The sequence below is a fragment of the Ralstonia soli genome (genome assembly GCF_023955655.1).
In the GTDB taxonomy this organism is placed as follows: Bacteria; Pseudomonadota; Gammaproteobacteria; order Burkholderiales; family Burkholderiaceae; genus Ralstonia; species Ralstonia soli.
The window spans coordinates 1-55,558 of record NZ_JAMXHT010000004.1 but is presented as its reverse complement, the minus strand read 5'-3'; the positions used below and the strand labels follow the sequence as shown (position 1 = coordinate 55,558).

The following is a 55,558-nucleotide window of genomic DNA, read 5'->3' as shown; positions in this document are numbered from 1 at the left end:
CGTGAAGACCTGGCCGCCGCGCACGACCGCTTCACCACGGTGCTGGAGAGCCTGGACGCCGCCGTGTCCGTGCTGTCCACCGACAAGGCCGAACTGCTGTTCGCCAACCGCTACTACCGCCAGCTCTTCGGCTGGGAGGCGTTCGGGCATCTGCAGCTCTCGGGCCACGACGTCAATACGGAAGACGTGTCCAGCGACGCGCTCGACCTGATCGACCCCTACGCCGGCCTGCCCGCCTCGGAGCTGACGCCGCATGCCGCAGACGCCCGCGAAATCTACGTGCCGTCGATGCAGAAATGGTTTGAAGTGCGCCGCCGCTACATCCAGTGGGTCGACGGGCACCTCGCGCAGATGCAGATCGCCACCGACATCACCGTGCGTAAAGCCGCTGAGGAAATGACGCGCCAGCACGAGGAGCGCCTGCAGTTCACCAGCCGCCTGACGACCATGGGGGAGATGGCCTCGTCGCTGGCGCACGAGCTGAACCAGCCGCTGGCCGCCATTAACAACTACTGCATGGGCGCGGTCGGCCGCCTGAAGAGCGGACGCAGCACGCCGGAAGAACTGATCCCCGTGCTGGAAAAGACCTCCGCCCAGGCTGTGCGCGCCGGCACCATCATCCAGCGCATCCGCGGCTTCGTGAAACGCAGCCAGCCGCAGCGGCGCGAATCCGACCTGCGCGACATCGTCGCCGATGCGGTCGGCCTGGCCGAGCTGGAGGCCACTCGACGCGGCATCACGATCCTGACGCGCCTGCCGCCTGACCTGCCGCATCTGTATGTCGACCCGGTGCTGATCGAGCAGGTGCTCGTCAACCTGCTCAAGAACGCGGCCGAAGCCATGGCCGCCCACCCGCGCCTGCGCGCCGCCAGCGTCCTGCGCCTGCACGCCAATCTGATCGACGACCCCGAAAATTCGGTGTTGATCGAGGTGATCGACCAAGGCCCCGGCGTGGACGACAGCACCAAGGAACGCTTGTTCGAGCCGTTCTTCAGCACCAAGTCCGACGGCATGGGGATGGGGCTGAATATCTGCCGTTCCATCATAGAATCCCACCTCGGCCGGCTCTGGGTTGAAAACAACGCCGATGGCATCGGCTGTACGTTTAAAATCATCCTTCCGCTGAATCCGCTGTAGCCAGCTGTCATCCGCAGTAAGTCGCTTTTAAAACATAGAACGTAGACCGAGGACTCCTCCATGAGCACAACGCCCGCAGCAGTTGCGCCGCGCAACGAAACCGTGTTCGTCGTCGACGATGACGAAGCCATGCGTGACTCGTTGACGTGGCTGCTCGAAGGCAATGGCTACACCGTGCGCACCTATCGCAGCGCCGAAGAATTCCTGGTTGACGACAAGCGAGGTGAAGGCGTCGGCTGCCTGATCCTCGACGTGCGCATGCAAGGCATGAGCGGCCCCGAGCTGCAAGACCGCCTGCTGGCCGAAAACAGCCGCATGCCGATCGTCTTCGTCACCGGCCACGGTGATGTGCCGATGGCCGTGTCGACCATGAAGAAAGGCGCGGTGGACTTCATCGAAAAGCCGTTCGACGAGTCCGAACTGCGCGAGCTGGTCGAGCGCATGCTCAGCAAGGCCCGCAGCGAAGACTCGGTCGCCCGCGAACAGAAAGCCGCCCAGGACCTGCTCGGCCGTCTCACCACGCGCGAGCAGCAGGTGCTCGAGCGCATCGTCGCCGGCCGCCTGAACAAGCAGATCGCCGACGACCTGGGCATTTCCATCAAAACGGTGGAGGCCCACCGCGCCAACATCATGGAAAAGCTCAACGTGAATACGGTGGCGGACCTGCTGCGCCTGGCGTTGTCGCGCAACAGCTAAACCGCGTCGCAAAACACCAAGCGGGCGGCTGAAGGGAAGGCGCCGATTTATAATCGCGCTTTGCCCTCCCTCCTCCGCCCAGCCATGACCGCCCAACTCATCGACGGCAACGCGCTTGCCAAGCAACTCCGCGCCGAAGCCGCACAACGCGCGGCTGCCCTCACCGCCCGCGGCCACCAGCCTGGTCTCGCCGTCATCCTCGTCGGCGAAGACCCGGCCAGCCAGGTCTACGTGCGCAACAAGATCAAAGCGTGCGAAGACAACGGCTTCCTCTCCGTTTTCGACCGCTATCCGGCAGACCTGACCGAAGCCGACCTGCTCGGCCGCATCGATGCCCTGAACCGCGATCCGCGCATCCACGGCATCCTGGTCCAGCTGCCGCTGCCCAAGCACATCGACAGCCACAAGGTGCTCGAAGCCATCGCGCCCGAGAAGGACGTCGACGGTTTCCACATCGCCAACGCCGGCGCGCTCATGACTGGCGCCCCGCTGTTCCGCCCGTGCACGCCGTACGGCTGCATGAAGATGCTGGAATCGATCAACTACCCGGTGCGCGGTGCCAATGCGGTGGTGGTGGGCGCCTCGAACATCGTCGGCAAGCCGATGGCCATGCTGCTGCTGCAGGCCGGCGCCACCATCACGATCTGCAACAGCAAGACGCGCGATCTGGCCGCCCACACGCGTGAGGCCGACATCATTGTGGCCGCCGTGGGCCGTCGCAACATTATCACCGCCGACATGGTCAAGCCGGGCGCCGTCGTCATCGACGTGGGCATGAACCGCGACGATGCAGGCAAGCTCTGCGGGGACGTCGACTTTGCCGGCGTCAAGGAAGTCGCCGGCTACGTCACCCCGGTGCCGGGCGGCGTTGGCCCGATGACGATCACCATGCTGCTGATCAACACGCTGGAAGCCGCCGAGCGCGTGGCTGAAGGCGCTGCGCTGGCGGCCTGATCGTGGTGACCTAAGCCTCACCCAACCCAGTTGGAAACGGAAAAAGCGTCCCCACCTGATGGATCGGACGCTTTTTTTGTCCCCGAAATTTCTCTTCCGAGCCTGCCATGACCGACACTTCGCACAAGGTTGCCACCCCGGCCAACAATCCGTTGCTCGATTTTTCTGGTCTGCCGCGCTTCGCGGACATCCGCCCGGAGCACATCACGCCCGCCATTGACGTGCTGCTCGAGCGCGCTGCATCGGCTGTGGCACGGGTGAAGGATCCCGCCACGCCGGTGAGCTGGAATACCGTCGTCACCGCACTGGAAGACGCCACCGAGCCGCTGGGCCGCGCCTGGGGCATCGTCAGCCACCTGAGTGCGGTGGCCGACACGCCCGCGCTGCGTGAAGCGCATGCCGCCAACCTGCCCCGCGTGACCGAGTTCTGGTCGGGCCTGGGGCAAGACCTGGAACTGTTCGAAAAGTACAAGGCGATTGCCGACAGCGCGGAATACGCAGCCCTCTCCCCCGCCCGCAAGAAGCTGCTCGACAACGAACTGCGCGGCTTCCGCCTGGGCGGCGCCGAGTTGCCGGAGGACCAGAAACCGCGCTTTGCCTCCATCCAGGAACAACAGGCGCAGCTGACCAAGGCCTTCAGCGACCACGTGCTGGACGCCACGAATGCCTACGCGCTCCTTATCGACGACGAATCCCGTCTGGCCGGCCTGCCGGACGACGCCAAGCAAGCTGCGCAAGAAGCCGCTCGCCGCGATAACGCGAACGCTACCGGCTGGAAGTTCACGCTGCACTTCCCGTCGTACTTCCCGGTGCTGCAGTACGCGGAAGACCGCGCACTGCGCCGCACCCTGTACGAAGCCAACGTCACGCGTGCATCCGAACTCGGCGCGCAATACGGCGGCGGCAAGCCCGAGTGGGACAACACCGCCAACATGGCCGAGCAGCTCACGCTGCGTACCGAAGAAGCCCACATGCTGGGTTACCGCAACTTCGGCGAGGTGTCGCTGGTGCCAAAGATGGCCGATTCGCCCGAAGACGTGCTGCGCTTCCTCGGTGAGCTTGCTGACCGCGCCCGCCCCTTCGCCGAGAAGGACTGGGAAGAGCTGCAAGCGTTCGCCAAGACCACGCTCGGCATCGACAAGCTCGAACCGTGGGACATGGCCTACGCGTCAGAAAAACTGCGCGAGGCGCGCTACGCGTTCTCCGAGCAGGAGGTGAAGCAGTACTTCCCGGAACCGGCTGTGCTGGATGGGCTGTTCAACGTCGTGCAGACGCTGTTTTCGGTCAAGATCCAACCCGAGCAAGCCGAAGTGTGGCATCCGGATGTGCGCTTCTTCCGCGTGGAATCCGCGCAGGGCGAGCTGCTCGCGCAGTTCTACATCGACCTGTACGCCCGCGAAGGCAAGCGCGGCGGCGCCTGGATGGACGACGCCCGCGGCCGCAAGCTGCTGGATGATGCTGGCGTGCAAACCCCGGTGGCCTACCTCACCTGCAACTTCTCCGGCCCGGTCGGCAACAAGCCCGCGCTGTTCACGCACGACGAAGTCATCACGCTGTTCCACGAGTTTGGCCACGGTCTGCACCACATGCTCACGCAGGTGGACGAGCTGGGCGTGTCGGGCATCAACGGCGTGGAATGGGATGCGGTGGAACTGCCGTCGCAGTTCATGGAGAACTTCTGCTGGGAGTGGGAAGTGCTCTCGCGCATGACCCGCCATGTGGAATCGGGCCAGCCGCTGCCGCGCACGCTGTACGACCGCATGCTGGCCGCGAAGAACTTCCAGAACGGCATGGCGACACTGCGCCAGATCGTGTTCTCGACGTTCGACATGCACCTGCATACGGATTTCGACCCGAAGGGCGACACCTCGGTGCTGGAACTCTCGCGCGAGGTCAACAACCGCTTCCACGTGGTGCCGCAGGCCGAGCTGTCGCGCTGGCCCAATACGTTCAGCCACATCTTCGCAGGCGGCTACGCAGCGGGTTACTACAGCTACAAGTGGGCCGAGGTGCTGTCAGCGGATGCCTATGCCGCGTTTGAAGAGGCCAGCAAGCTGGGCGGCTCGGTGCTCGACGTTGAGACGGGCGCCCGCTATCGCCGCGAAGTGCTGGCCGTTGGCGGCAGCCGCCCGGCGATCGAGTCGTTCACGGCCTTCCGCGGCCGTGCGCCGAGTATCGATGCCCTGCTGCGCCATGGCGGCATGATGGCGGAAACCGCCTGACGCTCATGCCATCAGCGCAACGCCGCTTCGCGCACCTGCCGAAGCGGCGTTTTTTTATTGGGGCAATCGAAAATCGACGTGCGTGGGCCGGCCCGGTAGCGACAGCGATGCGTGCGGTGCTGGCGTGCGCGCCACCACCTGGCCACGCCGCATCACCAGCGTGCGCGTAGCGCGCAGGCGAATCGCCTCAACGGGGTCTCGCGCATCGAGCACAACCAGATCCGCATAGCACCCCGGGGCGATGCCATAGCCCTCCAGGCCAAGAATGCGCGCCGGCGTTTCCGTCACGGCGGCAAAGCACTGGCGCATCGCGTCTTGCCCCGTCATCTGCGCAACGTGGAGGCCCATGTGCGCGACCTCCAGCATGTCGCCGGAGCCCAGGCTGTACCACGGGTCCATCACGCAATCGTGGCCAAAGGCGACATCGATGCCGGCGGCCAGCAGTTCGGGTACGCGCGTCATGCCGCGCCGTTTGGGATACGTATCCGAGCGCCCCTGTAGCGTGATGTTGATCAGCGGATTGGCAATCGCCGCCACACCCGCCTCGTGCATCAGCGGCAGCAGCTTGCTGACGTAGTAGTTGTCCATCGAATGCATTGACGTGAGGTGCGAGCCGGCCACGCGGCCGTGCAGACCCAGGCGATGCGCTTGCGCGGCGAGCGTTTCGATGTGGCGGGAGAGCGGATCGTCGGATTCATCGCAGTGCATGTCGACCCGCAGGCCGCGCTCGGCGGCAAATTCGCACAGCAGGCGGATGGATTCCGCGCCATCGGCCATCGTGCGCTCGAAGTGCGGAATGCCACCGACCACATCCACGCCCATGTCGATGGCGCGCTTGAGGTTATCGAACGTACCGGAGCTGCGCAGCACGCCATCTTGCGGAAAGGCGACCAGTTGCAGGTCCAGATACGGCGCCACCTGCCGCTTGACGTGCAGCAGCGCCTCGACGGCCAGCAGGCGCACGTCGCACACGTCCACGTGCGAGCGGATCGCCAGCAGGCCGCGCGCGACGGCCCAATCGCAGTAGCGCAGTGCGCGTTCGACCAACGCCTCTTGTGTGAGCGTGGGCTTGAGTTCGCCCCACAGGGCGATGCCTTCCAGCAGCGTGCCGGATTGATTCACCCGCGGCAGACCGTAGGACAACGTCGCATCCATGTGGAAATGGGCATCGACAAATGGCGGTGACACCAGCGCCCCGGCAGCGTCGAACTCCTCCACGCCGCGCGCGGGCAGGTTCGGCTGCACAGCGGCGATGCGGCCGCCCTCCACGCCGATGTCGATGCCGGGGCGCCCATCGGGCAGATTGGCGTTGCGGATCACGAAATCCATACGGGGTCCTCTGGCTGGATGGGGCGCAAGATAGGGCTCAATCTACCTCAAGCTGGTAATGACGGCGGCCTGGGTGCTTGATGGCACAATACCGGACACTCTGGACGGCGCCGCTGGCATGCGCTGTCGCACTTTGCAAGGACTGATTTCCCCATGCGTGTCGCAACCTGGAACGTTAACTCTCTGAAGGTCCGCCTGCCGCACGTGCTGCAGTGGTTGGCCGAGCGCGAGAACGATGCCACACCCATCGACCTCCTCTGCCTGCAGGAACTCAAGCTGCCCGATGACCGCTACCCGCTGGCCGAGCTGGACGCCGCCGGTTATGCCTCGTTGTTCACGGGGCAGAAAACCTACAACGGCGTTGCCATCCTCGCGCGCAAAGCCGCCGTGCCCGAGGGCCGCGATGTGATGAAGAACATTCCGGGCTTTGCTGATGAGCAGCAGCGCATCGTGGCTGCCACGTACGACATGCCCGATGGCCCGGTCCGCGTGATCTCGGCCTATTTCCCCAACGGCCAGGCGCTCGACTCCGACAAATTCGTCTATAAGCTGCGCTGGCTTGAAGCGCTGCAGGTCTGGCTGAAAGCCGAGATGGCCGCCAACCCGCGCCTGATGCTGCTGGGCGACTTCAACATCGCCCCTGAAGACCGCGACGTGCACGACCCGAAGAAGTGGGAAGGCCAGAACCTGGTGTCGCCGGAAGAGCGGGCGGCGTTTCGTGCGATGGAGGGTGCGGGGCTGGTCGACGCCTTCCGCATGTTCGATCAGGAGGACAAGCTCTTCTCGTGGTGGGATTACCGGCTCTTCGCGTTCAAGCGCAACGCCGGCCTGCGCATTGACCACATCATGCTGTCGCCCGAACTCGCCAAGCTGTGCGAGTCGTGCCATATCGACCGCGTGCCGCGCACGTGGGAACAGCCATCGGACCACACGCCCGTGGTCGCCGCACTGCGCAGCGCATAACAACACCCGCTATGGCTTCCGCCTTCAAGCATCGCAACCTGCCGCATCTGCTGCTGCGCGCGCGTGAAACCTTCATGGCGCGCTTTCGGCCGATCCTGCGCGAGCACGGTATCACCGAGCAGCAATGGCGCGTACTGCGTACGCTCAACGACACGGGCGACATGGAGCCCAACCAGCTTGCCGACGCGTGCCTGATCCTCAGCCCGAGCCTGACGCGCATGCTCGCGGCGATGGAGCAGTCCGAGATGATCGTGCGAACGAAGTCGGCGGTGGATCAGCGCCGGCAGCTGATTTCGCTCACGCCCAAGAGCCGCGCTTTCCTGGCCAATGTGGAGCCGCAGGTGGATGCGGAATACGCGCGCATCGAGGCACAGCTCGGTCGCGAGCGGCTCGATGCGCTCTACGTCGCCATCGACGAGTCGATCCAGCTCATGGAAACGCACACGCCGATGGCGCGCTTTACCGGCGAAGAATAGCGGCCGTCAATACACGCTGCCGGCCGTCTGCGGCTTGGCAGCGTCCTCTCCCTTGAACGCCTGCACCAGTTGTTCGGCACTGCGCGCCAGCAGCGTGACATCTGTCCCCACCGCAACGAAGGTCGCCCCGAGCGACAGGTAGTGCCGTGCCTGTGCCTGATCGGCCGACAGGATGCCTGCCGCCTTGCCCGAGGCCACGATGCGGCGGATCGTCTCGTCGATCACCTTGCGGACTTCCGGATGGCCTGGCGCACCGAGATGCCCCATGGAGGCCGCCAAGTCGCCCGGGCCGATGAAGACGCCGTCCACGCCCTCCACTGCCAGGATCGCGTCGAGATGCGCCAGGCTCTCCGTCGTTTCCACCTGGATAAGCGTGCATATCTGCGTATTCGCCTGGCGGAGGTAATCGTCCACGCGGTTCCAGCGTGACGCGCGGGCCAGCGCGCTGCCCACGCCGCGAATGCCGTCAGGCGGATAGCGCATCGCCTCCACCGCGGCGCGCGCCTCGTCGGCGTTCTGCACCATCGGCACCAGCAGCGTCTGCGCGCCGATGTCGAGCAGGCGCTTGATCTCGACGGGGTCATTCCACGCGGGCCGCACGATGGGGTGCGACGCGTACGGCGCGATCGCCTGCAGTTGCGCGAGTGTCGATTGCAGTTGGTTCGGCGCGTGTTCGTTGTCGATCAGCAGCCAGTCGAAACCGGCACCGGCGACGATCTCGGCCGAATACGGATGCGTCATCGCAAGCCACAGGCCGATCTGCGGCCGGCGCTCGGCCAGCGCGCGCTTGAAGAGATTCACCGGGAGTTGCATGGTGGGCATCCTGTTCAGTCGATGTCGGGTGATCAGACAAAGCGGCACGCGATGCTGCCAAGCGGGCCGTAATCGCAGTGGAAGGTATCACCGGGGCGCGCAGCCACCGGACGCGTGAACGAGCCACCCAGGATGATCTGCCCCGGCTCCAGCGCCACGTCGTACGGCGCCAGCTTATTGGCCAGCCAGACCACGCCGTTGGCCGGGTGGTTGAGCACACCGGCCGCCACGCCGGTCTCTTCGATGACGGCGTTACGCGACAGGATGGCACCGACCCAGCGCAAATCCACATCGCGCATGCGGATCGGCCGCCCGCCCATCACCACGCCGGCATTGGCCGCGTTGTCGGCAATCGTGTCGAACACCTTGCGCGGGCGGCCGCTGTCGGGGTCAACCGATTGAGAACGCGCGTCGATGATCTCCAGCGCAGGAATCACGTGGTCCACCGCATCGTACACGTCGAACAACGTCACCTCCGGGCCTTCCAGCCGCTTGCCGAGCACAAAAGCCAATTCCACCTCCACGCGCGGCACGATGAAGCGGCCGGCGGGAATCTCGCTGCCCTCGGCAAAGAACATGTCGTCGAGCAACGCGCCGTAGTCCGGCTCGTCGATCTGTGAGGACTGTTGCATCGCGCGTGACGTCAAACCGATCTTGTGGCCCTTGAGACGCCGGCCTTCTGCCAGCTTCATCGCCACCCATTCGCGCTGGATTGCGTAGGCATCTTCGATGGTGATCTCGGGATGATCGAGCGACACCTGGCGGATCTGTTTGCGGTCGATCTCTGCCTGGTGCAGGCGGCGCGCAATGGCCTGGAGGGTCGTGGGTTCGAGCATGGATCAAGCCTTGCGGAAACGCGCGTGGATATTGTTGTGCTTGTAGCTGCCGCCCTCGTCAAACTCGGTCAGCTCCATCGACAGCGCCAGGTAACGGCGCGCAAAGGCTTCGGCGAAGTGCGCCTTGATCGCCTCGAACAGCGCATCGCTGGCGGCCTTTTTGACCTCGGGCGTGCGGCCCGCGCCGATCTTGAGCGTGACGTGGACGAAGGCATCGTCCTCCTTGCCATCGGCCACGCGGTAGTCCGTCAGCTTGATGGCGCGCGATCGGATACCGCCGGTCGGGAACACGCCGTTCTGCGCGATCAGCGTCTCGTTGATTGCCTGCAGCAGCAGCGGAATACGGGCGTCGTCGCCCAGGTTGTCGGTGTATTCGACGATGACGTGGGGCATGGCAGCCTCCTGCTTATGCTCGGTCCGGGAGCGGGAAAATCGCGTTGATCTGGCCCGTGCCGGAACTGGGGAAATACTCGGTGACGACTTCGATGCCCTTGTCGTAGGCATCCCAGCCGAGCAGCCCGAGCAGCATGGCGGTGTCATGCATGCCGCCCTCGCCTTCGCACAGCTGTGCGTATTCGGGCAGCATCGCGCAGAAGGTCTTCCAGTCGCCCTGCTTCCACAGATCGACCACGCGCAGATCGACCTGCCTGTAAAACTCGCGGCTGATCTGGTGGATGGAGTCCTCGGGGCTGCCGTTGTCGTTGAAGCGGTGTGAGAGCGATCCGCTGGCGAGGAACGCGACGGTGCTGTCGCTGGCCTCGATGGCTTCAAGCAGCGCGGCGCCAAAACGTCGGCTCTCCTCGAGCTTGTGCCACGCGCACCACCCGGCAATCGACACGACGTTGAAGTGCTGGTCGCTGTTCATGTAGCGCATTGGCACCAGCGTGCCGTATTCGAGTTCGAGGCTGTCGATCTCGTGCGCACGCGTGAACACACCGCGCGCCGTGGCCGTTTCGGCAATCAATCGACCGAGCGCCGGATTGCCCGGATACGCATACCGCATGTTCTGGATGAAGTGCGGCAGCTCGTTGCTCGTATAGACGCCCTCGAAGCGCGCATTGCAATTGACGTGGTAGCCGGCGTTGACCAGCCAGTGCACGTCCGATACAACGATCGTATCCACGCCCAGATCGCGGCAGCGCTGCCCGATGATGCGGTGCCCCTCGATGGCCGCTGCCCGGCACCCGTGGTGCTTGCCGGGCAGCTCCGACAGGTACATCGACGGCACGTGGGTGATCTTCGCGGCCAAGGCCAGCTTGCCCATGGTGTCTCCTTCCGCCTTTGTCTTGGGTTGTCCGGCGGCGCGTCAAACGCCCCAGCGCGGGATGTGGTGGCTGCCCATCGAAATGCAGACGTTCTTGATCTCGGCAAACACTTCCAGACTGTACTCGCCGCCCTCACGCCCGGTGCCCGAGGCCTTTACGCCGCCGAATGGCTGGCGCAGGTCGCGCACGTTCTGACTGTTGACGAACACCATGCCCGCCTCGATGCCGCGTGCCAGGCGGTGCACCTTACCCACATCCTGCGTCCAGATGTACGAAGCCAGGCCGTACTCCACGTCGTTGGCGAGCTTCAGGCCATCGGCCTCATCCTTGAACGGGATCAGGCAGGCGACAGGGCCGAAGATCTCTTCCTGCGCCACACGCATGCGGTTGTCGACATTGGCCAGCACCGTCGGCGCGACGAAGTTGCCGTTCTTCAGGTGCTCGGGCAAACCCACCGGCTTGCCCGGGCCGCCCGCAAGGATCCTGGCGCCCTCCTGCTCGCCCAGGCGGATGTAGCCCGTCACCTTCTCCCAGTGCGCGCGCGTGATCATCGAGCCGACGTTGGTCTTCTCGTCCGCCGGATCACCGACCACAAGCCGCTTGGCGCGCTCGGCAAACTTGCGCACGAAGTCGTCGTAGACGCTTTCCTGCACGAAGATGCGCGAGCCTGCGGTACAGCGCTCCCCGTTGATCGAGAAGATGGTGAAGAGCGACGCGTCCAGCGCGCGATCCAGGTCCGCATCGTCAAAGATCAACACCGGCGATTTGCCGCCCAGCTCCATCGAGAATTTCTTCAGGCCGGCGCGTTCCATGATCCGCTTGCCCGTGACGGTGCCTCCAGTGAACGACACCACGCGCACATCCGGATGGCACACCAGCGCGTCGCCGGCGGTGGCGCCATAGCCCTGCACCACATTGAGCACGCCGGGCGGAATGCCGGCCTCCAGCGCCAGCCGGCCAAGTTGGTCTGCCGTCAACGGCGACAGCTCCGACATCTTCAGCACCGCCGTATTGCCCAGCGCCAGGCACGGCGCGACCTTCCACGTGGCGGTCATGAACGGCACGTTCCACGGCGAGATCAGCGCACACACCCCCACCGGCTGGTACAGCGTGTAGTTCAGCATCTGGTCATCCACCGGATACGTCCGGCCGTTGACCTGCGTGCACACCTCGGCAAAGAAATGAAAGTTCTCGGAAGCGCGCGGAATGAGCTGCTTGCTCGTCTGCGCGATCGGCAGGCCGGTGTCCATCGTCTCCAGCGCGGCGAGGTGCGGCACGTTCTGTTCGATCAACTCGCCCAGGCGGCGCATCAGCTTGGCGCGCTGCTTGGCCGGCGTGTTGGCCCAAGCAGGGAATGCGGCCTTGGCGGCCGCCACCGCGGCGTTGATTTCCGCTTCGCCGCCGAGTGCCACCTCGGTAATCGCCTCGCCCGTAGCCGGGTTGGTGGTGACAAAGCGCTCTGCGCTGTCGACTTGCCGGCCATCGATCCAGTGTTGGATGGGGTCCATGTTCATGCGGGCTCCTTCGTTTGTTCAGCGGCGATGGTGCTCACTAGCCTGCCGATGCCTTCGATTTCGGTCACCACTTCGTCGCCGGGTTGGGTATCGGCCAGACCCTCCGGCGTGCCGGTGAGGATCATGTCGCCCGGCGCGAGCGTCATGAAGCTGGAGAACCACGCGATCAACGCCGGGATATCGAAGATCATGTCGCGCGTGCTGCCCTCTTGCGTGACACGGCCGTTGACTGTGGTGCGCAGCGCGAGGTTCATCGGGTCGGGCACGTCGTCGCGGTCGACCAGCCACGGGCCGATGGGCGTGCACGTATCGCGGCTCTTCACGCGCAGGTTCGGGCGGTAGTAGTTTTCGAGATAGTCGCGGATGGCGTAGTCGTTGGCCACCGTGTAGCCGGCAACAACCTCATACGCGCGCTCGCGCGGCACATTGCTCGCCGTCTTGCCGATCACCACGACCAGCTCGCACTCGTAGTGCATGAACGCGACCCCCGCCGGCCGCACGGTGCGCGCGCGGTGGCCAATCAGCGTGTTCGGCCCTTTCAGGAAGGCCAGCGGCTCTTCGGGTGCCTTGAAGGCGAGTTCCTTGGCATGGTCGGCGTAATTCAAGCCCAGCGCGAAAATTGTGCGCGGCTCGACGGGTGGGAGCCAGACGACTTGGGTCTCGTGCAGGATGCGGCCGTCGGCTAATCGCAGGCGGGTGTCGTCGCCGGGCACTGCGGTGGCTCGGTGGATCGCGCCGTCGTAGGCAATGCGTGCGTGTTTCATCGCGATGCCCCTTGCGCGTGGCGCACCAGCTGCGTCGTCAGCGTGCCAATGTGCGCGATGTCGATATCGATGCGGTCACCCGCGCGCGCCAGCGGCGGGTTCTCGGGCATGCCGACGAGCAGCACGTCGCAGGCTTCCAGCGTCATGAATGCCGTCACATCAGCCAGCAGTTGCGCCACGGGCCGCACCAGCGACGCCGTGTTTGCGCGCTGCCGGATCTCGCCATTGATGCGCACCGTGACATCAAGCGCGTCGGCATCCGGCACATCGTCGCGGTCAACAACCCATGGGCCGATCGGGCAGAAGCCATCGCGACACTTGTGGCGAATCGCCGGGCGGTAGTAGCTGGCGTGCGGCACAGTCAGATCGTTGACGATGGTATATCCGGCGATGAAGTCCGCCGCGCACTCTGCGCTTACGCGCGTGGCGGTGCGGCCGATCACCACGCCCAGACACCCCCCCGCCCAGACGGCATCGACGTCTGCCGGCAGTACGACATCCTGCCCATGGCCGATGCGCGTGTTGGCAGGCTTGAGATACAAAATGGGCGCTTTCGGCGGCGCCTGATACGGCGGTGCAGAAAGCGCGTCGCCAAGGGCTTCCATCTCGCCCCGGTAGTTCAGCAATGCACCTACGACTGTGCCTGCGACCGGCGGCAGCCAATGCACCTCGCCCCCGGTTTCGGCGCGCTCAGTAACGGGCGCCAGCACCATCTCGCGTATCCGACCATCCGCCAATGCCACTCTGCCTCGCCGCATCGGTGTCTCCTGCTGCTCATATAATTAACATGTTAATAATCAGAGCGGATCTTGCCTCTGTCAAGTGGGGAAATCTCCGCACAATGAAAAAGCCGGCCACACGGACCGGCTTTTTTCAACTCGCGGACAAGGCGCCCGCCGTGCAGAAACATCAGACACGCCGATGTCTACGCAGACAACCGTCAGACTCAGGCCACGGCAATATGCGCGCGCTTGACCACGACCGGCTGCGGCAAATCATCCAACCCATTGGATCGCTGCACGCCATCTGCGATGAGCACGCGTGCGGCATCCTGGATCCGCTCTTGGCCAGCCTCGAAGGCAGCCTGAAGCGACAACACCTGATCACCTTCCAGGCCTTCCCAAAGCGCCTCGCGTGTTGCCACGCAAGTCACCTTTTCACCGTCGACCAGTGCGTCGAACAGCAGGCCTTCGTTGTTGATGTCGTACGCCTCTTTCTTTTCGAACTTGATTTCCATCGTCAAAGCCCTCCGATTGCAATGGACAACAACGCACACGCTGTTGCGTGGAAACCGTGCGGGGGGGCCGGCAAGGTTTCGTCAGACATTGTGTCTGACTGCACAGATCATTTTAACCACAGCTTGCGATGCGCGTGCGAGCGGTATTTTGTGGCACTGCCTCTGCCCTGCGATGGCCTGGAACGACCATCCCATATGGCATCAGGCCTCGCGCGCCCTGGATCGCAGTTATGCTTTTTTGTCAGGACCAGGCGCCGGGCCGGCAGAGCAAAGCGGACGCCACACGCAAGGCGCGTGCCGGATACGTCAGAAAAGGCGTGCCGCCTCATGCAACTACGGCGTGTGCGGCACGTTGATGTCAACGCCGAATGCTTGGCCTCACCGCAAAGTGATGCCGCGGTTGAATGCAATACACCGGCGTTGTAATAGTTACGCACTGACTGGCAAGACAACCTTTCAGGCAGCGGCAGAACGTCGCGTGTGGCGAGGTGGCACCCATGTCATCAGGGAATGGGTTCCACCGCAATTACGGGATCGCTCAGCGCGGAAAACCTGCATGCGGTTTCCGCGCTTGGCATATCGCGCTTAATGCACCGTCTCGGAAATCGATGCCACGCCTTGGGCCGGCGTGTGGAGCAACGAACGGCGACGCGCATAGCCGAAATACACCAGCAGGCCGATCGCGACCCACACCACGAAAGCGATCCAGGTCACGGCCTGCAGATGACTCATCAAGAACAGGCACATGCCGATGGCCAGCAACGGCACCACCGGCACGCCCGGGCAGCGGAAGCCGCGATGCAGGTCCGGACGCGTACGGCGCAGCACCAGCACCGCAACGGCAATCAGCGAGAACGCCGCCAGCGTGCCGATGTTGATCAGCTCGGCCAGCACGTTCAGCGGCACGAATGCGGCGATCACCGCGAACACGATGCCGACCACCCATGTGTTCAGGAACGGTGTCGAATAGCGCGGATGGATGTGCGACAGGCGCTTGGGCAGCAGTCCATCGCGCGACATGGCGAAGATGATGCGGGTCTGGCCGTATGCCATCACCAGGATCACGGTCGTCATGCCGATGATGGCGCCCAGGTCCACAAAGCCCGCAACCCAGCTCTCGCCGGCCATCTGCAGCGCCAGCGACACCGGATGGTCCACGCCAGCGAACTTCGCGAACGGCACGATGCCGGTCATGATGGCCGCCACGACCACATAGAGAATCGTGCAGACCGCCAGCGAGCCGATGATACCGATCGGCAGGTCGCGCTTGGGATTGCGCACCTCTTCGGCCGCGGAGGTGACCGCGTCGAAACCGATGAAGGCGAAGAACACGATCGCCGCCGCCCCGAACACGCCTTCCATGCCGAACGGCATGAACGGCTGCCAGTTGGCCGGCTGCACGTGGCGCACGCCCACAAAGATGAACAGCAGCACCACCGTCACCTTGATCACGACCATGACGTTGTTGGCACGCGCCGACTCACGCACGCCGAACGACAGCACCGTGGTGATGAGCAGCATGATCACCAGCGCCGGCAGGTTGAACAGCGTCTGCACGCCCGGGATTGCACCCGGCGCCGCCGTGAGTGCCACGGGCAGATGGACGCCGAAACCCGAGAGCAGCGATTGGAAATAGCCCGACCAACCCACCGACACGGCGGAGGTGGCGAGGCCGTATTCGAGCATCAGGTCCCAGCCGATGATCCAGGCGACGAGCTCACCCATGGTGGCGTAGGCATACGTATAGATGGAGCCGGACACCGGAATGGTCGAGGCGAATTCGGCATAGCACAGCGCTGCAAACCCGCAGGCGAGCGCCGCAACGATAAAGGACAACGTTAGCGCGGGCCCGGCGGTCAATGCGCCCGTGCCCGTCAGGACGAAGATGCCGGTGCCGATGATGGCGCCGACGCCCAGGAAGGTCAGGTCCAGGGGCCCGAGGACTTTCTTCAGGCCCGTATTGCTGTGGCCCGCGCGGATCATGTGATCCACGTTCTTGGTACGAAACAAACTCATGACTGCGTCTCCTGTCTGCGTGCACCCGAATGTGACGGAATGCACTGTCGCGCACGTGTAGTGCGCGGCGGCGGATTATGCAAAAAAGCGGGCATTTTACCCGCCGGCGACACTCCACCCTCAAGTCGCCGTGATGCAGACAGGAAAATAGGACAATTCGGATCCGGCTGCCCCGCCGAGGTGCAAAAACTCAGTCGATGGCAGCAGAATCTTCGGCAAACAGCGGCTGCTGGCGCGCGTGCGCATCCGACTCATGCAGCCGCACGCCCACACCCAGCAGCCGCACCGGAATCCGCCGGCGCTCAAACCCCTGCGTCAGCAGTTTGGCAAACACCGGCAGCGACACCTGGGGCGCGATGCACTCCACCGTCGTGCCGCGAAAATCCGCAAAACGCAGCTTCACGTAGGTCTTGTGGATCATGTTGCCGGCACGAGCGCGCTCGACGCGGGCGGCCAGCTGTTCAACGAGGATGACCAGCTCGCGCTGGCAATCGTCGAGCGTGCGCAGATCGGTGGCATACGTTTCTTCCACGCTGACGGACTTGCGAATCTGCGACGGTTGCACCTGCCGGTGATCGACGCCGCGGCAAAGATCGTGCAGCCGGAAACCGAACACGCCGAAATGCTGCTGCAGGCGGTCGGTGCCCCAGGCACGCAGGTCGCCGCAGGTTTCTGCGCCCAGGCGGCGCAGCTTGGCTGCCGTCACCTTGCCCACGCCAAACAGGCGGTCCACGGGCAGCGCCGCCACGAACGCATCGATCTGCTCCGGCCGCACGACAAACAGGCCATCGGGCTTGTTCCAGTCGCTGGCGATCTTGGCGATGAACTTGTTGGGCGCCACACCGGCCGACACGGTAATACCGATCTCTTCGCGCACGCGGCGCCGGATGTCCTCGGCGATGCGCGTGCCACTGCCGGCGAGGATCGGGCTGTCGGTCACGTCCAGGTAGGCCTCATCCAGCGAGAGCGGCTCCACCAGCGGCGTGTAGCTGTGATAGATGGCGAAGATCTGGCGCGCGACCTGGCGATATTTGTCCATGGCCGGCGGCACGATCAGCAGGTCCGGACAGCGCTTGACGGCCTGCGCCATGGGCATCGCCGAATGGATGCCGAACTTGCGCGCCTCGTAATTGCAGGTCGCGACCACGCCGCGACGCTCGGGCCGCCCACCCACGGCCAGCGGCTTGCCGGCCAGGCGCGGATCGTCGCGCATCTCGATGGCGGCGTAGAAGCAATCGCAGTCGCAGTGGATGATCTTTCGCACGGCAGAGGGCCGCGGGAGGGGCTGGCGTTCTGAGGAGGAACGCAAGCGTACCAGCTTCCGCCGGGCGCGCACCGAATGTGCGCACTCGGCGGCGCAACACTGCATTTCGCCGATACCGCAGCGCAGCATCGGCGAAATTTGGGCGAAAGGAAACGACTTAGCGGCCGATATCGTGCGCCACGGCACCGAGTTCGTCATTCAGCGCGCGCTGCTCGTCGCCGGACAGGCCGCCGCGGTGCTGGCTGGCCATGTCGTTGGCTTCCTGGCGGATACGGCGCAGGCGGTCACGCAGGCCATCGGCGCGGTACGGATCGATATAGCCTTGCGACTGGCGCACGTCGACACGGTGGAATTCTTCAGCCAAGCGGCCTTGCACCTGGTCAAAGCGGGCACGCGGATCGACGGGCGCGGGCGCCGCCACCGGAACCGGCTCGCGCACCACCACCGTACGGGTCTGCTGCGGCGGGGCCACAACACAGCCGGCCATCGAGGCCACCAGCACAGCGCACAGGGTCAGACGCGGAAGAATCGACATGATCGGGCTCGTATTGTCGTTGAGAAAGGCGCAGTCGCGCGAGAACTGGCGCTTATCTTACGAACCGCTTCACGCAAAGCTGTGACGATTGGTAACCGCCTATTACATCCCCGAGGTTCCCCAAACAACCTCCGGAGGCTCGACCGGCGGCGGCGGTTCATCAGGCGATGGCAGATCGGGAGGAATACCCGGCGGCGAGGGCTCGTCGGGTGGGGGCACAGTGTGTGCGGGCCGCATCTGGACGCCCGAACGGGCGGTGCGATTGACAGACATGGTTTCCCTCCGGGCAAAACGCATTGACAATCTAGTACGCGATTCCCATGCCAACAAGCCACGCCGCTCAGCCCATGCACGCACTGCCCACCGTCCGCTTCCAGGACCGCACGCTCATCCGCATTGGCGATACACGCGCCGATGGCTCCATGCTGTTGCTCGCACCGGAAGCCGGCGGGCGCCTCGTGCGCTGGCGCCATCGCGGCGAAGACATCCTCTTCTGGCCCGAACCCGCGGACTGGTCCAACCCCGCCAAGATACGCGGCGGCAATCCGCTGCTTTTCCCTTTCATCGGGCGGCATTTCGCCGATGGCGAGATCGGCCATTGGCGCGACACTCGTGGGCAGCTTCACGCCCTGCCGCAACACGGCTTTGCACGCGACCTGCCGTTCGAGGTGGAAGACGCCAGCGACGCGCACATCGTCCTGCTGCTGCGCGACAGCCCGCAGACGCGCGAAGGCTACCCGTTCGCCTTTGAATTTCGGGTGACGTACCGGCTGATCCACGACGGGCTGGAGGGAACCTTCTCTGTCAAGCACCTGGGCGAAGGCGATGCGCGCATGCCAATGCCGTTCTACGCAGGCCATCATTTCTACCTGGCGCTGCCGCATGCGTTGCGCGACGCGACCGAGCTATTGATGCCGCCCGCGCGGCTGTCGCGCCAACTGCCCGACGGCAGCCTGGATACGCCCGTGCCGGGGCGCCGGACCTACCAACTCAATGACCCTGCGCTGCAGGACCGCTACCACCTGCTCGACGGTTCGGGTGCCGCCACGCTCATCATCCCGCCGCACGCAGAGGCACCGCTCGGCCGCCGCATCCGTTTCGAGGTGGACGGCGCGCCGGTGCCCTGGCATGCCATCACCACCTGGACGGAAAACGCCACGTCCGACTTCTACTGCATCGAACCGTGGATGGGCCTACCGAACGCGATCCACCACGGCGAGGGGCTGCATCTGCTTGCTCCCGGCGGCACACGGCAGGCCACGTGCCGCCTGCGGATCGCGCGCTAGGCTCTGCCTTCACGCCTTCTCGTAGGCCTGCACCGCATCCATCACGCGGGCCGAGTACACCAGTGCTGCACCGGCATTGAGCGAGATCGCCACGCTCAGCGCATCGGCAATCTCCTGATGCGTGGCGCCATGCTTGATCGCCTCGGCGGTGTGCACGGTGATACAGCCATCGCAACGCGTGGTCACGGCCACGGCCAGGGCAATCAACTCACGCGTCTTCGCATCCAGACTGCCCGTCGACGCACCCGATAGCGTCTGATAGCCCTTGACCGTATCCGGCGTGATCTTGCCGATCTCGCCAATGCGCCCCAACAGTTCCTTCCGATACTCAACCCAGTTCAGCATGATGTGCTCCCGGTGGTATGGCGCTGGCCCGATGCCTTCGCCGTTGGGAAGAGTATTGTTTTTTTCACCGATCCACTGAATACTCAATTCCGTCAATTTTTAGCGAAATCGTCTCAATGGACGCGCTCAGCCAGTTCATCCAGCTCACGCGGCCTCAAGCCAGCCTGGATGTGCGATGCCTGTTTCAGGGCCCCTTCTCAATTCCGCATGAACCCGAACCGGATGGCCAGGTGCTCTTCCACCTCGTGCTAGCCGGCGCCTGCGTGGTGGATGCCGGTGGCCGGTCGCTCACGTTGCACGAGGGCGATTTCATCCTCTTTCCACGCGGTGAGGCGCACACCATCCGCGACCCCGCGCACGCCGCCACCAGCCGCAAACCGCGCGTCGCCCATGACGGCATGCTTCCGCTGCGCCAGACCGGTCGTGGCGCGGCAGAGGTCGACCTGCTCTGCGGCCGCTTCGTCCACGAGCCCGGCTCGACCACGCTGTTGGTGCGTACGCTGCCCGATCCGCTGCATGTGTCATTGGCCAACAGCGCGTCGTTCCCTGCATTGCGGGCACTGATCGATCTCATGCGAAGCGAGGCCGAACTGCGTGCAGCTGGCGCGCTGGCGATCGTCACCTCGCTGAGCCAGGCACTGCTGACGCTCGCCCTGCGCGTCTACGGCCAACGCGAGAACGCCGCCCCCGGCACGTTGACGCTGCTATCCGACGCGCGCCTCGGGCCTTCCATACAGGCCATGCTCAGCGCGCCCGAACGCCCGTGGACCATCGACACCCTCGCCGACCTGGCCGCCATGTCGCGCGCCACTTACGCTCGGCATTTCAAGGCACGCGCCGACATGACGGTATGGGACTTCCTCACGCGCGTGCGCATGACACTCGCGTGCGACCAGTTGATCCACACGCGCCTGAGCGCCGGCGAGATTGGCACACGCGTCGGCTATCAAGCCGAAGCGGCGTTCGGCAAGGCGTTCAAGCAGCAGTTGGGAATGACGCCCGCGCGGTATCGACGGACGATTACCGGGCAACATGCGCCGGCGCCAGGTTGAGCTGGGTCGCTCAATCGGAGTTGCTTTGCATCCCGGTGGCAAGCGCGCTCGGACTGCCCCAACTGTTTTCGAAGAGCAGTTCATGCAGTGGCTGCCGTGCTGCCCACCCTTGCTGCTCCAGCATCGGCTTGCCGTAGAACTGATCGACGTAGCCCAGACACAGCACGGCGATCGGTTTGGCGCCGGGCGGCAGATGAAGAAGCTCACCAAGCTGCCCGGGATCGAACAAGGAAACCCACCCCATGCCAACCCCTTCCGCCCTGGCGGCCAGCCACAGATTCTGGATCGCGCACGCGACGGAAGCGAGATCCATCTCCGGCAGCGTGCGCCGGCCGAAGACATGCCGCTCACGGTCATCCATCAGCGCCGCCACCAACACCGCGCCGCACTCGAGAATGCCTTCTACCTTGAGCCGCATGAAATCATCCTGCCGCTCGCCCAGCGCAACGGCCGTCCGCTGACGCTCGGCCTCGACGAGGGCATGCACGCGGGCTCGCAAGTCTCGATCTGTGATTTGGATGAAGCGCCAGGGCTGCATGAAGCCGACGCTGGGTCCAAGGTGCGCCGCCTGCAACAACCGCGTCAGCAGCGCCCCGTCTAGTGGGTCTGGGCGAAAGTGGCGCATGTCGCGCCGCTCACGAATGACGCGATAAACCGCACCGATTTCATCGTCGCTATACCGGAATGAGTTCATCGCTTGAACAGCGCCTGGCCGTTGTTGTGCGCACAAAAACAAAAAGGACCTACGGCTCATCACCGTAAGTCCTTCGATATTTCTGGTCGGGGCGAGAGGATTTGAACCTCCGACCACCTGCACCCCATGCAGGTACGCTACCAGGCTGCGCTACGCCCCGAACAAGCATGAAAGTATAACAGAGCCGTTGTGCAGATGGCTAGTGGGTTGCCGAGTGCGCTTACGGTTTATCGCCGTGCAAAATCTCCAGCACCGATTGCAGTTCGCGCCGCAAGCTCGGCACATCAACCGCACCAGCCGTCCCCACCAGGGGCGGCACAACAGGGGCATCCACCTCGGGTTCAGCAGCTTGCACCGGCGCCGCGCCGACGCCATGTCGCAACTCATCGAGGCGGTTGCGCGCGCCATTGATCGTGAAGCCCTGCTCGTACAGCAATTCGCGGATGCGCCGGATCAGCAGCACTTCATGGTGCTGGTAATAGCGACGATTGCCGCGCCGCTTGACCGGCTTGAGTTGCGTGAACTCCTGCTCCCAGTAGCGCAGCACGTGCGGCTTGACGGCACACAAATCACTCACCTCACCGATGGTGAAGTAGCGCTTGGCAGGAATCGGTGGCAGGTTGACCCGCTCCGTGTGTTTATCGGCGGCCATGAAGGGCTGGCGAAAGAAACGGAATGATTGAAACTGCTGGAATTAGACAGCGCCCACGGCATCGGCCGGCAAGGGCTCGACGCGCTCTTCCACGAGCGCCTTGAGCTTCTGACTGGCGTGGAATGTGACGACGCGACGCGCGGTAATCGGGATGATCTCCCCCGTCTTGGGGTTGCGGCCCGGACGCTGCGGCTTGTCGCGCAACTGGAAGTTGCCAAAGCCGGACAGCTTGACGCTATCGCCCTGTTCGAGCGCCTCACGAATCACGTCGAAGAACGCCTCGACCATGTCCTTCGATTCACGCTTGTTCAGACCAACTTGCTCGAACAGCATCTCAGCAAGCTCGGCCTTGGTAAGGGTTGGCACCTCCTGTGCACGTGCGTCACGCGCGTCGGACAGTGCGGTCGACGAAGAACCGAGCGAGTCGCCCAAGGAGGATGCCGCCAACGCGGGCGCGTGTTGATCGTTCATAGGATTCGCTTAGGCGTTGATCGATCCGAATGCGGAGGTTCGTTCGAGCTGTCTCTCACGCGGCGCGGACGTCAGGCGCGCAGGCGCGCGCCGAATGCATCGCCGGCCGCTCGAATCAGTTGCTGTGTGGCGGCCTCGACAATGTCGTCCTGGAGGGTGCTGTCAGTATCTTGCAACGTAATTCTGAAGGCAAGGCTTTTCTCCTGCGCCCCAATGGCGGCCGTAGCGGCCTTCGGACGGAACTCGTCGAACAGCACAACGCCTTGCAGATAACGTTGCCACGGGGTCCCGACAGCGGTCTTCTCGAACGTATCGACGAGGTCCTGCACCGCCACATCCTGGCGCACGACCAATGCGATATCGCGCGTCACGGCCGGCACGCGCGGCACTTCACGATACTTCGGCAGGCCGATCGCCGTGATCGCATCGAGCTCCAGTTCCCACACCACCGGCGCGGTCGGCAGATCGTACTTCTGCAGCCAGCGCGGATGCAGCTCACCGATCCAGCCGATGGCACGGCCGTTCAGCACCACACGTGCGGAGCGACCCGGATGCAGCGCCGGATGCTCAACACGCTCGAAGCGCGCCTGCAACGGCCACAACAGCGATTCCACATCACCCTTCACGTCGAAGAAATCGACAGCGCGGGTCTGCACGCCCCATTGCTCTTCCTTCGCCGGGCCGTAGGCAATGCCGCCCGCCATCATCGGCTGTGCATAGCCCGCGATGGAGAGACCACCATCCGCGACGCTCGCATCGCGGTGGAACACGCGGCCCACCTCGAACATGCGCACACGCGAAGCCTTGCGGTTCAGGTTGTAGCGCACCTTGTCGAGCAAACCGCCGATAAGCGTGCTGCGCATCACCGAATATTGGCTGGCGATGGGGTTCAGCAGCGGGATCGGGTTGGTGTTGCCGGCAAAGTCGGCTTCCCAGTCTTTCTCCACGAAGGCGAAGTTGACGACCTCGTGATAGTCACGTGCAGCCACGGCGTGACGTACGTCGTGCATCGTGCGGCGCGCCTCGTTGGTCGGGCGCATCGCGTTTTCGGCGACCGGCGGCTTGGCCGGGATCTGCTCAAAGCCGTAGATGCGAGCAACTTCTTCGATCAGGTCTTCTTCGATTTCAATGTCGAAGCGGTACGACGGCGGCTCTACGATGAACACATCGCCGTCCACGTTGAACGTGAGGCCGAGACGCTTGAACACGTCCGCCACGACTTCGTGCGACAGCGGAATGCCGAGCACGCGCGCCGCACGTGCCACGCGCATGCGCACTGGCTCACGCTTGGGCAGGTTGACGATCTGGTCATCGATCGGGCCAGCCTGGCCACCGCAGATCTCGAGGATCAACGCGCTGATGCGCTCGATGTGTTCAACGGTGGTCGCGTAATCGACGCCGCGCTCGAAGCGATGGCCAGCATCCGTCGAGAAGTTGTAGCGGCGGCCACGGCCTTGAATGGCCTCGGGCCACCAGAACGCAGCTTCGACGTAGATGTTTTGCGTGTCGAGCGTGACGGCGGTCTTGTCGCCGCCCATGATGCCGGCCAGGCTTTCAATCGCCTGCTCGTCGGCAATCACACCGACCTTTTCGTCGACGGTGATGGTGTCGCCGTTCAGCAGCTTGAGCTCTTCGCCAGCCTTGCCCCAGCGCACCGTCAGGCCGCCGTGGATCTTGTCCAGATCGAACACGTGCGACGGACGGCCCAACTCCAGCATCACGTAGTTGGAGATATCGACCAGCGCCGACACGCTGCGCATGCCCGCGCGCTCGATGCGCGAAACCATGCACGCCGGCGTCTTCGCGTGTGCATTCACGCCGCGGATGATGCGGCCCGAGAAGCGGCCACACAGGTCCGGCGCTTCGACCTTGACGGGCAGCTTGTCCGCCAGCGTCACTGCCACGGGCGCCATCGACGGCACCGTGATCGGCGCGCCTGTCAGCGCAGACACTTCGCGCGCCACGCCGTGGATCGACAGGCAGTCCGCCTTGTTGGGCGTGAGCTTGATGACAAAGATCTGATCGTCCAGATCCAGCACCTTGCGGATGTCCGCGCCCACCGGCGTGTCTTCCGGCAGGATCAGCAGGCCGCCGTGGTCTTCCGAGAGCTTCAGCTCGCGCGCCGAGCACAGCATGCCGTAGCTCTCCACGCCACGCAGCTTGCCGATCTTGATCTTGAACGGCTTACCGTCTTCGCCCGGCGGCAGTTCTGCGCCCACCATCGCGCACGGCACCTTGATGCCGACCGACACGTTCGGCGCGCCGCAGACGATCTGCAGCAGCTCACCCGTGCCCGCATCGACCTTGCAGACGTTCAGGCGATCGGCGTCCGGGTGCTTGTTCACCTCGACCACATGGCCGACGACGATGTTCGTGAACGGCGGCGCAACGGGATCGACCTCTTCCACTTCGAGGCCAGCCATCGTCAGGCGATGGGACAGCTCATCGGTGGTGATCGGCGGATTGACGAAACTGCGAAGCCAGGATTCCGGAAATTGCATGGCGCGACAGAAAAGAGAATTCGGTGAACGAGAAGGCGGATGACGAACGCGTTATGCGAACTGGCGCAGGAAACGTACGTCGCCCTCGAAGAACAGGCGCAGATCGTTGATGCCATAGCGCAGCATCGTCAGGCGCTCCAGGCCGGAGCCGAACGCGAAGCCGATGTAACGCTCCGGGTCCAGGCCCATGTTGCGCACCACAGTCGGGTGCACCTGACCGGAACCGGAAATCTCCAGCCATTTGCCGTTGCCGAACGCCATGTCGATTTCAGCCGACGGCTCAGTGAACGGGAAGTACGACGGGCGGAAACGCACCTGGATGTCGTCGCGCTCAAAGAAGTTGCGCAGGAAATCGGTATAGACGCCCTTCAGGTCGGCAAAGCTGATGTTGTCGGCAATCCAGAGGCCTTCGACCTGGTGGAACATCGGCGAGTGCGTGGCGTCGCTGTCGACGCGGTACGTGCGGCCCGGGGCGATGACCTTGATCGGCGGGATGCGGTCGAGGTGCTTGTACTTCTCGACGTGCATGCGGGCGTAGCGCACCTGCATCGGGCTGGTGTGCGTGCGCAGCAGCAGGAGCTTGTCGTCGCTATCGCGGCCGTCGATGTAGAAGGTGTCCTGCATCGAGCGCGCCGGATGGTTGTCCGGGTTGTTCAGCGCCGTGAAGTTCATCCAGTCGGATTCGATCTCGGGGCCGTCGGCCACATCGAAACCGATCGAGCCGAAGATCTTGGCAACGCGCTCCCAGGTGTTCATCACCGGGTGCAGACTGCCCTCGGCCACGTCGCGGCCAGGCAGCGTCACGTCGATCGCTTCGGCGGCCAGGCGCGCGTTCATCAGCGCATCGGCCAGCGCCTGGCGGCGGGCGGTCAGGGCTTCTTCAACGCGGCTCTTGGCCTGGTTGATGCGCGCGCCTTCGGTCTTGCGCGTCTCCGGATCGAGCTTGCCGAGGCCCTTGAGCAAGTCGGTCAGCACGCCGGACTTGCCGAGAAAGCGCGCCTTCTCGTTTTCCAGCGAGGCGTTATCCTCCACGGAGGCAAACGCGTTTTGGGCATCGGCGACGACTTGGTCCAGATCCAGTGACATGGGAAGGCGAGCGAAAAAATTCGGGGGATTCGAAATAAAAAACGGGGCTCGGTGAGAGCCCCGTCAGGGTGATCAGCCGGCAAACTTACTGGGCAATTCCAGCGGCCTGCCCGGCCAATCCAACTCAGGCGACGTTGGCTTTCACCTGGTTCACGATGGCGGCAAATGCCACCTTGTCGTGAATGGCCATATCCGACAGCACCTTGCGGTCCAGTTCGATGGACGCCTTCTTCAGGCCATTCATGAACTTGCTGTAGGTCAGACCATGCTCGCGTGCGCCAGCGTTGATACGTGCAATCCAGAGTGCGCGGAACACGCGCTTCTTGTTGCGACGATCGCGGTAAGCGTACTGACCAGCACGCATGACCGCCTGCTTGGCGATGCGATAGACGTTATTGCGGCGGCCGCGGTAACCCTTGGCTGCGTTGATAACCTTCTTATGACGGGCCCGCGCTGTGACCCCACGTTTTACTCGAGGCATGAAATGCTCCTTTCGTAGTTAGTTAGGGTTAGGCGTACGGCATCATTGCGCGAACGGACTTCAGGTTCGTCTCATGGACGCCCTCGGTACCGCGCAGGTGACGCTTGTTCTTGGTGGTCTTCTTGGTCAGGATGTGACGCTTGAAGGCTTGGCCACGTTTGATCGTGCCACCAGGACGGGCAGTAAAGCGCTTGGAGGCGCTTTTCTTCGTCTTCATCTTCGGCATGGAACAACTCCGCTTTTGACATGAAGCCAGGTGGACGGCTGGCGCCGACACTTGCATGACCCGGACTCACTTGTTGTATCGCAATGGGTGATGAAGCCCACCGCGTTTTCCGACGTTTCCGTCTGGAACCTGCTCAGCGCAGCCGGAATCGTCCGGCCGCCACTGCATTACTTTTTCTTCTTGGGTGCCAACATCATCACTGCCTGGCGACCTTCCATCTTCGGCATCTGCTCAACCTGACCGAATTCCTCCAGGTCAGTCTTGATACGCTCCAGCATGCGCATGCCGATTTCCTGGTGAGCCATTTCGCGGCCGCGGAAACGCAAGGTAACCTTTACCCTGTCACCATCCTCCAGGAAGCGCGTCGCGTTTCGCAGCTTGACGTCGTAGTCGTTGTCGTCGGTACCCGGGCGGAATTTGACTTCCTTCACCTGGATGACCTTCTGCTTCAGCTTGGCCTCGTGGGCCTTCTTCTGTTCCTGATACTTGAACTTGCCATAGTCCATCAGGCGGCAGACGGGCGGCTGCGCAGTCGGTGCGATCTCGACCAGGTCGACGTCTTTTTCTTCTGCCAGACGCAATGCGTCGAACAGTTTGACGATGCCGAGCGCTTCTCCCTCAACCCCGGTCAGCCGGATTTCCGGTGCGCTGATCTCGCGGTTGATGCGGTGAGATTTCTCAGTAGCGATGTTGATGTCCTCGAAGAATCAAAAAAACAGGCCGTGTCCAGCTCATGACTTGTTGGCGAGATCGTTCTGCAGTCGCTCAACGAACGCCGACACCGGCATGGAGCCTAGATCGACGTTGCCACGGGCACGCACGGCCACCTGATTTTCATCCCGTTCTTTGTCGCCCACCACAACCTGGTAAGGGACCTTCTGGACGGAATGCTCGCGGATTTTATACCCAATCTTCTCATTCCGCAAATCGACGACCGCCCTAAATCCTTGTTTTTGCAGGGATTGCGCAACGGATTGTGCGTATTCGGCGTGCGAATCGGTGATGCTGAGCACCGCGACCTGCACCGGCGAAAGCCACGTCGGCAGCGCACCGGCGTATTGCTCGATCAAGATACCGATAAAGCGCTCCAGGCTACCCACGATGGCCCGGTGCAACATGATCGGGCGATGGCGCGCACCATCTTCGCCCACAAACTCGGCGTCCAGACGCTCCGGCAGGTTCGGGTCGACCTGGATCGTCCCGCACTGCCACTGGCGTCCAAGTGCATCTTTCAGCACGTATTCGATCTTCGGACCGTAAAACGCACCTTCGCCCGGCAGGTATTCGAATTCGCAGCCAGAGGCACGCAGGCCCTCGGCCAGCGCGGCTTCGGCGCGATCCCAGCTTTCTTCCGTGCCGATGCGCTTTTCCGGGCGCGTCGACAGCTTGTAGAGAATCTCGGTAAAACCGAAATCCTTGTAGACCTTCTGCAGCAGCGTCGTGAACGCCGTCACTTCGGCCTGGATCATGTCTTCCGTACAGAAGATGTGACCATCGTCCTGCGTAAAGCCGCGCACGCGCATGATGCCGTGCAGGCCACCCGAGGGCTCGTTGCGGTGGCAGGCACCGAACTCGCCGAAGCGCAGCGGCAGATCGCGGTAGCTCTTGATGCCCTGCTTGTAGATCAGGATGTGGCCGGGGCAGTTCATCGGCTTGAGCGCGTATTCGCGCTTTTCCGATTCCGTGATGAACATGTTCTCGCGGTACTTGTCCCAGTGGCCGGTCTTCTCCCACAGCGACTTGTCGAGAATCTGCGGCCCCTTCACTTCCTGGTAGCCGTTTTCACGGTACACGCGGCGCATGTACTGCTCGACTTCCTGCCACAGCGTCCAACCCTTGGGGTGCCAGAACACCATGCCGGGGGCGGTTTCGTCGATGTGGAACAGATCGAGTTCGCGACCCAGCTTGCGGTGGTCGCGCTTTTCGGCCTCCTCTAGCATGTGCAGATAGGCTTCCTGGTCTTCCTTTTTGGCCCAGGCCGTGCCGTAGATGCGCTGGAGCATCTCGTTGTTGTGATCGCCGCGCCAGTAGGCGCCAGCCACCTTCATCAGCTTGAAGACCTTCAGCTTGCCGGTGGACGGCACGTGCGGGCCACGGCACAGGTCAACGAAATTGCCTTCGCGATACAGGCCGATTTCCTGATCTTCCGGAATGGAGGCGATGATCTCAGCCTTGTACTTCTCGCCCATGCCCTGGAACAGCTTGACGGCGTCGTCGCGGTTCCAGACTTCGCGCGTGACCTTTTCGTCTTTCTTGGCGAGCTCGGCCATCTTCTTTTCGATGGCAACAAGGTCCTCTGGCGTGAAGGGACGCTTGTAGGCGAAGTCGTAGTAGAAACCGTTATCGATGACCGGGCCGATCGTGACCTGCGCGTCCGGATACAACTCCTTGACGGCGTAGGCCAGCAAGTGGGCCGTCGAGTGGCGGATCACGTCGACACCATCGGCATCCTTGTCGGTGATGATGGCAAGCTTGGCGTCGCGATCGATCGTGTAGCTGGTGTCGACCATCTGGCCGTCCACGCGGCCGGCCAGCGCGGCCTTGGCGAGACCCGCGCCGATGCTTTGTGCCACTTCAGCCACCGTCACCGGGCCGGGAAACTCGCGCCGGGAACCGTCCGGCAGGGTGATTGCGATCATGCTTGCTCCTGTGGAGTCACCGTCGCGCACTGCAGTGGTACGCGGCGATCGTCATTCTGTCGTGCGCCACGCCGGACTGGCGTAGCAGGTTGTCGAATCAATGCTTCGAAGCGCTTTCAGCCTGATCGCCACGCATGACACGAAAACGCGGACGAAAAAAAAACGCGGCCAAGGCCGCGTTTTCTTTTGCGCTGACTACCGCTTGGGCAGAGCACAAAGGGCGAAAACCGCACCTTGACTACTGTCGCTCCGAAGCGGTTGTAGTTCGCGGTGCTTGAATCATGTTTTGCCCTTGACTTCAGTTGTACGGGACAAACCCGAGGGATGACGGCTTGGACATCCTACCCGACGCGCCCTGAAAAATGCGTTGGTAGGCTCGATTGGACTCGAACCAACGACCCCCACCATGTCAAGGTGGTGCTCTAACCAGCTGAGCTACGAGCCTGCCGAAGAACAAGACTATACCGTCACTTGCGCCTGGCTGTCAACACCCCTTGCACTTCTTCGATCAAAGTCAGCGCGCGCTGCAGTTGTGTCGCCTCCGCCACCTCCGCCGTGAACTGCATTTTGGCGACGCCCTTGCTTGAAAGCGTACGCACGCCCGTCACGTTGATCTTCTCGCGCGAGAGGATTTCCGAGATGTCGCGCAGCAGGCCCTGGCGGTCGAGCGCCTCGACCTGGATGTCGATCGGATAGACCGAATCGCTGCGCTGCCCCCACTCCGTCTGGATCACGCGACCCGGCGCGCGGGCAGCCAACTGCTGAAACGTCGCGCAGCTTTGCCGATGGATCGACACACCGCGCCCGCGCGTGACAAACCCGACGATCGGATCCGGCGGCGCGGGCTTGCAGCAGCGTGACATCTGGGTGAGCAACGAATCGACACCCACTACCAGCACGCCGCTCTTGGCACCGCGGGCGACGCTGGTGGCCTTGCTCTTCTTGGTGATCGACGCTTCTTCATCCACCTGCTGCGCGGGCGGCGCGCCGTCCGAGCGCAGCACGGCCTCGACACGGCGCAGGCTGAGTTCGTCCTTGGCGACAACGGCGTACAAATCGTCCGATGACTTGAAGCCAAGCTTGGCGGCCAGGTCCTCCAGATTGACGGCCGTCTTGCCTTCGCGCTGAAGTGTCTTGTCGATGAGCGCACGGCCCTGGGCCAGCGTTTCTTCCAATTCAAGCGCGTTGAACCATGCTCGCACTTTTGCACGGGCACGCGGGCTTGCCAGATAGTGCAGCTCGGGGTTCAGCCAATCGCGTGATGGCCCGCCCTGCTTGACCGTGACGATCTCCGCCGTCTGTCCGTTCTTGAGCGGCGTGTTCAGCGGCACCATTGCGCCGTCGACGCGCGCGCCACGGCAGCGGTGGCCAAGATCGCTGTGCAGGTAATAGGCGAAGTCGACCGGTGTGGCGCCCTGCGGCAAGGCGATGACGCGCGCCTGCGGTGTCAGCACGTAGATGTGATCGTCCAGCTCGGTGTGCTTGAGTTGCTCCCAAGGCGAATCCTCGTGCGCGACGGTGTGCTCGGCTTCATCCTTCCAGGCGAGCAGTTGACGCAGCCAGGCGATCTTCTCGTCGTAGCGCTCGCTGGCGGAAAACTGGCCGGCGTAGCCCTTGCTGCCGGCCTCCTTGTAGCGCCAGTGCGCGGCCACGCCGTACTCGGCAAAGTGGTGCATCTCGCGCGTGCGGATCTGCACCTCCAGCGCGCGGCCATCGTCGCCGATCACCACGGTGTGCAGCGACATGTAGCCGTTGGCCTTGGGACGCGAGATGTAGTCGTCGAACTCCTTCGGGATCGGCTGCCACATGTGGTGCACGAAGCCGAGCACGGTATAGCAATCCTTGATGTCGTCAACGATGACGCGGAAGGCGCGCACATCGTACAGATCGGCGAAGTCGAGCTCCTTGCCGCGCATCTTTTTCCAGATGCTGTAGATGTGCTTGGGCCGGCCGCTCACCTCGGCATGGATGCCGGCGTCGTGCAGCGTCTTCTGCAATTGGGCGATGGCCTCGCCGATGAACTTTTCTCGCTCGATACGCTTTTCGTCGAGCAGGCGCGCGATGCGCTTGTAGGTGTCGGGGTCTTCAAAGCGGAAACCGAGGTCTTCCAGCTCCCACTTCAGTTGCCAGATGCCCAGGCGGTTGGCCAGCGGCGCGTAGATGTCGAGCGTCTCGCGCGCCATGCCTTCGGGCGCTGCGCGCTTGGTCTGCGCGAGCCAGCGCAGCGACTGCAGCCGCGACGCCAGGCGGATCAGCACCACGCGAATGTCCTGCGCAAACGCGAGCAACATCTTGCGCAGCGCCTCGACCTGGGCGCGACGTGCCTCGGCTTCGTTCTTGCGGGTGACGCCAGCATCCGTTGGGCTGACGAGCCCCGCAATCGCTCCGATGCGCAGCAGCTGGCGCACGTCGTGCACGAGCTTGACCACCTCGGCGCCGAACGCGGGCTCGAGTGCCTTTTCGTTGTCCATCGCCAGCGTGGGCAGCAGAAACAACGCAGCCGCCTGCAGCGAGGGCGTATCAACGCGCAGCCCTTCGAGAATGGCAATTGTGCCGCGTGCGTGCGACTCCAGCGGCTCGCCGGTCAGCGTAACGTTGCCAGCGGCATTGGCCGCGAGGTATTCGATCGCCTGGGCAACCAGTGAACCGTTAGCGCCCTGCTCTGCCGTCGTTGCGGCCCCCTCGGCCGGCCGGTCGGTCTTGTTCTCCATGATGCGTCCTGCTTGCGTCTCGCTTGTTGCGCGACGGGCTCAGCTCTTTTGCGCGGCCGTCACGACGATTTCGATGCGGTATTTCGGATTGGCCAGCGCAGACTCAACCGTGGCGCGCGGCGGCGAATTCTTCGACTCGGCGGCGACCCACTGGTCCCACACCTTGTTCATCTCGCCAATCTCGGTGATGTCTTTCAGGAAGATCTGGCACATCAGGATGCGCGTCTTGTCGCTGCCGTTGGCAGCCAGCACGCGGTCGATGATGGCGAGCACTTCGGCCGTCTGCTCTGCAATGCCGGCGTCCAGCGTGGTCTCGGGCACCTGGCCGGCCACGTAGACGACGCCGTTATAGACGGCTGCGTCGGAATAGCGATGTTCGACGTTGTAACGCTTCAGTTCGGTGCTCATCTTGCAAACCCAATCGGATTGACGGTCATTGACCGAGAAAAAACTTGCGGGCGATCGCCACCTGGTCCAGTTGGATGAAGGTCGGCGCGTGGCCCACGTCGGGAATCTCCACCGTGTTCACATGCTGGCCACGTTGCATCATGGCTTCGACGGTTTCGCGCGTGAGCAGATCGGACTGCGCGCCGCGCACGATCATCACCTCACCGGGAATCGCTTCGAACAGTTTCCACAGCATGGCTTCGCCGGCGGCAATCATCTCAGGCGTGGTGTTCTTGAAAGGCTCGGCCAGGCGCGGATCATAGTGCAGGATCCACTCCCCGCCCTGCGGCTTGAGGATCGCAGTGTTCAACTCGCGCCACTGCTCCGGCGTATGCGGCCCGAACGAAGCACTGATCGTCTTGAGATACGCCAGCCCTTCGTCGAAGGTCTTGAAGCGAACGTTCAGCCCCAGGTACGCACCAATGCGCGTCAACGAAGACTCCGTCACGCGCGGCCCCACGTCGTTGAGCAGCAGCTTGCGGATCGGCGATTTCGGCAAGCCTGCCAGGCTCATGCCGATCAGCCCACCCATCGATGTGCCAAACCAGTCGACCGACTCCACGTTCAGGCGCGCCAGCAACGTGACCATGTCGGACACGTACTGCGGAATCACGTAGCCCTTCGGATCCACCAGCCAGTCCGAGCGCCCGCGCCCCACCACGTCCGGGCAGATGACGCGATAGTCGTTGCACAGCGCTTGCGCAAGCACATCGAAGTCGCGCCCCGTGCGCGAGAGGCCGTGCGCGCAGACCAGCACGCGCGGGTTCTGCTGGTCGCCCCACTCGTGATACGCCATCCGGTGCAAGCCGGACGGGCTCAGGCACTGCACGAAGGCAAGGCGCGGCGAAACAGGCATGAACAACTCCCACACAGGAATGACGGAGACAGCGAAGCCCGATTGTACGCGGCTCAGCAACCATGCGGCAGCGCAGCAGACATGCCGGTCTTCGCAAAACAAAAAAGCCTCGCCGAAGCGAGGCCTTTCCGAAACAACGGTCGTGTTACTGGGCGACCCAGCCGCCGTCCATGTTCCAGGCCACGCCGCGCACCTGCTCGGCCGCATCACTGCACAGGAACACTGCCAGCGCACCAAGCTGGTCGGGCGTGACGAATTCGCCGGAAGGCTGCTTTTCCATCAGCAGTTCCTTCTTGGCTTGCAGCGCCGGAATGCCTTCCTTCTCGGCGCGAGCATCAATCTGCTTCTGCACCAGCGGGGTCAGCACCCAGCCCGGGCAGATCGCGTTGGAAGTGATGCCCGTCTGCGCGGTCTCCAGCGCCACCGACTTGGTGAAGCCGACGATGCCGTGCTTGGCCGCCACATACGCCGACTTCTGCGCCGAAGCCACCAGACCATGCGCCGAAGCGATGTTGATGATGCGACCCCAGTTCTTGCGCTTCATGCCCGGCACGGCCAGCCGCGTGGTATGGAAGGCCGAGGTCAGGTTGATGGCGATGATGGCGTCCCAGCGTTCGGTCGGAAAATCTTCCACGTTGGCCACGTACTGGATGCCAGCGTTGTTGATGAGGATGTCCACGCCACCGAATTCAGCATCGGCATAGGCGAACATCGCTTCGATCTCGGCCGGCTTGCTCATGTCGGCGCCGTGGTAGCCGATGCGGATGGCGTTCTTGCCAGCTCGGTTGCCAGCTTCGGCGATCTGAGCCTTCGGCGCTTCCACATCGCCAAAGCCGTTCATGATGATGTTGGCACCCTGCGCGGCCAGCGAGCAGGCAATGCCCAGACCGATCCCGCTGGTCGAGCCCGTGACGAGGGCGGTTTTTCCTTGCAGCATACAGGTCTCCGGATGACAGCAGCGATTACAGCAAATTCACGCCAGTCTTGGCCTGGATCTCTTCGCGCGACACGCCCGGCGCGGTTTCCACCAAGCGCAGACCCTGCTCCGTCACGTCGATCACACCCAGATCCGTAATGATGCGGTCGACCACGCCCACGCCCGTCAGCGGCAGCGTGCACTTGGGCAGGATCTTCAGATCTTCGGTGCCGTCCTTCTTCTTGGCGGTGTGCTCCATCAGCACGATCACGCGCTTGACGCCGGCCACGAGGTCCATGGCGCCGCCCATGCCCTTAACCATCTTGCCGGGGATCATCCAGTTGGCCAGATCGCCCGTCTCGCTCACCTGCATCGCGCCGAGAATCGACAGGTTGATCTTGCCGCCGCGGATCATCGCAAAGCTCTGGTCGCTGCCGAAGATGGCACTGCCGGGCAGCGTGGTCACGGTTTGCTTGCCGGCGTTGATGAGGTCGGCATCCACCTGGTCTTCCGTGGGGAACGGGCCGATGCCGAGCATGCCGTTTTCGCTCTGCAGCCAGACTTCCTTGTCGCCGGTGTGGTTGGCCACCAGCGTCGGGATGCCGATACCGAGGTTGACGTAGAAACCGTCTTGCAATTCCTGCGCAGCACGCGCCGCCATTTGGTCTTGTGTCCAGGCCATGTCGGTCTCCTTAGTTGGCTGCACGGATAGTGCGTTTTTCGATGCGCTTCTCGGGCGTGGCATTGAGCACGATGCGATGCGCGTAGATGCCCGGCAAATGGATGTCGTCCGGCGCGAGTTCACCCACTTCAACGATCTCTTCCACCTCGACGATGCAGATCTTGCCGGCGGTCGCGGCGGCCGGGTTGAAGTTGCGCGCGGTCAGGTTGAAACGCAGGTTGCCGGACTTGTCGGCCACTTGCGCCTTCACCAGCGACACATCAGGCACCAGCGAGCGCTCCATGACGTACGTTTCGCCATCGAACTCACGCAGCTCCTTGCCCTCGGCCACCATCGTGCCGACGCCGGTCTTGGTAAAGAACGCCGGGATGCCGGCGCCGCCTGCGCGCAGCTTCTCAGCAAGCGTGCCCTGCGGGGTGAATTCCAGCTCAAGCTCACCGGCCAGGTACTGGCGCTCGAATTCCTTGTTCTCGCCCACGTAGGACGAAATCATCTTCTTGATCTGGCGGGTTTCCAGCAGCAGCCCCAGGCCGAAACCGTCAACGCCCGCGTTGTTGGAGATGCAGGTGAGGTTCTTGACGCCCGAGTCGCGCAGCGCGGCAATCAGCGCTTCGGGAATGCCGCACAGGCCGAAGCCGCCTACGGCGATGGTCTGGCCGTCCTTGACGACGCCCGCGAGCGCCTCGCTGGCGCTGGCGAAGATTTTGTTCATGCGTGCTTCTCCTTGGTGGTCCAACACATCCGGCAGGGTTTTGACCGATCACACAGTTGGGGTTTGTGCGATGCAGCGCCGGAAAATAGTAACGATACAATCTGGCGAGAATACGCAAGCGTCGCGCGACGCAGCAATACGTACGAATACATATGCCCGCTCTCGACTACCAGACTGCGTTCCAGCTTGCCCCCGTCGGCATGGTGATGTCCCGCGAGCGCGTGATGCTCGACGTCAACGACGAAGCCGCCCGCATCTTCGGGCAGGCACGCACCGCAATGATCGGGCAATCGTTTGAGTTGCTCTATCCGACGCACGACGAGTACGAGCGCACCGGCGCCCGCATCGTGCCCATCATGAACACACGCGGCAGCTACTCGGACGAGCGCATCATGAAGCGCGCCAACGGCGAGCTCTTCTGGTGCCACGTCACGGGCCGCGCGCTCGATCGCGCCAAGCCGCTGGGCGAAGGCATCTGGACGTTTGAAGACCTGTCGGCGCATCGCCCCGTCACGGCCGCGCTTACGCCACGCGAGCGCGACATCGCCGCGCAACTGGTCGAGGGCAAGACCAGCAAGCAGATCGGCAAGCAGTTGGAGATCAGCCCGCGCACGGTGGAAATCTACCGCGCGCGCCTGATGAAGAAGTACGCCGCCAACACGTCACTCGAGCTGGTGCAGCGGCTGATGGGGCACTGAGCCCCGCAGCGTCAGACCATGCCGTCGTCCGCGTTGATGATGGCGCCGTTGATGAAGTCCGACTGGTCCGACGCCAGCAGAAGAATCAACCCATCCAGGTCTTCCGGCTTGCCGACGCGCTTGCGCGGCAGCATCTGCACGAGCTTCTGGCCGGGCTCGGTTTCCCAGTGGTGATGGTTGATCTCGGTATCGATATAGCCTGGGCAGATTGCGTTGGTGTTGATGCCGTAACGGCCCCACTCCAGCGCCATGGCCTTGGTCATGTGCACCACGGCCGCCTTGCTCATGCAGTAGATGCCGATCTGCGACAGGACCTTCAGCCCCGCCACCGACGCAATGTTGATGATGCGCGACTGCGGCAGCGGCGAGCCGTTCTTCTCCGCACCCTTGGCCCGCGCGATCATGCGCTTGGCGGTTTCCTGGGCCACGAAGAAGGCGCCACGCGTGTTGGTATCGAACACGAAATCGAAGTCGTCCGGCGTGACGTCCACCATGCGCTGCGTGGTCGAAACCCCCGAATTGTTGACGAGAATGTCGATGGTGCCGGCCTCGGTTTCGGCATGGGCGATGGCCGCGCGGACGCTGTCCGGGTCTGTCACGTCCAGGCGCACGACGTGGGCGCTGCCACCCTTCGATTCGATATCGGCTCGCAGCTCCTTCAGACGCTCGACCCGGCGCGACGCCAGCACGACCTTGGCACCGGCAGCCGCCAGCGTATGCGCGAAGCGCGCGCCCAGACCGCTCGACGCGCCGGTGATCAGCGCGACCTTACCTTCCAGATTGATCGACAAACCCATGATGCGTGATCCCCGTATGTTGGTTTGGCATGCGCCGGGCCCCTGGCGAGCGGCTCCGGCATGTGATTTTGGTGCAACTTAGCAGAAAATCGAACGATCGTTCAGAAATTTCTCTTGCCGCATCCGGGACTGTCCCGGACAATGCGGAAAATTCTAATGCAGCAATCCGTCATACCAATAAGCAAACTCCCCAAAGCAGCGAAGAGACACCTATGAACCAGCAGCAGCTCCTCGAACAATACGGCCCGCGAGAGTCCATGGAGTATGACGTCGTGATCGTCGGCGGCGGCCCTGCCGGCTTGGCGACTGCGATCCGCATCAAGCAACTGGCTGCCGAGACGGGCAAGGACGTGTCCGTCGTGGTGCTGGAAAAAGGCTCCGAGCCCGGCGCGCACATCCTCTCGGGTGCCGTGATGGACCCGCGCGCCATCACAGAACTCCTGCCCAACTGGAAGGCCGACGGCGCCCCGCTCAACCAGGCGGTGACCGGCGACGACGTGCTCTTCCTGAGCGAAACCGACGCCAAGCGTACGCCCGACTGGCTCGTGCCGCGCAACTTCCATAACGACGGCTGCTACGTGATCTCGCTGTCGAACGTGGTCAAGTGGATGGCCACGCAGGCCGAAGCGCTGGGCGTGGAAATCTTCCCGGGCTTTGCCGCCGCCGAAGTGCTGTACGACGACAAAGGCGCCGTGCGCGGTGTCGCCACCGGCAACATGGGCATCGGCAAGGACGGCGAGCCGACCGAGAACTTCCAGCTCGGCATGGAACTGCTGGGCAAGTACACCATCTTCGCCGAAGGCGCGCGCGGCCACCTGGGCCGCCAGCTGCTCGAAAAGTACAAGCTCAACGCCGGCAAGGATCCGCAGACCTTCGCCATCGGCATCAAGGAACTCTGGGAAATCGATCCGGCCAAGGCCAAGCCCGGCCTGGTGGTCCACACCGCCGGCTGGCCGATGGAAGACGACACCTTCGGCGGCGGCTTCCTGTATCACCTGGAAGACAACAAGGTCACGCTCGGCTTCGTGATCGGCCTGGACTACAAGAACCCATGGATGAGTCCGTTTGAAGAGATGCAGCGCTGGAAAGCCCACCCGGCCATCCGCGCGCATATCGAAGGCGGCAAACGCATCGGCTACGGCGCCCGCGCAATCAACAACGGCACGCCGCAGGCGTTGCCCAAGACGGTGTTCCCGGGCGGCGCCCTGGTCGGCTGCGATGCCGGCTACCTGAACGCCGCGCGTATCAAGGGCAGCCACGCGGCCATCAAGAGCGGCATGATGTGTGGTGAAGCGGTGTTCGAAGCCGTGACGGCTGGCCGCTCGGCAGATGAGCTGTCCGCCTACCCGGCTGCCTTCGAGCAAAGCTGGCTGAAGGAAGAACTGGACCAGTCGCGCAACTTCAAGCTGTGGTTCAAAAAGAGCCCGACACTGGGCAAGATCATGACCGGCATCGAGCAGTGGCTGCTGCCCAAGATCGGCATCAACAATCCGCCTTGGACGCTGCACGGCACGAAGTCGGACAACCAGTCGCTCAAGCCTGCAGCCGAGTGCGAGAAGATCGTGTATCCGAAGCCGGACGGCAAGATCACGTTTGACCGTCTCTCGTCGGTGTTCATCTCGAACACCAACCACGAAGAGAACCAGCCCGCGCACCTGACGCTGAAAGACCCGACGGTTCCGACACGCATCAACCTGCCGGAGTTTGCGGGCCCTGAGCAGCGTTACTGCCCGGCCGGCGTGTATGAGTTCGTCAAGAACGACGACGGCGCCGAACGCCTGCAGATCAACGCGCAGAACTGCGTGCACTGCAAGACCTGCGACATCAAGGACCCGACGCAGAACATCGTGTGGGTCACGCCGGAAGGCGGTGGTGGCCCGAACTACGTCGGCATGTAAGCTGGCGAGCGCCCAACAAAAAAGACGGCTTGAAGCCGTCTTTTTTGTTGCCTGCGCGAATCGCGTTCGGCGGATTACGACGCTTTTGCCGGGATGGCCGGCGTCTCCACCGACACATCGCCGCATTGCGCGCGATGGCGCAGCGCGTGGTCGATCAGCACGAGCGCCAGCAGCGCTTCAGCGATCGGCGTGGCGCGGATGCCGACGCATGGATCATGGCGGCCGAACGTCTCGACCACCGCCGGATCGCCAGCCTTGTCGATCGAGCGGCGCGGCGTGCGAATACTCGACGTCGGCTTGATCGCCAGCGACACGGAAATGTCCTGCCCCGTCGAAATGCCGCCCAGGATGCCGCCGGCATTGTTGCCGACGAAGCCACCCGGCGTCAGTTCATCGCCATGTTCGGAACCGCGCTGCGACACAGCGTGGAAGCCAGCACCAATCTCCACGCCCTTCACCGCGTTCAGGCCCATCATGGCGTGCGCGATGTCGGCGTCCAGGCGATCAAACAGCGGCTCGCCCCAGCCGACCGGCACGCCGGTGGCGACCACTTCAATGCGCGCGCCGACGGAATCACCATCCTTGCGCAGCGCATCCATGTAGGTTTCCAGCTCGGGCACGATCTCGGCATTCGGCGCGAAGAACGGGTTGTTCGGCACCTCGTCCCAGTCGGTGAACGGAATCTGGATATCGCCGAGCTGCGACATGAAGCCGTGGATTTCCACGCCGAACTTTTCGCGCAGCCATTTCTTGGCGACAGCGCCTGCCGCCACCGTCGGCGCTGTCAACCGTGCCGACGAACGGCCACCGCCGCGTGGGTCACGGATGCCGTATTTGTGCCAGTAGGTGTAGTCAGCGTGGCCGGGGCGGAAGGTCTCGGCGATGTTGCTGTAGTCCTTGCTGCGCTGGTCGGTGTTGCGGATCAGCAGGCAGATGGGCGTGCCGGTGGTCTTGCCCTCGTACACGCCAGACAGGATCTCGACCACGTCCTCTTCCTTGCGCTGCGTGACGTGGCGCGAGGTGCCGGGCTTGCGGCGGTCAAGGTCGGGCTGGATGTCTTCAGCCGAAAGCATCATGCCCGGCGGGCAGCCGTCGATGACAGCGCCGATGGCCGGGCCATGCGACTCGCCGAAGGTGGTGACGGAAAACAGCAGACCCAGGGTATTGCCAGACATGATCGTGCTCGCGACTGTGCGCAGTAAGGCGCCGCCACAGCGGCGGCGCGAAACATCGGGAAACCGCTATTGTAAGCCGATCGATCAGCCGCCGATGCCGAGCAGCTCAACCTCGAAGTTCAGCGTGGAATTGGGCGGGATCGTGCCGGGTATGCCGCGCTCACCGTAAGCGGTCGCCGCCGGGCAGGTCAGCTTGGCCTTGCCGCCCACCTGCATCTTCTGCACGCCTTCGGTCCAGCACGGAATCACGCGGTTCAGCGGGAACGAGATCGGCTGACCGCGCTTGTACGAGCTGTCGAACTCCTTGCCGTCAGTCAGCGTGCCGCGGTAGTGCACCTTGACCGTATCGCTCGCCTTGGGCGAGGGGCCCGTACCCTTGGTCAGCGTCTGGACGATCACACCAGAGGGCAAGGTTTCGCTCGACGCAGGCGATGCGGCTTGCGCGGAGACGGCGGCCAGGACCAGCGATGAAGCGCACAGCAGCAGGGAAACGTGTTTCATGGCAGATAAACGGGAGAGTTGGGGGAAGAACGCCGGTTACAGACCAACCGGCAGTGTAGCGAATTCAGATCGTGCGCCAGCACGCTAGCGCTGCTCGCCGCGCAGCGCCAGCACGGCAGCCTGCAGCCCTTCCGGCGACGCGGCGTGCGCCGGCACCGGCGTGCCGATGCACAGTTCCAGCTTGTTGAGGAAGCCGCGACGGAACGGCCGCGACATCGCCGCCCCGCCCTTGCGCGAGAAGAAGCTGCCCCACAGACCGCGCAGCGCCATCGGCACCACCGGCACCGGGCTGCGCTCGATGATGCGGCGCACGCCATCCTTGAACGGGTTCATTTCGCCCGTGGCGGTGATCTTGCCCTCGGGGAAGATGCAAACGACCTCGCCCTCGGCCAGCGCGGCAGCAATGGCGTCGTAGGCGCGCTTGAGCATCTCGGGGTCTTCGTGCATCGGCGCAATCGGGATCGCCTTGACCGTGCGGAAGAACCACGACAGCACCGGCACCTTGAAGATGCGGTGGTCCATCACGAAGCGCACCGGCCGGCGCACAAAGGCACCCACCACGACCGCATCGACAAAGCTCACGTGGTTGCAGACGAGCAGGCACGGACCTTCGTCGGGAATCTGCTCGGCACCCTCCACCCTCACCCGGTAGACGGTATGGATCAGCAGCCACATCACAAAGCGGATCAGGAATTCCGGCACCAGCGTGTAGATGTAGATGGCCACCACGGCGTTGAGGATGCCGGTGACGAGGAACAACTGCGGGATCGTGAACCCGGCACGCGTCAGCACCATCGCCAGCACGGCCGAGGCGATCATGAACAGCGCGTTGAGGATGTTATTCGCCGCGATGATGCGCGCGCGGTGCGTCGGCTCGCAGCGGCTCTGGATCAGGGCGTAGAGCGGCACGCTGTAGAACCCGCCAAACATCGCCAGCAGGAACAGATCGGCCAGCACGCGCCAGTGACGGTGGTTCTGCAGGAAGCCTGAAATGCCCGTCAGCACATCGTGCGCGACGAGTGCCTCGGCATGCGAGGCGAAATACAGATCCACCGCGAACACGGTCATGCCGATCGAGCCGAACGGTACCAAGCCGATCTCGACGGTGCGGCCCGAGAGCTTTTCGCACAGCACCGAACCCAGCCCGATACCGACCGAGAACACCGCCAGCAGCAGCGTCACCACGTTCTGGTCACCGCCGAGCACGTTGCGTGAGAAAGCAAAGAACGACGTCAGGAACGTCGCACCGACAAACCATAGCCACGAAATGCCCATCAGGCTCAGAAACACCGAGCGCTGGTTGCTTGCCAGCTTCAGATTGCGCCACGTCTCGGAAATCGGGTTCCAATTGATGCGCAGATCCGGTTGCGATGCAGGCGACACCGGCACGCCACGGGCCGTCAGCCGGCCTCCCACGGCAATGACCAGGCAGGCAATGCCCGTCAGCGTGGGGCCGACCAGTTCACCGTTGCGCGTGTAGTTGGCCAGTTCGCCGCCACCGATCGTGCCGATCAGGATGGCGACGAAGGTGCCCATCTCCACCAGCCCGTTGCCACCCACCAGTTCCGTCGATTGCAGATGCTGCGGCAGATACGCGTACTTCACCGGCCCGAACAGCGTCGAATGCACGCCCATCAGGAAGGTACACAGGTACAGCAATTCGACGTGGCGCAGCGCAAAACCCGTGCAGCCGATCGCCATGATGGCAATTTCCAGCGTCTTGACCAGGCGGATCAGCCGGGCCTTGTCCATGCGATCGGCAATTTGCCCGCTGGTGGCGGACAGCAGCACAAACGGCGCAATGAAGATGGCCGAAATGAGGAACGCCGCCGAGGCCGGATCCGCATTGCCGAACAGCGCGGCGTGGTACGTGACCAGCGAGGAAAAGGCCACCTTGAAGACGTTGTCGTTCATCGCGCCCAGGAACTGGGTCCAGAAGAACGGGGCAAAACGACGCTGCTTCAGCAAGGAAAACTGGCTCGATTGGCTCATCGGCAAGGGGTTCGGGGTTCAACAAAAAACCCGCTCGCAACGGCGGGCGGGTTTCTAGGGTGCGTTGAAAAAAGCTACGCAGATCAGTCTTCGTTGGCCTTTTCTTCCGGCCAGTCGCGAATGTACGCCTTGAGCATCTTGTTTTCGAAGCTCTGGTCTTCGAGCACAGCCTTGGCCACGTCGTAGAAGGAAATCACACCCATCAGCGTGCGGCTGTCGAGCACCGGCAGGTAGCGCACATGGTGCTCCAGCATGATGCGGCGCACTTCGTTGACTTCGGTTTCGGGGGTGCAGGTAACGGGGTGGTCGTCCATTACCTTGCGGATGGTGGTGCCATCGCCAACGGAACCATGGTTCTTGGCGACCACCTTGATGATTTCGCGGAAGGTCAGCATGCCGACCAGTTCGCCGTACTCCATGACCACGAGCGAGCCGATGTCTTTTTCGGCCATGGTCTGCACGGCCACCTGGAGCTTGGTTTCAGGTGCCACGGTGTAGAGCGTGTTGCCCTTCACGTGAAGGATGTCGCTGACTTTCATAGTGCGTCTCCCAGGTTTCGGGGGGCTGGTCCGCCAGGGGGCGACCGCGCGCGGGTTGTGGTTATGGTTGTGTTTCGATCCTAGCCCAAACCGGAGGGCGCCGACAAGCACATGCACAAAAAATGCGGCAGAAAAAACCGATCAAAAACCGCGCCCGCTCGGCGTTTGCCCGGAATGCACTGCAACAGGGAGCAGTGCTAGCATGCGCCGTCCTGACCCTCATTCGGTGCTTGAATCCATGTCCAAAGCCCGCTTCGACACGTTGGCCCTGCATGCCGGTGCCGCGCCCGACCCGGCCACCGGCGCGCGCGCCACGCCCATCCACCTGAGCACATCCTTTGTGTTCCGCGACAGCGAACATGCGGCGTCATTGTTCAATATGGAACGCGCGGGCCACGTCTACTCGCGCATTTCCAATCCGACCGTGGCCGTGTTCGAAGAACGCATGGCCGCGCTGGAAAACGGCGTGGGCGCCATCGCCACGGCGTCCGGCCAGGCGGCACTGCACCTGGCCATCGTCACGCTGATGGGCGCGGGCTCGCATATCGTCGCCTCGTCGGCGCTGTATGGTGGCTCGCACAACCTGCTGCACTACACGCTGCGCCGCTTCGGCATCGAGACGACCTTCGTCAAGCCCGGTGACATCGATGGTTGGCGCGCGGCCATCCGCCCGAACACGCGGCTGCTGTTCGGCGAGACGCTCGGTAACCCTGGGCTGGATGTGCTCGACATCCCGGCCATTGCATCGATTGCGCATGATGCGGGCGTACCGCTGCTGGTCGATTCGACCTTCACGACGCCGTGGCTGCTGCAGCCGTTCGCCCACGGCGCGGACCTTGTCTACCACTCGGCGACCAAGTTCCTGGGCGGCCACGGCACGACCATCGGCGGCGTGCTGGTCGATGGCGGCACGTTCGACTATGTGGCCGCCGGCAAGCACCCCGAGCTGACGGAGCCGTACGCGGGCTTCCACGATATGGTGTTTGCCGAGGAAAGCACCGTCGCCCCGTTCCCGCTGCGCGCGCGGCGCGAAGGCCTGCGCGATTTCGGCGCCTGCATGAACCCGATGGCGGCCTGGCAGTTGCTGCAAGGCATTGAAACACTGCCGCTGCGCATGGCGCGGCACGTGGAAAACACCCGCCGCGTCGTCGCCTTCCTGGCCAGCCACCCGATGGTGGCGTCCGTCGCCTACCCCGAGCTGGAATCGCACCCGGATCACGCGCTGGCCAAGCGCCTGCTGCCGCGCGGCAGTGGTGCCGTGTTCAGCTTCGACCTGCGCGGCGATCGGCGTGCCGGCCAGCAGTTCATCGAATCGCTCGGCCTGTTCTCGCACCTGGCCAACGTGGGCGATGCACGGTCGCTGGTCATCCACCCGGCATCGACCACGCACTTCCGCATGGACGCCGACGCGCTGGCCGCAGCTGGCATCAGCGAAGGCACGATCCGCCTGTCGATCGGACTGGAAGACGCCGACGACCTGATCGACGATCTCAAACGCGGCCTGAAAGCTGCCGAGCGCGCGATGTCCGCCTCATCCGGCAAATCCGCCGGCAAAGCCACCTCCAACCCAAGGGGAGCCCGCTGATGGAATGGACCGTACAAGACCAGCGCGCCTACGCCTACACGGGCGGCAAACCGTTCAACGCGCAGTTGCCGTGCGTTGTATTCGTGCATGGCGCGCAGAACGACCATTCGGTCTGGGGGCTGCAGACGCGCTGGTTTGCGCACCACGGCTTCAGCGTGCTGGCGGTGGACCTGCCCGGGCACGGCCGCAGCGCCGGCGAGCCGCTGCAGACTGTGGAAGCCATGGCCGACTGGGTCATGGCGCTGGTGCAGGCGGCCGGCGTCACGCAGCCGGTGATGGTGGTCGGGCACAGCATGGGTTCGCTGATTGCGCTGGAGTGCGCCTCGCGATACGCCGATCGCGTGCGCCGCATCGCGCTGGTGGCGACGGCCTGGCCGATGAAAGTGTCGGATGCGCTGCTCGACGCCGCGCTCAACAACACCGCCGGCGCCATCGACATGGTCAATGCCTGGTCGCACTCCAGCCTGGCCAACAAACCGTCTTCACCGGGGCCCGGCTTCTGGATGCACGGCGGCAGCCAGCGGCTGATGGAACGCGTGGCGCGCGGCACTGACGCCCCCGTCTTTCATACGGACTTTGCCGCGTGCAACGCCTATGCACGCGGCGCCGAGGCCATGGCGTCCGTGACATGCCCGTCACTCGTGATCGTCGGAGAGAAAGACCAGATGACGCCCGCGAAAGCCGGCCGCCAGGTGGCCGCGGGGCTGGCCGGCAGCCGCGTCGTGGGCCTGCCGGGCGGACACGCCATCATGGGAGAATGCCCAGACGGCACACTCGACGCGCTGATTGGCTTTGCGCGCGAACGCGACGCCGTCGCCGCGTAGCGCCGTCACCTGCAGGAGACGCATCATGGCCGCCACCGACACCCGCAGCTTCGGCAGCTTCGCCGAGTTCTATCCGTACTACCTGAGCGAGCACCAGGACCGCACCTGCCGGCGCCTGCATTTCGCCGGGTCGACGGTGGCGCTGGTGTGCCTGATGCTGCTGATCTTCACGGGCAACCTGTGGTGGCTGCTGGGGGCGGCCGTCAGCGGCTACGCATTTGCGTGGGTCGGACACTTCGGCTTCGAGAAGAACCGGCCCGCCACGTTCCGCCACCCGATCTACAGCCTGATGGGCGACTGGGTGATGTACCGCGACATCTGGACGGGCAAGATTCCGTTTTGACGCCGTTCTGCGGTGTCAGGCGCTGGCGGCCGCGGGCATCGCCGGGGCCGGCGCCGATGTGGCTGCAGCCTGCGCGGCAACCGCCACGCCATGTTCGCCCATGGTGAAAACGCTCTCCAGCGTGGCATCGAGCGCGGGGTTCTGCAGCTGGCTGACCAACGCCTGTGTGTCCCCCAACTGGCGTGCCAGTGCCGTACGCGGCAAGCGCGGCAGATTGAGCACCAGCTTTTCATAGAGCGGGCGCAGCGTCATCGTGTGCGCATCGCACAGCAGTGCCCAGTGCGCATCGCCGCGATCCTGCTGCAGTTTGCCGATCAGGTGCAGCGCCTTGAGCTTGGCCAGCAGGTCCGCCAGGTAATCCGCTTCGAGCTGCAAACGCCGGCCAATCTCCAGCTCGGCCACCGTACGCGGCGCCTGTTCCCGTGCCCGATACAGCAGCAGCAGGACGCCCAGCGCATCAAAGAACTCGCTGCCCGGAAACGTGCGCCGCCGCCAGTAGCCCTGCCGAATGACGGGCAAGATCGATGCGATCGTCGCGCCCAGCAGCGTCACCAGCCAGCTCACGTAGATCCACGTCAGGAAGATCGGCAGCGCGGCAAACGCACCGTAGACCGCCGTGTACGTAGGGATATGCGCAACGTACGAACCGAAGCCGCGCTTGGCAAATTCAAACGCGACGGCGGCGATGAGGCCCGCGGCAAAGGCATCGCGCCGTTGCACATTGGTATTCGGCACGAACACGTACAGCATCGCAAACGCGATCGCCGACAGCAGGATCGGGATCACGCCCACGATCACGCCCAGGCCGAACGGCAGCTTGTGCACGTAGCCTGCCGAGATCGACACGAGGTACGAACTGACCGACAGGCTCGCGCCGATCAGCACCGGTGCAAACGTCATCAGCGCCCAGAACACGAGCACGCGCTGCGCCAGGGGCCGCCGTTGACGCACGCGCCAGATCGCGTTGAGCGCGTTCTCGACCGTGAGCATGGTCATGACCGACGTGACGACCAAACCGACCAGGCCTGCCGCCGTCAACCCCTTGGCGTTGGATGAGAACTGATTGAGGTACGTCAGGATCGGCCGGCTGATGTTGGCTGGCACGAGATTGCTGAACATGTAGCCCTCGATGTCCGCGCGAAAGCTCTTGAACATCGGGAACGCCGTGAACAGCGCAAATGCCACCGTCAGAATGGGCACCAGCGAGAGCACCGTCGTGAATGTCAGGCTGCCGGCCACTTGCGGCAGGCGGTCTTCGCCGGCGCGGCGCAGCGCATAACGCGCCAGCGCACGCAGCTTGGCGGCATTCCATTGACGAAGTGCACGGGGGTCAAAAAGCATGAAGAATGAGGCAGCGCAAGGCAAACAAGGGGGGATGAGGGGCGCAACTATAATACCGCGACGCTCTTAACGCTTCGTCATGAAAGATATCCTGGTCCTGTATTACAGCCGTCACGGCAGCACACGCGCATTGGCCGAGGCCATCGCGCAGGGCATTGAAAGCGTCGACGGCGCCCAGGCGCGCGTGCGCACCGTGCCGGCCGTCTCCACCGTGTGCGAAGCCACGCAGCCCGACGTGCCAGACGGCGGCCCGCCCTATGTGGAAGTACGCGACCTGGAAGAATGCGTGGGCCTGGCCCTCGGCTCGCCCACCCGCTTCGGCAACATGGCCGCGCCGCTCAAATACTTTCTGGATGGCACGACGCCACAATGGCTGGCCGGCGCACTGGCCGGCAAACCGGCGTGCGTGTTCACCTCCACGGGCAGCATGCATGGCGGGCAGGAGACCACCCTGCTCTCGATGATGCTGCCCCTGCTGCACCATGGCATGGTCGTGCTCGGCCTGCCGTATCAGCAGAGCGAGCTGCTTTCCACCGAGGCCGGCGGCACGCCTTACGGGCCGTCGCACGTCGCGCATCGCGGCGACACCGCCCCCCTCACCGCCCACGAACGCACGCTTGCCACGGCCATGGGCCGGCGGCTTGCGCAGACTGCTCTCAAGCTCGCCGCATGACTGTGCCTGATCACCCCGTCACCGAATCCCGGGCACTGTTTCTGCTCAGTGCAGGAAGCCTCGTCGCGTTGATTGTCCTGTGTGCCGCATGGGAGCTCTGGCTCGCGCCGGTGCGCCCGGGCGGCTCGTGGCTGGCGATCAAGGCACTGCTGCTCGCCTGGCCACTGCCCGGCGTGCTGCACCGGAACCGTTACACGATGCAGTGGGCGTCGATGTTCATCCTGCTGTTCTTTACCGAAGGCATCGTACGGGCGACATCGGACGCCGGGCTGTCGCGCTCGCTCGCGTGGTGCGAGGTGGTGCTCAGCGTGGTGTTTTTCTCGGCGACGATCCTCTACCTGCGCCCGTTCAAGCGTGCAGCCAAAGCGCGCGCCAGCCAAAGCACCTGACTTGCCATGACCCACGATGCCTTTCTGCAAGCCTGTGTTGACGCCATCGGTGCAACGCACGTCCTGACCACGGCGGAAGACCAAGCGCCCTATCTCACCGATTGGCGCAAGCGTTTCACGGGTCGCGCGCGCGCCGTGTTGCGCCCAGGCAGCCCGGACGAAGTGGCCGCGCTCGTGCAGCTGTGCGGCGAGCACGGCGTGCCCATCGTCCCGCAAGGCGGCAACACCGGCCTGTGCGGCGGCGCCACGCCCGACATGGAAGGCAGCGCCGTGGTGATCTCGTTGCAGCGCATGCAGCGCGTGCGCGCGGTCGACCCAATCAACAACACCATCACGGTGGATGCCGGCTGCATCCTGGCCAACGTGCAACAAGCTGCGGCCGATGCCAACCGGCTCTTCCCGCTAAGCCTGGCGGCCGAAGGCAGTTGCACCATCGGCGGCAACCTGGCGACCAATGCCGGCGGCACGGCCGTCCTGCGCTACGGCAACGCGCGCGAGCTGTGCCTCGGTATTGAAGCCGTGCTGCCCAACGGCGAACTGTGGAACGGCCTGCGCGGCCTGCGCAAAGACAACACCGGCTACGACCTGCGCGACCTGCTGATCGGCGCGGAAGGCACGCTGGGCATCATCACCGGCGCGATGCTGAAACTGTTCCCGCAGCCGCGTGCCAAGGTGACGGCACTGGCGGCGCTGCAATCGCCAAGACAAGCGCTGGAATTTCTCTCGCTGGCGCAAGGCCATGCGGGGACGCTGCTGACGGGCTTCGAGCTGATGTCAGCGTTCTGCCTGGCGCTGGTGCGCAACCACTATCCGCAGTTGCGCGTGCCCTTCACGCAGGCGTATCCGCAATACGTCTTGCTGGAATTGTCGGACCTGGAAAGCGAGGAACACGCCCGCACGCTGTTCGAATCACTCATAGAAGACGCGCTCGCACGCGGCGTGATCGACGATGCGGCGGTGGCGGAATCGGTGGCGCAATCGCGCGACTTCTGGAACCTGCGCGAGCACATTCCGCTGGCCCAGGCCGATGAAGGCAAGAACATCAAGCACGACATTGGCGTGCCCATCTCGCGCATCGCAGACTTTATCGACGTGACCGACCGCGCGCTGGCTGCCGCCTATCCGAACATCCGCATGGTGACCTTCGGCCACCTGGGCGACGGCAACCTGCACTACAACGTGTCGCCGCCCGAAGGCCATGCGCACGAGGCGTTCCTGGCCAACCAGGACGGCATCAACCGCATCGTGCACGACAGCGTGCATGCGCACGGCGGCTCGATCTCGGCCGAACACGGCATCGGCCAGCTCAAGCGCGCAGACAACGCGCGCTACAAGAGCCCCGTGGAACTGGCCGCCATGCGCGCGATCAAGCAGGCGCTCGACCCGCGCGGGCTGATGAACCCGGGAAAGGTGCTGTAACGCGCTTCGGCGTCAGTGGTTCAGTTGAAGTGCCGCCACACGAAGTTCACGACCGCCAGCGCGATCGTTGCGGCCAGCATCCATAGCAGCAGGCGCGGCACGCTGCTCGGCGGCAGACGGTGATCGGAAGCATTGGAACGGTCACCGATCCGCCCGCTCTGAGCGCTACGGATATAGGTGGTGCGAGACGGCCCCGTCGGGCGCCGTGCGTGACGTGTGCGCATTGTGATTCTCCTCCCTGCCCCATGACTGACGCCCCGCCTGGCCCCCTGTTGCCATGGCGAAACGCAGCAGCCCCATGGATCGCTCCATGGCTGCCCAAACAAGACTCCCTCAATTTCCCGTCTGGTCGGAACCGAAAGGCATCCGTCACGCCCGTTTGGCGTGCGTAGGCACGGCGTTCCGCGTCGTTGCGCGGAATTTCGAATCAAAACGTTGTTGTTATGTGGCACTACCCGACGCACGAAATGTAGCAAAAATCCCCCGAATGGGGGGTACGTATTTGAGGTATCGCCACTTGAGTGATGCGCAGGAACGACGCTTGCGGGCTGCATCAGGGCAAACCCGACACTGAACCCCCATGGAGCCAGACCATGCCCGCCTTGCCCGACCTGACCCAGCGCGCCCACATCACGCCACCGCAACCGCCCGAGCAGCCCCCGCACCCGCCGCCAGAAATGCCGCCGCCCGATGAGCCAGCCCACGACCCGGTGCACGACCCCGAACCCCAAACGCCGCCGATCGAGTTGCCGCCCGGTGATCTGCCGCCGGAAATCCCGCCCCAGCACTAGCGTGCCGCGCCATCCCCATCTGTTAGAATCGCGGCCTCCCAGACACCCGGAGGCCGTATGCTTTTTGGCGTGTCTGGGCAGCCTGCGTATCCGCACATCTGCCCATAGCTCAGTTGGATAGAGCATCGGCCTTCTAAGCCGACGGTCGGGGGTTCGAATCCCTCTGGGCAGGCCAAATACCGAAATGGTTTTCGAGTTAGCGTCCGCTAACAATATCGCATCGGCGTAAGCCCATGTAACCACGTTGTAAGCGAATTCATTCAACATCGCCCTGCGCGTGCACCAACTATTGGAAGGCACGGTAAAGAGCATCTTCATCCGGCTTGCATCGGCGAAGAGTTGCCCGTGGTGGGCACTCGTCGACAGTAGCGGCGTAGTGCCCCCCCCCCGAGAGGGCATCCGCTTCCATGACGGCTAGCAGGTCAACTAGGCAAGAATTTCGAAATCGTCGAGACCAACACCGTACGCCCGCCTGAACGTGTTGTTAGCCCAAGCGTTCACATCTTCGTCTGAGTAGCTTTCCGTCAACCACTCGAAATCGCATACGAACGGGCCATCTTTCAGAATCCATTGGCGCGTTAGGTCATAGAGAGCCGCCATTCCGTAGAAGCGGTTAAACATCAGTTTGACAGCTTCCTCCTCTCGATCCGGCCATTTGCGCGGATACAGCCTTGCACGGCGACTCTGCTGCTTATGGCACCATAGCCGAAAAATGACGGAGTATGGGGGATGCCATGGCGGACCGTAGCGTCAAACACCACTATGTACCGGAGTGGTATCAACGTAGGTTCCTTGCCCCCGGCGCAACAGCGTTCAAAATTTTGGACTTGCATCCGGAGATATACCGCAATCGTTTCGGAGCCGAAGTAGGTCGCGGCAAGATTATTCTGGAAAAAGGGCCTTCGGCGTTTTTTTATGAGAAGGATTTTTATACGGTCCGCTGGTTTGGGCAGGCCAACGACGACATCGAAAGACTGTTGTTCGGCACCATTGACAGGGAAGGTGCACGGGCAATAAGCGCGTTCATCGCGGAGGACTGGGAAACAGTTCACCATACGTACTGGCAAATGTTTGAGTTCATGGACGCTCTTCGACTCAGAACGCCTAAAGGACTTCGATTCGTCCATTTGCTGCGAGAAGCGCGCAATCAGCAAGAGCTGATGATTAGCATGCAAAAGATGCGACGCATGCACTGCGTAATGTGGGCGGAAGGCGTGCTAGAGATCGTTTCTGCGGCCCAGAGTCCCACGAAGTTTATCTTTTCAGATCATCCCGTCACTCTCTTCAACCGTGAGGTGTTTCCTGCTGACGCGCGGGTCCCGACCGGTTTCGATCCGCACCTAGCCTGGGTCGGAACGCAGACGCTCTTCCCGTTTGATAGAGACCGCTTGTTTGTGTTGACCCACTTGGAGTGGGCTCGAAGTAAGGGGAAGGCGAAGCCGACGGAGTCTCGCACGAATGCCCGCTACTTCGACAATCCAATGGTTCGCTATGACAATTGCATACGTGGCCGTGAGCTCAGCGAGCAGCAAGTGAGTGAGGTGAACTACATCATCAAGATGCGAGCGGAACGCTATATTGCTGCGAACTCTGAATCGGACCTATTTCCCGAACGAGTTCTGAAGACACGGGCGTGGAACAAGCTTGGTAGATTCCTGATGCCGACTCGCGCGTTACACGGATTCGGTGGCGATATGTTCGCTCAGTTAGGCAATGGATCAATCTACTTTCAAGACGAATTTGGTCGGCGCCCGAAAACGAGCTCAGAAGCGGAAGCAAGGACGAAAGAGGCACAGTCGCTCATCGCGTCCGCTCGCAAGTTAATAGCAGCGCATGAAGCCAAAAACGGCCTAGCGGACTCACACGACATCAAGGGCGGCGAGTGATACCGTGTGGCGAACTGGAAAAACCGTTAGCCTGCAATCGTCCATAAAATGCACGTCGGTGCTTTGCTTCGTATTTATCGCGAAACATTGGACGATTCTATCGGTCTCGTGGAACTCGCTCCGGCGAGACATGCGGCTTACCGAACGCGTCGTGCAACCTGTTGTACACATCAGCCAGAAAAGTAAGCTGCTCCCCCTCCGTCCAGGCGCGACACACACGGTCCACAAAGACCTGGCCTTCTAGTGCCAAGGCTGCTCCCCATGTCTCCTCGGGCCAGTACACGCCGTCCAGCCCGACAACGCCAGCCTCCACCCGAATCGGGCCAACCACGCCAAAGTTCTTGTAGAACGCTAGGGCATCACGCATGAACTTGGACCACTCGCGGGCAATCGAGTCAAGACAAAGGTAGATTCGACTACCTTTGCATATCGTTGCCGCGCCATTGAAACCCCAAAGCTCTCCCGTCTCATTGAACCATTGAGTCACGCCAACGGCTTCGCTAGTGTCGCTAGCGCTCCGTAAACCAACTTTTACAACCCCATATTGGTTCGCCCCAAAATCGCCAGATCGCCACGGTCCCAATGCGAAGAGATTTCCAGAACCAGCGACCACCTCAGCACGACTCGGCTTAGATACCCAGCTTGCGGGTACGAGCCGCATATAGGAACGGGGCTCTTCTCGCACCGTCCATTTTCGATGACCCGACGCGGATGTGGAATCCTGATGCTCGACGCTAACACCAGCTTGCAGCCATGTCGACCGGTCGTCGGGGCGCGAGGGGTGCCGACTGAACTGCAATCCTGCGTCATGCTCCTCGATTGCTGCACCCAAATTTGTCTTCAACGCGACCACCAGCGCTTCTGTAAGCTTGTCCAAAGTGGCGTCATATTTCGCCTGAGTTGCGCCCTGCTTAAGCGTGTAGGTGATTGGTCCACGACGGTGCCGCAAATCGAACGGGAGGTCTTCTGGCTTCCCACCAGCCGCATTATTGGCCACAAGTATGATGCGCTCATGGCCTATCGACGTGAGCGCGTGACCAAGCTCGATCATTACGTTTGCATTGGGAAGAAGTTTGCCGCCGTCAGTCTTCCCAACGAATGTGACATCGCCAACGAATACATCGGCTTGTTGGATTTTCTCGAAAATCGTGTCGACGATTGCGACCAAGCCTGGCGCATCTTTGGTGTCGTGATCGATCTCGGGACGGTCAGCTTCCGTCAGCCCAAGCTCCTCCGAAACTTGAGACAACGCCTTTTCAAGGGCGACCTTAACGAAGTTCTTGTTAACCGCCGCCGGTGTATCGCTTTGCCAAGACCAGAACACTTTCATCTTTTTCGATGCCTGCAGGTAAAAAATTGCGAAACTAAGCCATGCTCGCCACTGGCATAAAGCGCCGGTGAGTGGGGAGTCTATCCGATGTACAGCCACCCCAGGGCGCACAGTCGGAGGGGCGTTAACCAATAATTGGCACCAACACCGCAGCATTCTCTTGCATTCCGAAGACTATCCCACCATCACGCGAGTCCCGTCATGACGCAATCCCGGTTGCCTCCTTCCCATGCAATAGCGGTCTACTTCTGCGGCGGCATTCAATATTGCTTCGACTGTGCGCCTAGGGATTTCCCAACAATGGACGACGTGGCGCACGCGCTTGAGCAGATCGTATGGCGCCATGATGGCCACTATGATGTTCCGATTCATGCTCGCAGGGACGGGTTCCTGATTTTCGATTTTGACAAATCAACCCATTTCGCATACGCGCCCGGCGGTATCCGCCCGCGTGACAGCAACGCCGCGACACCTTCTCAGACGCATGGCGTTATAACGACCACGCCGACGCTGCGGATCGCCGAGTTCGGAGACCCAAACGCCGAGCAAAAAGACTCACGCGCCGAGAAAATAGACTCGTCCACCGAGCTCAAAAACCCAACCGCCGAGCAAAAACCCTTGCGCGCCGAGCTCGGAAACCCACTCACCGAGCAAAAAAACCCACGCGCCAAGCTGTGAGACCCGACCGCCGAGCAAAAAGACTCGCGTGCCGAGCTCAGAAACCCAAACGCCGAGAAAAAAGACTCACATACGCCGAGCTTTTTGCTCGGAGCGTCGAGAAAAATCACTCACGCGCCGAGCTTTGAGCTCGGATCGTGGAGAAAAAAGACGCAAATGCCGAGTTCTGAGACCCAAGCGCCAGGAAAAAAGACTCACGTTTGGAGCTCAGAACTCCGAACGCCGAGAAAAAAGACTCACGCGAGGACTTCTAAGCCGCGAGCGCCGAGAAAAATCACCCCGAGATTGAGCATCAAAGTTCAAGCATCCCCCTCTGCATAGGAGCTTTCTGATTCTTCGCTCCGAAGCCACTTCTTACCTTGCGGATGGGTTTCCCAACTGCCAATCTCACGCGGTTGTGCCCCCCGGCATGACATTGCCAATCCATCCATAAGGAATGCAATGCCACAGAACTTGATTTCGATTCAGCTCGCAGCCGCTGACCTGACCGCCATCGACGGTGCGCTGAAAACGCTAGAAGATCGCCTGACCGGCCTGATTGACCTCTCGCCCGAACAGCGCAGGAGAGCCGTGAAGATGGGCGGCAAATCCGAAACGTTCGCCCGTACGGCAGTCGAAGTGCTGACCAACAATCCGAACGTGCTGCCGGTGAACTTCAGCCTGCCTGAAGTGCGCCGCGACCTGGCAGCCTTCGATGCGCTGCGCCCGCGGTTCGCCCGCCTGGAGAAGCTCTACGAACGGATGTCAGACTCCCAATTGGCATTGGGCAGCGACTTGATGAGCGCCGCCTTGGACGTAAGCGTGTCCCCAGCACCGTCTCGACGGTGTGAAAGGAAGTTGCCAGAGTGATCCCCACCAAAAAGTAGTGGGGACCACAGTGGCAACAGAAGCACCGAAGAGACGTTCACGTAGAGGCATCCC

The 55,558-nt window shown here is 63.1% G+C and carries 56 protein-coding genes and 3 tRNA genes (1 of these 59 cut by a window edge); 21 read left to right on the top strand and 38 right to left on the bottom strand.

Features of this window, described 5'->3' with window-relative positions:
• The 4 genes from NG900_RS10525 to NG900_RS10510 form a co-directional block, all read left to right on the top strand.
• Positions 1-1,137, top strand: the 3' portion of a protein-coding gene (locus NG900_RS10525; RefSeq protein WP_420804142.1) for a PAS domain S-box protein. Its footprint begins 1,425 nt before the window's first position; the window shows 1,137 of its 2,562 coding nt (coding positions 1,426-2,562); its start codon lies beyond the left edge, outside the window; the stop codon is at positions 1,135-1,137.
• Positions 1,138-1,197: 60 nt separating this feature from the next.
• Positions 1,198-1,833: a response regulator transcription factor gene (locus NG900_RS10520; protein ID WP_252679926.1), complete on the top strand. Its 636-nt coding sequence runs from the start codon at positions 1,198-1,200 to the stop codon at positions 1,831-1,833.
• 84 nt (positions 1,834-1,917) lie between these two features.
• The gene (folD, locus tag NG900_RS10515; RefSeq protein WP_252679925.1) at positions 1,918-2,787 is read left to right on the top strand and encodes a bifunctional methylenetetrahydrofolate dehydrogenase/methenyltetrahydrofolate cyclohydrolase FolD; all 870 of its coding nucleotides are present in this window, start codon (positions 1,918-1,920) and stop codon (positions 2,785-2,787) included.
• A gap of 107 nt (positions 2,788-2,894) precedes the next feature.
• Positions 2,895-5,009: a M3 family metallopeptidase gene (locus tag NG900_RS10510; protein ID WP_252679924.1), complete on the top strand. Its 2,115-nt coding sequence runs from the start codon at positions 2,895-2,897 to the stop codon at positions 5,007-5,009.
• A 54-nt stretch (positions 5,010-5,063) separates the two neighbouring features.
• Here NG900_RS10510 and NG900_RS10505 read toward each other — a convergent pair whose 3' ends face one another.
• Complete coding sequence (locus NG900_RS10505) at positions 5,064-6,338, bottom strand: amidohydrolase family protein (protein ID WP_252679923.1); 1,275 nt, start codon at positions 6,336-6,338, stop codon at positions 5,064-5,066.
• Between the two features lie 153 nt (positions 6,339-6,491).
• Between NG900_RS10505 and xth the strand changes: the two genes are divergently transcribed.
• Both xth and hpaR read left to right on the top strand, forming a co-directional pair.
• Positions 6,492-7,301 carry an exodeoxyribonuclease III gene (xth, locus tag NG900_RS10500; protein ID WP_252679922.1) on the top strand — a complete coding sequence of 270 codons (810 nt, stop codon included), beginning with the start codon at positions 6,492-6,494 and terminating at the stop codon, positions 7,299-7,301.
• Positions 7,302-7,312: 11 nt separating this feature from the next.
• Positions 7,313-7,777: a homoprotocatechuate degradation operon regulator HpaR gene (gene hpaR / locus NG900_RS10495; RefSeq protein ID WP_252679921.1), complete on the top strand. Its 465-nt coding sequence runs from the start codon at positions 7,313-7,315 to the stop codon at positions 7,775-7,777.
• A gap of 6 nt (positions 7,778-7,783) precedes the next feature.
• Here the strand turns inward: hpaR and hpaI are convergent, their stop codons facing one another.
• The 11 genes from hpaI to NG900_RS10440 all read right to left on the bottom strand — a co-directional run bounded on the left by hpaI (position 7,784) and on the right by NG900_RS10440 (position 18,021).
• Positions 7,784-8,590: a 4-hydroxy-2-oxoheptanedioate aldolase gene (hpaI, locus tag NG900_RS10490; protein ID WP_252679920.1), complete on the bottom strand. Its 807-nt coding sequence runs from the start codon at positions 8,588-8,590 to the stop codon at positions 7,784-7,786.
• 32 nt (positions 8,591-8,622) lie between these two features.
• Positions 8,623-9,426, bottom strand: a complete 804-nt coding sequence (gene hpaH / locus NG900_RS10485; RefSeq protein ID WP_252679918.1) for a 2-oxo-hept-4-ene-1,7-dioate hydratase — start codon at positions 9,424-9,426, stop codon at positions 8,623-8,625.
• A 3-nt stretch (positions 9,427-9,429) separates the two neighbouring features.
• Complete coding sequence (locus NG900_RS10480) at positions 9,430-9,819, bottom strand: 5-carboxymethyl-2-hydroxymuconate Delta-isomerase (RefSeq protein WP_252679916.1); 390 nt, start codon at positions 9,817-9,819, stop codon at positions 9,430-9,432.
• 13 nt (positions 9,820-9,832) lie between these two features.
• Positions 9,833-10,690, bottom strand: a complete 858-nt coding sequence (hpaD, locus tag NG900_RS10475) for a 3,4-dihydroxyphenylacetate 2,3-dioxygenase (RefSeq protein ID WP_252679914.1) — start codon at positions 10,688-10,690, stop codon at positions 9,833-9,835.
• Between the two features lie 42 nt (positions 10,691-10,732).
• Positions 10,733-12,199 (bottom strand): 5-carboxymethyl-2-hydroxymuconate semialdehyde dehydrogenase, encoded by a 1,467-nt coding sequence (gene hpaE / locus NG900_RS10470; protein ID WP_252680881.1) that lies wholly within the window; start codon positions 12,197-12,199, stop codon positions 10,733-10,735.
• A 2-nt stretch (positions 12,200-12,201) separates the two neighbouring features.
• The gene (locus tag NG900_RS10465; RefSeq protein WP_252679912.1) at positions 12,202-12,969 is read right to left on the bottom strand and encodes a fumarylacetoacetate hydrolase family protein; all 768 of its coding nucleotides are present in this window, start codon (positions 12,967-12,969) and stop codon (positions 12,202-12,204) included.
• A complete protein-coding gene (locus tag NG900_RS10460; protein ID WP_420804147.1) occupies positions 12,966-13,682 on the bottom strand; it encodes a fumarylacetoacetate hydrolase family protein in 717 nt (238 codons plus the stop codon). Before NG900_RS10460 ends, NG900_RS10465 begins: the two co-directional genes overlap by 4 nt.
• Before the next feature lie 233 nt (positions 13,683-13,915).
• Positions 13,916-14,206: a DUF1488 family protein gene (locus NG900_RS10455; protein ID WP_252679910.1), complete on the bottom strand. Its 291-nt coding sequence runs from the start codon at positions 14,204-14,206 to the stop codon at positions 13,916-13,918.
• A gap of 585 nt (positions 14,207-14,791) precedes the next feature.
• Positions 14,792-16,222, bottom strand: a complete 1,431-nt coding sequence (locus NG900_RS10450; RefSeq protein ID WP_252679909.1) for a branched-chain amino acid transporter BcaP — start codon at positions 16,220-16,222, stop codon at positions 14,792-14,794.
• A gap of 190 nt (positions 16,223-16,412) precedes the next feature.
• A complete protein-coding gene (gene dinB / locus NG900_RS10445; protein ID WP_252679908.1) occupies positions 16,413-17,486 on the bottom strand; it encodes a DNA polymerase IV in 1,074 nt (357 codons plus the stop codon).
• Positions 17,487-17,643: 157 nt separating this feature from the next.
• Positions 17,644-18,021, bottom strand: a complete 378-nt coding sequence (locus NG900_RS10440; RefSeq protein ID WP_252679907.1) for a hypothetical protein — start codon at positions 18,019-18,021, stop codon at positions 17,644-17,646.
• Positions 18,022-18,368: 347 nt separating this feature from the next.
• Here NG900_RS10440 and NG900_RS10435 point away from each other — a divergent pair, with 347 nt between their 5' ends.
• The gene (locus tag NG900_RS10435; protein ID WP_252680878.1) at positions 18,369-19,307 is read left to right on the top strand and encodes an aldose epimerase family protein; all 939 of its coding nucleotides are present in this window, start codon (positions 18,369-18,371) and stop codon (positions 19,305-19,307) included.
• Between the two features lie 9 nt (positions 19,308-19,316).
• Here NG900_RS10435 and NG900_RS10430 read toward each other — a convergent pair whose 3' ends face one another.
• On the bottom strand, positions 19,317-19,652 hold the full coding sequence (locus NG900_RS10430; protein WP_252679905.1) for a carboxymuconolactone decarboxylase family protein: 336 nt from the start codon (positions 19,650-19,652) through the stop codon (positions 19,317-19,319).
• Between the two features lie 116 nt (positions 19,653-19,768).
• Here NG900_RS10430 and NG900_RS10425 point away from each other — a divergent pair, with 116 nt between their 5' ends.
• A complete protein-coding gene (locus NG900_RS10425; RefSeq protein ID WP_252679903.1) occupies positions 19,769-20,704 on the top strand; it encodes a cupin domain-containing protein in 936 nt (311 codons plus the stop codon).
• A gap of 10 nt (positions 20,705-20,714) precedes the next feature.
• Here the strand turns inward: NG900_RS10425 and bluB are convergent, their stop codons facing one another.
• From bluB to NG900_RS10340, 17 genes are all read right to left on the bottom strand, one after another.
• A complete protein-coding gene (gene bluB, locus NG900_RS10420; protein ID WP_252680876.1) occupies positions 20,715-21,398 on the bottom strand; it encodes a 5,6-dimethylbenzimidazole synthase in 684 nt (227 codons plus the stop codon).
• An 83-nt stretch (positions 21,399-21,481) separates the two neighbouring features.
• Positions 21,482-21,558, bottom strand: a tRNA-Pro gene (locus NG900_RS10415).
• 60 nt (positions 21,559-21,618) lie between these two features.
• Entirely contained in the window at positions 21,619-22,050 is a 432-nt protein-coding gene (locus NG900_RS10410) for a MerR family transcriptional regulator (RefSeq protein WP_252679901.1), read from the bottom strand.
• 42 nt (positions 22,051-22,092) lie between these two features.
• The gene (locus NG900_RS10405) at positions 22,093-22,521 is read right to left on the bottom strand and encodes an integration host factor subunit alpha (protein ID WP_252679900.1); all 429 of its coding nucleotides are present in this window, start codon (positions 22,519-22,521) and stop codon (positions 22,093-22,095) included.
• Between the two features lie 71 nt (positions 22,522-22,592).
• Complete coding sequence (pheT, locus tag NG900_RS10400) at positions 22,593-25,022, bottom strand: phenylalanine--tRNA ligase subunit beta (RefSeq protein ID WP_252679899.1); 2,430 nt, start codon at positions 25,020-25,022, stop codon at positions 22,593-22,595.
• Between the two features lie 51 nt (positions 25,023-25,073).
• A complete protein-coding gene (gene pheS, locus NG900_RS10395) occupies positions 25,074-26,102 on the bottom strand; it encodes a phenylalanine--tRNA ligase subunit alpha (RefSeq protein ID WP_252680873.1) in 1,029 nt (342 codons plus the stop codon).
• Positions 26,103-26,232: 130 nt separating this feature from the next.
• Entirely contained in the window at positions 26,233-26,589 is a 357-nt protein-coding gene (gene rplT, locus NG900_RS10390) for a 50S ribosomal protein L20 (RefSeq protein ID WP_039597500.1), read from the bottom strand.
• Between the two features lie 28 nt (positions 26,590-26,617).
• A complete protein-coding gene (gene rpmI, locus NG900_RS10385; RefSeq protein ID WP_004636003.1) occupies positions 26,618-26,815 on the bottom strand; it encodes a 50S ribosomal protein L35 in 198 nt (65 codons plus the stop codon).
• Positions 26,816-26,982: 167 nt separating this feature from the next.
• A complete protein-coding gene (gene infC, locus NG900_RS10380; protein ID WP_420804146.1) occupies positions 26,983-27,504 on the bottom strand; it encodes a translation initiation factor IF-3 in 522 nt (173 codons plus the stop codon).
• Positions 27,505-27,546: 42 nt separating this feature from the next.
• A complete protein-coding gene (thrS, locus tag NG900_RS10375; protein WP_252679898.1) occupies positions 27,547-29,454 on the bottom strand; it encodes a threonine--tRNA ligase in 1,908 nt (635 codons plus the stop codon).
• Between the two features lie 368 nt (positions 29,455-29,822).
• Positions 29,823-29,899, bottom strand: a tRNA-Val gene (locus tag NG900_RS10370).
• 22 nt (positions 29,900-29,921) lie between these two features.
• Positions 29,922-32,165, bottom strand: a complete 2,244-nt coding sequence (locus NG900_RS10365) for a RelA/SpoT family protein (protein ID WP_252679897.1) — start codon at positions 32,163-32,165, stop codon at positions 29,922-29,924.
• A gap of 39 nt (positions 32,166-32,204) precedes the next feature.
• On the bottom strand, positions 32,205-32,573 hold the full coding sequence (locus NG900_RS10360) for a RidA family protein (protein WP_021194683.1): 369 nt from the start codon (positions 32,571-32,573) through the stop codon (positions 32,205-32,207).
• Positions 32,574-32,598: 25 nt separating this feature from the next.
• Complete coding sequence (locus NG900_RS10355) at positions 32,599-33,468, bottom strand: alpha/beta fold hydrolase (protein ID WP_252679896.1); 870 nt, start codon at positions 33,466-33,468, stop codon at positions 32,599-32,601.
• A 145-nt stretch (positions 33,469-33,613) separates the two neighbouring features.
• Entirely contained in the window at positions 33,614-34,405 is a 792-nt protein-coding gene (locus tag NG900_RS10350) for a 3-hydroxybutyrate dehydrogenase (RefSeq protein WP_252679894.1), read from the bottom strand.
• Positions 34,406-34,430: 25 nt separating this feature from the next.
• Positions 34,431-35,066: a 3-oxoacid CoA-transferase subunit B gene (locus NG900_RS10345; RefSeq protein ID WP_252679892.1), complete on the bottom strand. Its 636-nt coding sequence runs from the start codon at positions 35,064-35,066 to the stop codon at positions 34,431-34,433.
• A gap of 10 nt (positions 35,067-35,076) precedes the next feature.
• Complete coding sequence (locus NG900_RS10340; protein ID WP_252679890.1) at positions 35,077-35,778, bottom strand: CoA transferase subunit A; 702 nt, start codon at positions 35,776-35,778, stop codon at positions 35,077-35,079.
• A gap of 152 nt (positions 35,779-35,930) precedes the next feature.
• Here NG900_RS10340 and NG900_RS10335 point away from each other — a divergent pair, with 152 nt between their 5' ends.
• On the top strand, positions 35,931-36,476 hold the full coding sequence (locus NG900_RS10335) for a LuxR C-terminal-related transcriptional regulator (RefSeq protein WP_252679888.1): 546 nt from the start codon (positions 35,931-35,933) through the stop codon (positions 36,474-36,476).
• A gap of 11 nt (positions 36,477-36,487) precedes the next feature.
• Here the strand turns inward: NG900_RS10335 and NG900_RS10330 are convergent, their stop codons facing one another.
• Positions 36,488-37,273: an SDR family oxidoreductase gene (locus tag NG900_RS10330; RefSeq protein ID WP_252679886.1), complete on the bottom strand. Its 786-nt coding sequence runs from the start codon at positions 37,271-37,273 to the stop codon at positions 36,488-36,490.
• Between the two features lie 212 nt (positions 37,274-37,485).
• On the opposite strand from NG900_RS10330, the gene NG900_RS10325 reads away from it, so the two are divergent.
• Positions 37,486-39,171, top strand: coding sequence for an electron transfer flavoprotein-ubiquinone oxidoreductase (locus NG900_RS10325; RefSeq protein WP_252679884.1), 1,686 nt, complete (start codon positions 37,486-37,488; stop codon positions 39,169-39,171).
• Between the two features lie 74 nt (positions 39,172-39,245).
• Here the strand turns inward: NG900_RS10325 and aroC are convergent, their stop codons facing one another.
• The 4 genes from aroC to NG900_RS10305 form a co-directional block, all read right to left on the bottom strand.
• Entirely contained in the window at positions 39,246-40,346 is a 1,101-nt protein-coding gene (aroC, locus tag NG900_RS10320; RefSeq protein WP_252679882.1) for a chorismate synthase, read from the bottom strand.
• Between the two features lie 84 nt (positions 40,347-40,430).
• Positions 40,431-40,847: an FKBP-type peptidyl-prolyl cis-trans isomerase gene (locus NG900_RS10315; RefSeq protein WP_252679881.1), complete on the bottom strand. Its 417-nt coding sequence runs from the start codon at positions 40,845-40,847 to the stop codon at positions 40,431-40,433.
• Positions 40,848-40,931: 84 nt separating this feature from the next.
• The gene (locus NG900_RS10310) at positions 40,932-42,839 is read right to left on the bottom strand and encodes an MFS transporter (protein WP_252679880.1); all 1,908 of its coding nucleotides are present in this window, start codon (positions 42,837-42,839) and stop codon (positions 40,932-40,934) included.
• Between the two features lie 83 nt (positions 42,840-42,922).
• Positions 42,923-43,378: a CBS domain-containing protein gene (locus NG900_RS10305; protein ID WP_009240853.1), complete on the bottom strand. Its 456-nt coding sequence runs from the start codon at positions 43,376-43,378 to the stop codon at positions 42,923-42,925.
• A 238-nt stretch (positions 43,379-43,616) separates the two neighbouring features.
• Here NG900_RS10305 and NG900_RS10300 point away from each other — a divergent pair, with 238 nt between their 5' ends.
• Genes NG900_RS10300 through NG900_RS10290 form a run of 3 tightly spaced genes read left to right on the top strand, consistent with a single transcriptional unit; the run spans position 43,617 to position 46,130 of the window.
• Complete coding sequence (locus tag NG900_RS10300) at positions 43,617-44,963, top strand: O-acetylhomoserine aminocarboxypropyltransferase (protein ID WP_252679879.1); 1,347 nt, start codon at positions 43,617-43,619, stop codon at positions 44,961-44,963.
• The gene (locus NG900_RS10295; protein ID WP_252679878.1) at positions 44,963-45,787 is read left to right on the top strand and encodes an alpha/beta fold hydrolase; all 825 of its coding nucleotides are present in this window, start codon (positions 44,963-44,965) and stop codon (positions 45,785-45,787) included. The genes NG900_RS10300 and NG900_RS10295 overlap by 1 nt, the downstream gene beginning before the upstream one ends.
• Before the next feature lie 25 nt (positions 45,788-45,812).
• Positions 45,813-46,130: an Mpo1-like protein gene (locus NG900_RS10290; RefSeq protein WP_252679877.1), complete on the top strand. Its 318-nt coding sequence runs from the start codon at positions 45,813-45,815 to the stop codon at positions 46,128-46,130.
• 15 nt (positions 46,131-46,145) lie between these two features.
• On the opposite strand, the gene NG900_RS10285 is transcribed toward NG900_RS10290, so the two are convergent.
• Positions 46,146-47,471, bottom strand: a complete 1,326-nt coding sequence (locus NG900_RS10285; protein ID WP_252679876.1) for a YihY family inner membrane protein — start codon at positions 47,469-47,471, stop codon at positions 46,146-46,148.
• 79 nt (positions 47,472-47,550) lie between these two features.
• Between NG900_RS10285 and wrbA the strand changes: the two genes are divergently transcribed.
• The 3 genes from wrbA to NG900_RS10270 are packed head-to-tail and all read left to right on the top strand — an operon-like array spanning position 47,551 to position 49,952.
• Positions 47,551-48,144 (top strand): NAD(P)H:quinone oxidoreductase, encoded by a 594-nt coding sequence (gene wrbA, locus NG900_RS10280; protein ID WP_252679874.1) that lies wholly within the window; start codon positions 47,551-47,553, stop codon positions 48,142-48,144.
• Positions 48,141-48,533 (top strand): DUF2069 domain-containing protein, encoded by a 393-nt coding sequence (locus tag NG900_RS10275; RefSeq protein WP_252679871.1) that lies wholly within the window; start codon positions 48,141-48,143, stop codon positions 48,531-48,533. The genes wrbA and NG900_RS10275 overlap by 4 nt, the downstream gene beginning before the upstream one ends.
• Positions 48,534-48,539: 6 nt before the next feature.
• Positions 48,540-49,952, top strand: a complete 1,413-nt coding sequence (locus tag NG900_RS10270) for an FAD-binding oxidoreductase (protein WP_252679869.1) — start codon at positions 48,540-48,542, stop codon at positions 49,950-49,952.
• Between the two features lie 20 nt (positions 49,953-49,972).
• Here the strand turns inward: NG900_RS10270 and NG900_RS10265 are convergent, their stop codons facing one another.
• A complete protein-coding gene (locus NG900_RS10265; RefSeq protein ID WP_252679867.1) occupies positions 49,973-50,176 on the bottom strand; it encodes a hypothetical protein in 204 nt (67 codons plus the stop codon).
• 300 nt (positions 50,177-50,476) lie between these two features.
• On the opposite strand from NG900_RS10265, the gene NG900_RS10260 reads away from it, so the two are divergent.
• The 3 genes from NG900_RS10260 (at position 50,477) to NG900_RS10250 (ending at position 52,629) form a co-directional block, all read left to right on the top strand.
• A complete protein-coding gene (locus NG900_RS10260; RefSeq protein WP_252679865.1) occupies positions 50,477-50,743 on the top strand; it encodes a hypothetical protein in 267 nt (88 codons plus the stop codon).
• A 98-nt stretch (positions 50,744-50,841) separates the two neighbouring features.
• Positions 50,842-50,918: transfer RNA gene (locus NG900_RS10255), tRNA-Arg, on the top strand.
• 559 nt (positions 50,919-51,477) lie between these two features.
• Positions 51,478-52,629 (top strand): DUF4238 domain-containing protein, encoded by a 1,152-nt coding sequence (locus NG900_RS10250; RefSeq protein ID WP_252679863.1) that lies wholly within the window; start codon positions 51,478-51,480, stop codon positions 52,627-52,629.
• A 97-nt stretch (positions 52,630-52,726) separates the two neighbouring features.
• Here the strand turns inward: NG900_RS10250 and NG900_RS10245 are convergent, their stop codons facing one another.
• On the bottom strand, positions 52,727-53,959 hold the full coding sequence (locus tag NG900_RS10245) for a hypothetical protein (protein WP_252679861.1): 1,233 nt from the start codon (positions 53,957-53,959) through the stop codon (positions 52,727-52,729).
• 201 nt (positions 53,960-54,160) lie between these two features.
• On the opposite strand from NG900_RS10245, the gene NG900_RS10240 reads away from it, so the two are divergent.
• Together NG900_RS10240 and NG900_RS10235 are read left to right on the top strand one after the other, a co-directional pair.
• Positions 54,161-54,637: a hypothetical protein gene (locus tag NG900_RS10240; protein WP_252679859.1), complete on the top strand. Its 477-nt coding sequence runs from the start codon at positions 54,161-54,163 to the stop codon at positions 54,635-54,637.
• 453 nt (positions 54,638-55,090) lie between these two features.
• Entirely contained in the window at positions 55,091-55,486 is a 396-nt protein-coding gene (locus tag NG900_RS10235; RefSeq protein ID WP_252679857.1) for a hypothetical protein, read from the top strand.
• Positions 55,487-55,558 lie beyond the last annotated feature (72 nt).

What these genes read in the sequence shown, in the direction of transcription:
- NG900_RS10520 (WP_252679926.1), top strand. Translation starts at nt 1,198, where the DNA reads ATGAGCACAACGCCCGCAGCAGTTGCGCCGCGCAACGAAACCGTGTTC.
- folD (WP_252679925.1), top strand. Translation starts at nt 1,918, where the DNA reads ATGACCGCCCAACTCATCGACGGCAACGCGCTTGCCAAGCAACTCCGC.
- NG900_RS10510 (WP_252679924.1), top strand. Translation starts at nt 2,895, where the DNA reads ATGACCGACACTTCGCACAAGGTTGCCACCCCGGCCAACAATCCGTTG.
- NG900_RS10505 (WP_252679923.1), bottom strand. Translation starts at nt 6,338, where the DNA reads ATGGATTTCGTGATCCGCAACGCCAATCTGCCCGATGGGCGCCCCGGC.
- xth (WP_252679922.1), top strand. Translation starts at nt 6,492, where the DNA reads ATGCGTGTCGCAACCTGGAACGTTAACTCTCTGAAGGTCCGCCTGCCG.
- hpaR (WP_252679921.1), top strand. Translation starts at nt 7,313, where the DNA reads ATGGCTTCCGCCTTCAAGCATCGCAACCTGCCGCATCTGCTGCTGCGC.
- hpaI (WP_252679920.1), bottom strand. Translation starts at nt 8,590, where the DNA reads ATGCAACTCCCGGTGAATCTCTTCAAGCGCGCGCTGGCCGAGCGCCGG.
- hpaH (WP_252679918.1), bottom strand. Translation starts at nt 9,426, where the DNA reads ATGCTCGAACCCACGACCCTCCAGGCCATTGCGCGCCGCCTGCACCAG.
- NG900_RS10480 (WP_252679916.1), bottom strand. Translation starts at nt 9,819, where the DNA reads ATGCCCCACGTCATCGTCGAATACACCGACAACCTGGGCGACGACGCC.
- hpaD (WP_252679914.1), bottom strand. Translation starts at nt 10,690, where the DNA reads ATGGGCAAGCTGGCCTTGGCCGCGAAGATCACCCACGTGCCGTCGATG.
- hpaE (WP_252680881.1), bottom strand. Translation starts at nt 12,199, where the DNA reads ATGGACCCCATCCAACACTGGATCGATGGCCGGCAAGTCGACAGCGCA.
- NG900_RS10465 (WP_252679912.1), bottom strand. Translation starts at nt 12,969, where the DNA reads ATGAAACACGCACGCATTGCCTACGACGGCGCGATCCACCGAGCCACC.
- NG900_RS10460 (WP_420804147.1), bottom strand. Translation starts at nt 13,682, where the DNA reads ATGGTGCTGGCGCCCGTTACTGAGCGCGCCGAAACCGGGGGCGAGGTG.
- NG900_RS10455 (WP_252679910.1), bottom strand. Translation starts at nt 14,206, where the DNA reads ATGGAAATCAAGTTCGAAAAGAAAGAGGCGTACGACATCAACAACGAA.
- NG900_RS10450 (WP_252679909.1), bottom strand. Translation starts at nt 16,222, where the DNA reads ATGAGTTTGTTTCGTACCAAGAACGTGGATCACATGATCCGCGCGGGC.
- NG900_RS10440 (WP_252679907.1), bottom strand. Translation starts at nt 18,021, where the DNA reads ATGTCGATTCTTCCGCGTCTGACCCTGTGCGCTGTGCTGGTGGCCTCG.
- NG900_RS10435 (WP_252680878.1), top strand. Translation starts at nt 18,369, where the DNA reads ATGCACGCACTGCCCACCGTCCGCTTCCAGGACCGCACGCTCATCCGC.
- NG900_RS10430 (WP_252679905.1), bottom strand. Translation starts at nt 19,652, where the DNA reads ATGCTGAACTGGGTTGAGTATCGGAAGGAACTGTTGGGGCGCATTGGC.
- NG900_RS10425 (WP_252679903.1), top strand. Translation starts at nt 19,769, where the DNA reads ATGGACGCGCTCAGCCAGTTCATCCAGCTCACGCGGCCTCAAGCCAGC.
- bluB (WP_252680876.1), bottom strand. Translation starts at nt 21,398, where the DNA reads ATGAACTCATTCCGGTATAGCGACGATGAAATCGGTGCGGTTTATCGC.
- NG900_RS10410 (WP_252679901.1), bottom strand. Translation starts at nt 22,050, where the DNA reads ATGGCCGCCGATAAACACACGGAGCGGGTCAACCTGCCACCGATTCCT.
- NG900_RS10405 (WP_252679900.1), bottom strand. Translation starts at nt 22,521, where the DNA reads ATGAACGATCAACACGCGCCCGCGTTGGCGGCATCCTCCTTGGGCGAC.
- pheT (WP_252679899.1), bottom strand. Translation starts at nt 25,022, where the DNA reads ATGCAATTTCCGGAATCCTGGCTTCGCAGTTTCGTCAATCCGCCGATC.
- rplT (WP_039597500.1), bottom strand. Translation starts at nt 26,589, where the DNA reads ATGCCTCGAGTAAAACGTGGGGTCACAGCGCGGGCCCGTCATAAGAAG.
- rpmI (WP_004636003.1), bottom strand. Translation starts at nt 26,815, where the DNA reads ATGCCGAAGATGAAGACGAAGAAAAGCGCCTCCAAGCGCTTTACTGCC.
- thrS (WP_252679898.1), bottom strand. Translation starts at nt 29,454, where the DNA reads ATGATCGCAATCACCCTGCCGGACGGTTCCCGGCGCGAGTTTCCCGGC.
- NG900_RS10365 (WP_252679897.1), bottom strand. Translation starts at nt 32,165, where the DNA reads ATGGAGAACAAGACCGACCGGCCGGCCGAGGGGGCCGCAACGACGGCA.
- NG900_RS10360 (WP_021194683.1), bottom strand. Translation starts at nt 32,573, where the DNA reads ATGAGCACCGAACTGAAGCGTTACAACGTCGAACATCGCTATTCCGAC.
- NG900_RS10355 (WP_252679896.1), bottom strand. Translation starts at nt 33,468, where the DNA reads ATGCCTGTTTCGCCGCGCCTTGCCTTCGTGCAGTGCCTGAGCCCGTCC.
- NG900_RS10350 (WP_252679894.1), bottom strand. Translation starts at nt 34,405, where the DNA reads ATGCTGCAAGGAAAAACCGCCCTCGTCACGGGCTCGACCAGCGGGATC.
- NG900_RS10345 (WP_252679892.1), bottom strand. Translation starts at nt 35,066, where the DNA reads ATGGCCTGGACACAAGACCAAATGGCGGCGCGTGCTGCGCAGGAATTG.
- NG900_RS10340 (WP_252679890.1), bottom strand. Translation starts at nt 35,778, where the DNA reads ATGAACAAAATCTTCGCCAGCGCCAGCGAGGCGCTCGCGGGCGTCGTC.
- NG900_RS10335 (WP_252679888.1), top strand. Translation starts at nt 35,931, where the DNA reads ATGCCCGCTCTCGACTACCAGACTGCGTTCCAGCTTGCCCCCGTCGGC.
- NG900_RS10330 (WP_252679886.1), bottom strand. Translation starts at nt 37,273, where the DNA reads ATGGGTTTGTCGATCAATCTGGAAGGTAAGGTCGCGCTGATCACCGGC.
- NG900_RS10325 (WP_252679884.1), top strand. Translation starts at nt 37,486, where the DNA reads ATGAACCAGCAGCAGCTCCTCGAACAATACGGCCCGCGAGAGTCCATG.
- aroC (WP_252679882.1), bottom strand. Translation starts at nt 40,346, where the DNA reads ATGTCTGGCAATACCCTGGGTCTGCTGTTTTCCGTCACCACCTTCGGC.
- NG900_RS10315 (WP_252679881.1), bottom strand. Translation starts at nt 40,847, where the DNA reads ATGAAACACGTTTCCCTGCTGCTGTGCGCTTCATCGCTGGTCCTGGCC.
- NG900_RS10310 (WP_252679880.1), bottom strand. Translation starts at nt 42,839, where the DNA reads ATGAGCCAATCGAGCCAGTTTTCCTTGCTGAAGCAGCGTCGTTTTGCC.
- NG900_RS10305 (WP_009240853.1), bottom strand. Translation starts at nt 43,378, where the DNA reads ATGAAAGTCAGCGACATCCTTCACGTGAAGGGCAACACGCTCTACACC.
- NG900_RS10300 (WP_252679879.1), top strand. Translation starts at nt 43,617, where the DNA reads ATGTCCAAAGCCCGCTTCGACACGTTGGCCCTGCATGCCGGTGCCGCG.
- NG900_RS10295 (WP_252679878.1), top strand. Translation starts at nt 44,963, where the DNA reads ATGGAATGGACCGTACAAGACCAGCGCGCCTACGCCTACACGGGCGGC.
- NG900_RS10290 (WP_252679877.1), top strand. Translation starts at nt 45,813, where the DNA reads ATGGCCGCCACCGACACCCGCAGCTTCGGCAGCTTCGCCGAGTTCTAT.
- NG900_RS10285 (WP_252679876.1), bottom strand. Translation starts at nt 47,471, where the DNA reads ATGCTTTTTGACCCCCGTGCACTTCGTCAATGGAATGCCGCCAAGCTG.
- wrbA (WP_252679874.1), top strand. Translation starts at nt 47,551, where the DNA reads ATGAAAGATATCCTGGTCCTGTATTACAGCCGTCACGGCAGCACACGC.
- NG900_RS10275 (WP_252679871.1), top strand. Translation starts at nt 48,141, where the DNA reads ATGACTGTGCCTGATCACCCCGTCACCGAATCCCGGGCACTGTTTCTG.
- NG900_RS10270 (WP_252679869.1), top strand. Translation starts at nt 48,540, where the DNA reads ATGACCCACGATGCCTTTCTGCAAGCCTGTGTTGACGCCATCGGTGCA.
- NG900_RS10265 (WP_252679867.1), bottom strand. Translation starts at nt 50,176, where the DNA reads ATGCGCACACGTCACGCACGGCGCCCGACGGGGCCGTCTCGCACCACC.
- NG900_RS10260 (WP_252679865.1), top strand. Translation starts at nt 50,477, where the DNA reads ATGCGCAGGAACGACGCTTGCGGGCTGCATCAGGGCAAACCCGACACT.
- NG900_RS10250 (WP_252679863.1), top strand. Translation starts at nt 51,478, where the DNA reads ATGGCGGACCGTAGCGTCAAACACCACTATGTACCGGAGTGGTATCAA.
- NG900_RS10245 (WP_252679861.1), bottom strand. Translation starts at nt 53,959, where the DNA reads ATGAAAGTGTTCTGGTCTTGGCAAAGCGATACACCGGCGGCGGTTAAC.
- NG900_RS10240 (WP_252679859.1), top strand. Translation starts at nt 54,161, where the DNA reads ATGACGCAATCCCGGTTGCCTCCTTCCCATGCAATAGCGGTCTACTTC.